Below are 55,229 nucleotides of genomic sequence, written 5' to 3'. Positions count from 1 at the left end.
ATAGCGTTCTCGGATGCCTACCACGACTTGAGGGCCGATCTCGGCCGCGCGATCCTGCTCGGCCTCGAGTTCCTAGTGATCGCCGACATCATCGGCACCGTCGCCGTCGAGCCGACATTGCACAATCTGGGCGTACTGGCGGTGATCGTGGCAATCCGTACATTGCTCAGTTTCGCGCTGGAACTCGAGGTGAGTGGACGTTGGCCGTGGCAGAAGAATGACCATGACAGGTCTGCCCGATGAAAATCCTCGCCTTCGGTACCAGCGTCGCTGGTCCGTTGGTTGTCCTCCTGATGGCAATATCGGCGACTGGCTGCAGTAGCATCGGCCCGGACACGGTGCCCCGCGACAGGTCCGACTACGCCGCCGCGATCGGCGATTCCTGGAAGCAGCAAACTCTGTTGAACATCGTGAAACTGCGCTACGGCGACTTTCCCGTGTTCTTGGAGATCGCGCAGGTTATTGCCGGCTATCAGATGCAGACCACCGTTGCTGCCGGGTTTTCCGCTCAGAACTACATCCCGTCGACGGTCGGGGTGCCCGCCGCGATTGGCGGCTCGGCAACCGTCGGCGCTACCTATATCGACCGCCCGACCGTGATCTATGCGCCGCTGACGGGCAATGACTTTATCAAGAAACTGATGGCGCCCGTGCCTCCCGTCGCCGTCCTGTTCCTGTTGCAGTCCGGCTACTCGGCGACCGTCGTCATGCCTCTGACGGTGGACTCCATAAATGGCATCTCGAACGAGTCGCGCCGCCCCGGCATGACGCGTCCAGCCGACTCGAAGTTCCTGCGCTTGACGCAGCTGCTCCTCGAGCTTCAGCAGGCAAACGCCCTCCAGATACGTATCGAGCGCACCAAGGACGGTGAGACGGCTGTCATCGGTTTTCCGCCCGCCACGGCTTCCCCCGATCTGGCGGCAAAGATCGCGGAGCTGAGGGCGATTCTCGGTCTGTCGCGGCCAGCCCAGGGATACGCGGTCAGGTATGGCGGTCACTCCGGGCGGAACGACGAGATCGCGATCGGCACGCGCTCCATGCTGCAGGTTATGCTGGAACTCGGCGTGCTTGCGCAGGTGCCGGATGCCGACGTTGCGGCGGGCCGGGCAATGCCGGGGGCGACAAGCGGTTCGCCCGCGGGCGGATCGACATCCCCTTTGCTGGGCATCCTGAGCGGCAGTTCTCCGCCTGCCGATGCCTACGTCGCGGTGGCGTACAAGGACCGCTGGTTCTGGATCGCCGACACCGACGTCCGCTCGAAGCTGCTCTTCGGCAGTGTCATGCTGCTGTTCTCGATATCCGATGTCGGTGTCAAGTCGGCATCGCCCGTTGTCACTGTGCCGGCCAACTGACGGGGGCGTTGTTAGAGCAAGCGGCGGTGGTTCACCGCCCCCGGGATTGTCGTTGAGAATCAAGGCGCCTTTCGCAGCCGGTAGACCAGATTTCCGGTTCGGTACGACGCGCGCGTAGGATGCGAGCCATGCCTGCGAGGATCTTCGCTTTCCGAGCGAGTGAGCAACCTTACGCTTACGTAAGCTCTAAGTTGCTGCTGTTTTCTCTCTGCTTGCTTGAAATGACATCGCGCCGACGGGTGCACTCGACGTGCCATTCGTTGCCGCATGTGCGGCGATCGAGGACGCATTCCCGACGACCCGGCACACGCGCCGTTCGATTCCGGTCAGGATGGTTGTCTGACCGGAAGTTGGGCCGCCGTCGTCAACCGCGTCTACAAGATGTTGGAGTGTCGACCGTCAGCTACGGTCAGATTGATGAGATCGGCACAACGTATTGGTACTGGTGCGCTAGACATCAGCGCCAACGGATATGGGCGCGCGGTAGTGGCCTCGGCCCTTTCGCCTGCGTTTTCTCACTGGCATCCGAGCTACGACGCTCCCATTAATTTTTCATCTCTTGAACTGGACGCGTACAACATCTGGTGCCGGTTTGCTTGCGGGCGAGGACGGGCGTTTGAGTCCTCACGCAGCGATGCCCTAACGCAGCTCCGCGCAGAATTCCTGGATGCGCCGGCAACCCTCGCGCAGGCTGTCGAGGTCGGTGGCGTAGGAGATGCGGAAGTAGGGGCTCATGCCGTAGGCCGCGCCCTGCACCGTCGCGACATGGCGCTCCTCGAGCAGCGCCGTGACGAAGTCGGTGTCGGTTTCGATCCTCTTGCCCTTGGGCGTCGTCCGGCCGATGCAGCCGGCGATGTTGGGGAACACGTAGAACGCGCCTTCGGGCTTGTGGCACTTGATGCCCCTGGCCTCGTTCAGCCAGCCGACCACGAGGTTGCGGCGGTTCTGGTAGTCGGCGCGATGGCTCGCGATGATGTCCTGCGGCCCCTCGAGTGCCGCGGTGACCGCCGCCTGGCCGATAGTCGAGACGCCGGCGGTCGCCTGGCCCTGCATGTTCATCATCGCCTGGATCATCGGCTTCGGGCCGCCGGCGAAGCCGACCCGCCAGCCGGTCATGGCATAGGCCTTGGAGGCGCCGTTCACGGTCAAGGTGCGATCCTTGAGGCGCGGTTCGACCTCGGCGATCGAATGCGCCTTCACGCCGTCATAGACGAGGTGCTCGTAGATCTCGTCGGCCATCACCAGCACTTGCGGGTGCTTTAGCAGCACCTCGGCGAGTTCCTTCATCTCCTCGCGCGTGCAGACCGCACCCGTCGGGTTGTTGGGGAAGTTCACCACCACCCACCTGGTCCTGTCGGTGATTGCCGCGTCGAGATCGGCGGCGCGCAGGCGGAACTGGTTGTTCTCCGGGCACGACACGGGCACCGGCACGCCGCCGCACAGCTTCACCTGGTCGGCGTAGCTGATCCAGCCGGGGGCAGGGATGATCACCTCGTCGCCCGGGTTCACGCTCGCCATGGTCGCGCCGAACATGATCTGCTTGCTGCCGTTCGACACCATGATCTCGTCGAGCGCATAGTCGAGCCCGTTGTCGCGCTTGAATTTCTTCTGCACCGCCTTCTTGAGCGCGACCGTGCCATCCTGCGGCGGATACTTGGTGTCGCCGGCGAGCGCCGCCTGGTGCGCCGCCTCGATCGCATGCGCGGGCGACCTGAAGTCGGGCTCGCCGGAGGAGAGGCCGACGATCTTGACACCCTGCGCGCGCAGCTCGCGGACCTTGCGGGTCATCGCCGCCGAGGCCGACACCTTGACGTTCTTCAGACGCTCTGCCGGTTCGAACATTGCCCCTTCCCACCCAAACGCGCGGACAATAGGGAAGCCGGCGTCCCGACGCCAACTACAGCGATGCCGATGACCGCCAGGCAAACCGGTCCGTCCCGGCGCCGGAATCGGGTACGAATGGCGGGTTGACGCCGGGCGGCCCTATCCCTATTTTCCGCGCGCTTTTGGAATTCACCCCGGCGCGGCCGGGGCTTTTTGTCGAGAAGTGCCATGAAGATCCGCCATTCGCTGAAGTCCGTGAAGGCCCGCCACAAGAACAGCCGCATCGTGCGCCGCAAGGGCCGGGTCTACGTGATCAACAAGACCAACCCGCGCTTCAAGGCCCGCCAGGGCTGATCCGGGCGTCCGGGACGCACCACGAGCGGCGGGGCCTCCGGCTTCCGCCGCTTTTTCATTTGGCGTAAGAGCAGGGGCATGCAGATGCCGCCGCTCGACCCCGAGATTCTCGCCCGCCGGTCGGAGATCGTCGCCGCGTTGCGCGCCATCGTTCCGGGCGAGGGCGTGATCGACGATCTCGACGGCATGCGCCCCTACGAATGCGACGCCCTGTCGGCGTATCGGCAGATGCCGCTGGTCGTCGTGCTGCCCGAGACGGTCGAGCAGGTGTCGGCCATCCTGCGCTACTGCCAGGACGGCAAGGTCAAGGTCGTGCCGCGCGGCGCCGGCACCTCGCTGTCGGGCGGCTCCATGCCGGTCGGCGACGCGATCCTGCTCGGCATGGGCAAGTTCAACCGTGTGCTCGAGATCGACTATGCCAACCGCTGCGCGCGCGTGCAGCCCGGCGTCACCAACCTCGGCGTGACCAAGGCGGTCGAGCACGAGGGATTCTACTACGCCCCCGATCCCAGCTCGCAGATCGCCTGCTCGATCGGCGGCAACGTCGCCGAGAACTCGGGCGGCGTCCATTGTCTCAAGTACGGCCTCACCACCAACAACCTGCTCGGCATCGAGATGGTGCTGATGAGCGGCGAGGTCGTCCGGCTGGGCGGCAAGCACCTCGATTCGGAAGGCTACGACCTGATGGGGTTGATGACCGGTTCCGAAGGGCTGCTCGGCGTCGTCACCGAGGTCACGGTGCGGCTGCTGCGACGGCCCACCACGGCGCGTGCCGTGCTGCTGGGCTTCCCGACCGAAGCGGGCGCCGCGGATTGCGTCGCTGCGGTCATCGCCTCGGGCATCATCCCCGGCGGCATGGAGATGATGGACAGGGATGCCGTGAAGTGCGCCGAGGCCTATGTCGGCGCGGGCTATCCGCTCGACGTCGAAGGACTGCTGATCGTCGAGTTGGACGGGCCGGAGGTCGAGGTCGATCACCTGGTCGGACGGGTTGCCGAGATCGCGCGCGAGCGTGGCGCCACTACGCTGCGCGTCAGTCGCGACGAGCAGGAGCGGGTGCTGTTCTGGGCCGGGCGCAAGGCGGCCTTTCCCGCTGTGGGCCAGATCTCTCCCGACTACATGTGCCTCGACGGCTCGGTGCCGCGCGGCAAGCTGGTCGAGGTGCTGGCCGGCATGCGCGAGATGTCGAAGAAGCACGGCCTGCGCGTGGTCAACGTCTTCCATGCCGGCGACGGCAACCTCCATCCCCTGATCCTGTTCGACGCCAACGATCCCGACGAACTGCGCCGCGCCGAGGAGTTCGGCGCCGACATCCTCAGGCTCTGCGTGCGCGTCGGCGGCGTGCTGACCGGCGAGCACGGTGTCGGCATCGAGAAGCGCGACCTGATGGGCGAACAATTCACCGAGATCGACCTCGACCAGCAGATGCGCGTGAAGTGCGCCTTCGACCCCGACCACCTGCTCAATCCGGGCAAGGTGTTCCCGAGGCTGCGGCGCTGCGCCGAGCTCGGCCGTCTGGTCGTCCATCAGGGCAAGATCCCGTTTCCCGAGCTGCCGCGGTTCTAGGTCCATGTCCTCGACCATAAGGCCGCGCGACGCGGGTGAGCTGCGCCAGGCGGTGGAATGGGCGCTGCACGAGGGCGTGACGCTCGACGTGCGCGGCCAGGGCAGCAAACTCGTGCTCGGCAAGCCGATGGCGTGCGATCGGGTGCTCGACCTTTCCGGCATCGGCGGCATCGTCGAGTACGCGCCGGAGGAGCTGGTGGTCACGCTGCGTGCCGGCACGAGCCTGCGCGAGGTCGAGGCGCTGCTGGCGCAGCGCAATCAGATGCTGGCCTTCGAGCCGCCCGATCTCGGGCCGCTGCTGGGGCGCGAGGCGGGGCAGGGCACGCTGGTCGGTGCGCTGATGGGCAACCTTGCCGGGCCGCGGCGGCTGTCGTCGGGGGCGGCGCGCGATCACCTGCTGGGCTTCAGCGGCGTCAACGGCCGCGGCGAAAGCTTCAAGTCTGGTGGGCGCGTGATGAAGAACGTCACCGGCTACGATCTTTCCAAGCTGCTCGCCGGGTCGTGGGGCACGCTTGCCGTGCTCGACCAGGTCTCGGTGAAGGTGCTGCCGGCGCCCGACCAGACGCGCACTCTCCTGTTGCTCGGCCTCGACGACGCGGCGGCGGTCAAGGCGATGTGCGCGGCCATGGGCAGCCCGCACGAGGTCTCGGGCGCCGCACACCTCCCCGGCGGCAAGACCGCGTTGCGCGTCGAGGGCGTGGCGCCGTCGGTCGAAGCGCGGCTCGCAGGTCTGCGCGAGCTGCTGTCGTCGGCCGGCGCGAAGATGGAAGAGCTCGGCACGCTCGAATCGCGGGCCTTCTGGCGCGAGGTGCGCGACGTGGCGCCGCTCGCCGCCGCGCCCGGCGACCTCGTCTGGAAGATTTCCTGTGCGCCGACCGACGGCCCCGCCGTCGTCGCGCGCATCGCGGCGCGACGGCCCGAGGCCCGATACTTCTACGACTGGTCGGGCGGCCTGATCTGGCTGGCGCTGCCGTCCAGCGCCGATGCCGACCACGCGCTGGTGCGCGGCGCGGTGAACGGTGGCCACGCGACGCTCATCCGCGCGCCGGAAGCCGTACGGGCATCGGTGCCCGTGTTTCATCCGCAGCCGGCCGCGCTGGCGGCGCTCGCAAGGCGCGTAAAGGAAAGCTTCGATCCCAGGGGGCTCTTCAACCCGGGGCGCGTGGTCTAGCGATGCAAACCAACTTCACCCTGGCGCAACTGGCCGATCCCGACACCGCGCGCAGCGAGCAGATCCTGCGCAAGTGTGTGCATTGCGGCTTCTGCACCGCAACCTGTCCGACCTTCGTGCTGCTGGGCGACGAGCGAGATTCGCCGCGCGGCCGCATCTATCTCATCAAGGCGATGCTGGAGGGCGATCGCGCGCCAACCATGCAGGAGGTGCGCCACGTCGATCGTTGCCTGTCGTGCCTCTCCTGCATGACGACATGCCCGTCCGGCGTGCACTACATGCACCTGGTCGATCACGGCCGTCATCGGATCGAGACCAGCTACAGGCGTTCGTTTCCCGATCGGCTGATGCGCGGCCTGCTGGCGTTCCTCATGCCGCGGCCGGCCTGGTTCCGATGGGCGACGGCGCTCGGTCGCGTCGCCAGGCCGCTGGCGGCGCTGTTGCCGTCGACCAGCCACGATCCGGGCGGCGCCACGTTCCTGCGTCGTCTGCGCGCGATGTTGGAAGCCGTTCCCGACACGGTGCCGGCGCCGTCACCGGTCGACCGGCCGGGGACCTTCGCCGCCGTGGGGCCGCGTCGCCGCCGCGTCGCCTTGATGCCGGGGTGCGGCCAGCAGGTGCTGGCGCCCGAGGTCAACGAAGCCACCGTCCGGCTGCTGACGCGTCATGGCGTCGAGGTGGTCAACGTCGCCGGCTCTGGCTGCTGCGGCTCGTCGGTGCTGCATGTTGGCCGTCAGGACCAGGCGCTGGAGCTGGCCCGGCGCAACATCGACGCCTGGCTGGGCGCCGACGTCGATGCCGTCGTCGTCAATGCCTCGGGCTGCGGCACGACGGTGAAGGACTACGGTGCGATGTTCGCGCACGATCCGGCGTGGCGCGACAAGGCGGCGCGCGTGTCGGGGCTCGCGAAGGACGTCAGCGAGCTGATGCTGGAGATCGGTCTCGCGAACGTGACCGCGCATCCGCTCACCGTGGCCTATCATTCCGCCTGTTCCATGCAGCACGGTCAGAAGATCCATGAGCAGCCGAAGAAGCTGCTGCGCGACGCGGGCTTCGTCGTGAAGGACGTGCCCGAGGGCCATCTCTGCTGCGGCTGGGCCGGCACCTACCAGGTGCTGCAGCCCGACCTGTCGCGCCGCCTGCGCGACCGCAAGGTCGCCAACATCGAGAGCGTGAAGCCCGACGTGATCGCCTCGGGCAATTTCGGCTGCGTCGGCAACATCGCCGGCGGCACTGACATACCGGTCGTCCATACCGTCGAGCTGCTCGACTGGGCGACCGGCGGACCGAGGCCGGCGGCCGTACCGTGACCGATCTTCGCCCTTGCATCGCGGCGCTCGTCGGCATGATGCTGGCGGCGACCGCATGGAGCCAGACCATGCTCGACACGCTGTTCGCCAAGCTGCAGACCGCCACCGACCCGATGGCCATCCAGTCCCTCGAAGCGGCGATCTGGGAGCAGTGGACGATGGTGCCCGAGCCGGCGCAGCGCGAACTCATGCTGCGCGGCATGCTCGAGATGCAGCAGCAGCAATTCGGCGCGGCGGTCGCCACCTTCACACGGCTGATCGAGATCGCGCCTGAATTGTCGGAGGCCTGGAACAAGCGCGCCACGGTGCATTGGCTGATGGGCAACTTCCCGGCCTCGCTGTCCGACATCTGCGAGACGGTGAAGCGCGAGCCGCGCCATTTCGGCGCCTATTCCGGCCTCGGCATGATCCGCGCCGAGATGGGCGAGAACGGCCGCGCCGTCGCCGCCTTCGAGCTGGCGAGGAAGTACAATCCGCACATCGTCGGCCTCGACATCGAGATCGCCCGCCTCAGGGCTCTGGGCGCCGAGCCGTCCGATGACCCGCTGGGTTGCGTCCAGCGGACGGCGGGCAGATAGTCGGTTCGTTTTCGGGGAGTTGCGTGATGGCCACGTTGTATGTCGGCGGCCGCCTGTTCGACGGCGAGAAGGCGGTGGACGGGCATGCCGTCCTGGAAGAGGGCGGCAAGGTCAGGCGGGTCGCGCCGGCCGGCGAGTTCGTGGGCTTCGCGGGTGTGCGCGTCGACACGACCGGCGGCACGCTGATGCCCGGCCTGATCGACTGCCACGTCCATTCGCTGTTCGGCGGCGAGGGCAATCCGCGCGCCGCGCAGGAGGCACTGAGCCCGGCGCATCTTGCGGTGCGCGGCATGGAGCTGATGCGCACCACGCTCGAGGGCGGCGTCACCGCGGTGCGCGACTGCGGCGGCAAGGACTACATCGAATTCGCCATGCGCGACGCCTTCAACAGCGGCCGCTTCCTCGGCCCGACGATGCGCTGCGCCGGGCGCATGATCTGCATGACCGGCGGCCACGGCAACCGCACCGCCCGCGTCGCCGACGGCGTCGACGAGGTGGTCAAGGCGGTGCGCGAGCAAGTCCATGCCGGTTCCGACCTGGTCAAGATCATGGCGACCGGCGGCGTCATGACGCCCGGCGTCAATCCCGAGGACGCGCACTACACCGCCGACGAGATGAAGGCGGGCATCTCGGAGGCTCATCGCTTCCACAAATGCTGCGCCAGCCACGCCCAGGGCGCGCTCGGCATCCTCAACGCCGTGCGCGGCGGCATCGATTCCATCGAGCACGGCATCTTCATGGACGACGAATGCTGCCGCGAGATGAAGGAGCGCGGCGTGTGGCTGGTGCCGACACTCGCCGCCGTGAAGAACATCCTCAAGGGCTACGACGACGGCGACCGCTCGATCCCCGCCTACGCCGTCGACAAGGCGCGCCGCGTCTTCGAGCGCCACATCGATTCGGTGAAGATGTACTACAAGGCGGGCGGCCGCATCGCCATGGGCACCGACGCCGGCACGCCGCACAACCGCCACGGCGAGAACGCGCGGGAACTCGAATACATGTGCGAGGTCGGAGTCTCGACGCGCGATTCGCTCTTCTTCTCGACGGCTTCCGCGGCCGACCTGATGCGGCTCGACGACCAGGGGCGGGTCAGGGAGGGCAACAGCGCCGACTTCGTCGTCTGCGACGGCGACCCGCTCGCCGACATCGCGCGGGCGGCGCGCAAGGAGAACCATCGCCTGGTGGTCAAGCGCGGCCAGGTCGCGCGCGACAACCGCGCTGCCTTCGCCGTGGCCGCCGCCCGCCTCGCCGCCGAATAGGCGGGGCGTCGATCGCCGTCGGGACGATCCGGTGGAAGAGATCCTTCTCATCCTGATCGGGATCGCCTGGGTTCTCGGCACGCCGATCATCGCCATCGTGGCGTTGGTGCGCACCGGCCGCCTGAGCGACGAGAATGCGCGGCTGCGCGCCGATCTGGGCGAGCTTCGTCGCCGGATCGCCGAGGCGCCGGTCTCGCCGCCGCCCGCACCTGCCGCGGAACTGCCGCCGGCCTTCGAGCCGCCGCCGGTCGCCGAGCCTTCGCTGCCAGAACCGTCGCTGCCGGAGCCCTTCGTCGAGCCGGTGGAACCGCCGCCGCCGCCCGTGGACAAGGTCGGCTGGGAGCAGCGGCTGGGCGCGCGCGCCTTCATCTGGGTCGGCGCGATCACGCTTGCACTCGCCGCCGTCTTCCTCGTGCGCTACTCGATCGAGGAGGGCTATCTCTCGCCCGAAGTACGGGTGATTCTCGCCGCCCTGTTCGGCTTCGGGCTGATCGCCGGCGCCGAACGGCTGAGGCCGCGCGACGACCGCGTGGCGCAGGCCCTCGCGGCGGCGGGCGTCGCCGCGCTCTATGGCGCGCTTTTCGCGGCGGTCGCGCTCTACGGCATGATCTCGCAGACCGCGGCGGGCGGCGGCGCGGCGGCGCTGACTGCCTTCGCCATCGGCGTGTCGTTGCGCCACGGCATCTTCGTCGCCGGTCTCGCCTTCGTCGGCGGGTTCGTGAGTCCTGCCGTCGTCGGCAGCGCCGAGCCTGACACCCCGGTGCTGTTCGGCTACCTGCTGGCGATCGCGGCGGGCACGCTCTGGGTCATCCGCCTGCGCGGCTGGTGGTGGCTCGGCTGGGGCGTGCTGGCGGGCTCGGCGGCCTGGGTCCTCGCCTGGATCTTCGCCGACGTCGCGGGCCTCGCCTGGGTCGCGGCGTTCCTCGTCGCCGTCGCCGGGCTCTTCATATGGGTGACGTGGCGCAACCCGCCGCTCGACGCGCAGCTCCTGGTCTGGACGTCGCTGGCCTCGACCGGCGTGCTCCTGTCGGCGCTGATTTTCGTCGACGACGGCGCGCCGGCGGCGGGCTGGGTGGCGCTCGCCGCGCATGGCATCGGTGTCTACGCGCTCGCCCGCTGGGTGCCGCGCTACCAGTACGTCGCCGCGCTGGTGCCGGCGCTGTCGCTGGCGACGCTCGCACTGTGGCGCGATGCCGATGCCTTCGCCTCGGTCGCGCTGCCGTTCGGCGCGCTCTATGCCGGCGGCGCTTTCGCCCTGATGTGGAACGCGGGCCGGCCGGGCTTCTGGGCGGCGCTCTCGGTGGCGGCGGGTCTCGGCCACTTCCTGCTGTGCTGGTACGTGCTGCGAACCGCGGCGCCCGGCACGCCCTGGGGCCTCATCAGCATCGGGCTTTCGGTGCCGTTCCTGGTCGGCGCCGAGCGGCTGGCGCGCTGGCGGGCGAGCATGCCCGGCGCCACCGAGGCGCTCGGCTTCCTGGCGGCCGGCGTGTCGTTCTTCGTCGCCGCGGCGATCCCACTCGAGCTCAGTCGCGAATGGATCACCGTGGCCTATGCGATCGAGCTCGCGGCGGTCGCCTTCATCGCCCAGCGGCTCGGCCTCGTCGCCATGCGCCTGATGTGCTGGCCGCTGCTGGCCACCGTCGTGGTGCGCTTCGTGCTCAACCCGGAGGTGCTCGACTATCCGCTCGGCACCACGCCGGTACTGAACTGGATGCTGTGGGGCTATGGCCTGTCGATCGCGGCGTTGCTGATGGCGCTGCGGTTCCTGCGGCCGACCGGCGACCTGCGCCTGGTGCGCGCCGTCGAGGCGGCCATCGGCCTGCTCGCCTTCGTCCTGGCGACGCTCGAGGTGCGCAGCCTGTTCCAGCACGATTCCATGACATCGCCCGCGGCGGGCTTCGCCGAGCGCACCTGCCACGTGCTGGCCTGGGGCGGCTTCGCCGTGGCGGCGCTGTGGCTGGCGCGGTCGCGGCGTGACCCCGTGGCGCTGTGGGCGTGGCGCGCGTCGGGCGCGCTGGCGCTCGCCACCGCGCTGCTCGCGCAGGTGCTGTTCCTCAACCCGATCCTCGAGGAGGCTGACGTCGGTACCTGGCCCATCCTCAACCTGCTGCTGCTCGCCTATGCGGTGCCGGCGGCGCTGGCGGGCCTGGCGCGGCACTGGATGGACGGCGTGGAGGCGCATCGCGCCGTTCTGCTGCTGGCCGAGATCGCCGCCGGCGTTCTGATCTTCGTCTATCTCTCCATGGAAGTGCGGCATCTCTTCGATCCGGGCTTCCACCGGCCCGGGCTCGGCGCGACGGGACTGGAGCTCTATGCCTATTCCATCGTCTGGCTGCTGTTCGGCGTCGGTCTGCTGGCGCTCGGCTTCGCGCGCGATGCGGCGGCGTTGCGCCATGCCGGCATGGCGCTGGTCTGCGTCGTCGTCGCCAAGGTCTTCCTGATCGACATGGCGGGACTGCAGGGTCTGCTGCGGGTCCTGTCGTTCCTCGGACTGGGTGCGGCGCTGCTCGGCCTGGGCTATGCCTATCGCCGCTTCGGACTGGCATTGAGGCAACAGAAGTGAAGACCGACAGGCTTTTCCCCGAGTTCGACCTCTCGCTCGACGCGCTGCGCGGGCTGCAATTGAAGCGCCTGCGGGAGACGCTGCGGCACGCCTACGACAACCAGGCGCCGTATCGCGCCAAGTGCGAGGCGGCGGGCGTGCGGCCGGAGGATCTCGAGTCGCTCGACGATCTCCGGCGCTTCCCCTTCACCGTCAAGGGCGATCTGCGCGACGCCTATCCCTACGGCATGTTCGCGATCCCGCGCGAGAAGTGCGTGCGCGTCCATGCCTCTAGCGGCACGACCGGCCGGCCGACGGTGGTCGGCTACTCGGCGCGCGACATCGCGACCTGGTCCGACCTGATGGCGCGCTCGCTTCATGCCGGCGGCGCGCGGCCGGGCGACGTCATCCACAATGCCTACGGCTACGGCCTGTTCACCGGCGGGCTCGGCGCCCATTACGGCGCCGAGCGGCTGGGCTGCACGGTGGTGCCGATGTCGGGCGGCTTCAGCGAGCGCCAGGTCCAGCTGATCCGCGAGTTCGGCGCGCGGGTCGTGCTGATGACGCCGTCCTATATGCTGGCGCTGGCCGACGAGTTCGACCGGCAGGGCGTCGATCCGCGCGCGACCAAGATGAGGATCGGGATCTTCGGCGCCGAGCCGTGGACCGAGGCGATGCGCGCCGAGATCGAGCGTCGGCTCGGCATCGACGCCGCCGACATCTACGGCATCAGCGAGGTGATCGGCCCGGGCGTCGCCTGCGAGTTCGTCGAGAGCAAGGACGGTCCGACGATCTGGGAAGACCATTTCTATCCCGAGATCGTCGATCCGGAATCGGGCGCGCCCGTGCCGGACGGGCAGCCGGGTGAGCTGGTCTTCACCTCGCTGACCAAGGAGGCGATGCCGGTCGTGCGCTACCGCACGCGCGACCTGACGCGGCTGTTGCCGGGCTCGGTCACGTCGATGCGGCGCATGGCCAAGATCACCGGCCGCAGCGACGACATGCTGATCGTGCGCGGGGTCAACCTGTTTCCCAGCCAGGTCGAAGAGCAGATCCTGCGCGACCCGGCGCTGTCGGGCCACTACGTGATCGAACTCAGCCGCAGCGGCGCGCTGGACGACCTGCTGGTGCGGGTCGAGGCGCGTGAGGCTCTGGCGGCGGAGGCTCTGGCGGCGAGCGGTGCCGAACTCGCCCGGCGGCTGAAGGGGATGTGCGGGCTGAGCGCGGAGGTCGAGGTCGCCATGCCGGGCGCCGTCGAGCGTTCGATGGGCAAGGCGCGGCGCGTGATCGACAAGCGGCCGAAGGGTTGACTCGCCCCGCCGTCAGGACCAGGGGCCGGTCGCGAGCTTGATCCTGGCGCCGATGACGGCGAGGTCGTCCGCCGCGTGCGTGGGCTGGAGCGGCAGGTTGGGCGTGAGCGCCGACAGGGTCGGCAGCGTGCGCTCTGCCGAACGGCTCGACATGACCACCGCGCCGAATACCAGCACGGTGGCTGCGATGACCAGGAAGTCGATCCAGGTGAGGCCGGCGCGCCGGGGCCGGTAGGGCCGCTTCGTCTCGGAGGGGTTGTCCATCTTCATCCCGCGAATGCTTCTTCAGGGAGCCTACGCAGCTTTCGTGCCGCGCATCCCCGCGGGCGCCGGGGGTGCGGCGAGACGTCCTCAGACGTAGGCGATGCGTAGGATATTGGTGGCGCCGGGCGTGCCGAACGGTACGCCCGCGGTGATCACCAACCGGTCGCCCTGCCGGGCGAGATTCTGCTGGCGCGCCACGCGGGCGGCGCGCTGCACCATGTCGCCGAAATTGTGTGCATCCTCGCCGTGAACCGGATGCACGCCCCATGCGAGTGTGAGCTTGCGCGCCGTGGCGAGGTTGGGCGTCAGGCAAAGGATGCGCACGTCGGGCCGCTCACGGGCGGCGCGCAGCGTGGTCGAGCCGGTGTTCGTGTAGGTGACGATGGCGGCGGCGCCGAGCGTGTGGGCGCATTGCCGGGCGGCGGCGCTGATCGCGTCGGCGGTGGTCGCCTCGGGCTCGCGGCGGCTCGCATCCATCAGGCGGCGGTAGAGCGGATCGGCCTCAACGCTCTTGAGGATGCGGTCCATGATCGTCACCGCCTCGACCGGATAGTCGCCCGACGCCGATTCCGCCGACAGCATCACCGCGTCGGCACCGTCATAGACGGCGGTCGCCACGTCGGATGCCTCGGCCCGCGTCGGTGTCGGCGAATGGACCATCGAATCGAGCATCTGCGTGGCGACGATGGCCGGCTTGCCGGCCATGCGCGAGGCCGCGAGGATGCGCTTCTGCAGCGGCGGCACCGCCTCGGGCGGCATCTCCACGCCGAGATCGCCGCGCGCCACCATGACGCCGTCACTCTGCTCGATGATCTCGTCGAGATGCTCGATGGCCTGCGGCTTCTCGAGCTTGGCCATCACCGCGGCGCGGCCCGCCACCAGCTTCTTCAGCTCGGCGATGTCGTTCGCGTGCTGAACGAACGACAGCGCCACCCAGTCGACTCCGAGCGACAGGCCGAAATCCAGGTCCTTGCGGTCCTTCGGCGTCATCGGTGACAGCGGCAGCACGAGGTTGGGCAGGTTGACGCCCTTGCGATCGCTGATCGGGCCCGCGACCTCGACTTCGGTGTCGATCGTGTTCTCGTCGTGCGCGACGATGCGCAGCCGGACCTTGCCGTCGTCGATCAGCAGCAGCCCGTCGGGCTGGGCGGCCTTGAAGATCTCGGGATGGGGCAGCGGCACGCGCTTGGCCGTGCCCGGCGCCTTGTCCATGTCGAAGCGCAGCTTCTGGCCCTTCTTCAACTCCAGCGGACCCTTGGCGACGGTGCCCAGGCGCAGCTTCGGTCCCTGCAGGTCCATCAGGATGGCGATCGGATGCTTGTGCCGGGCCTCGAGCTCGCGCAGCAGGTCGACCCGCTTGCGATGGTCGTCCGGGTTGCCGTGGCTGAAATTGAGACGGAAGACATCGGCGCCCGCCTCGAACAGGGCGATCAGCCGCTCGCGGGTCGACGAGGCGGGCCCCAGCGTGGCCACGATCTTGGTGAAGCGAGTACGCTGCATCGGGCCAGTCTAGCGCTTGGGCGACGACACTTTGAAGTCTCCGGCCTGTTCGTAGACCTTCACGACGGCCGAATCGTCGAGCTTGCCCCAGCCCGCGCCGGCGGCGGCGAGGAAGAGCTGGTGGGCCGTCGCGGCCAGGGGAAGCGGCAACCGAAGCTCGTGGCCGGTGTTCAGCACCAGGCCGAGATCCTTGACGAAGATCTCGACGGCGGAGAGCGGCGTGTAGTCGTCGTCCAGCATGTGCGGCACGCGATTGCCGAACATCCACGAATTGCCGGCGCTGGCGGAGATCACCTCGTAGACGGCGCGCGTGTCGGCGCCGGCCCTGGCGGCGAGCGCCACGGCCTCGGCGGCGGCGGCGATGTGCACGCCGGCCAGGAGCTGGTTGACCGTCTTGACGAGCGATCCGATGCCCGGCGCGTCGCCGAGGCGGAACACCTTGGCCGAGGTCGCGGCCAGTATCGATTCGGCGGCGGCAAAGGCGGCCGGCGAGCCGGACGCCATGTAGGTGAGCTCGCCCGACTCGGCGCGGGCGCGCCCGCCCGACATCGGCGCGTCGAGCAGGACGTGCCCGCCGGCGGCCAGCCGCTCGCCGAGCGTGCGGGCGAAGGCGGCGGGAACCGTCGCGCATTGCATGACGAGGCCGCCCTTGCGCAGCGCGCCGATCGCGCCGTTCTCGCCGTGCAGCACGGCTTCGACCTGTTGGGCGTTCACCACCGCGACGATCACCACATCGGCAACCGTGGCGGCGGCCGCGGGTGTCGTCTCGATCGCGCCGCCCGCTGCCGCGAAGGCGTCGCGCGCCGCCGTCGCCGGATCGACACCGATCACGCGATGCCCCGCCTTCAGCAGATTCTTCGCCATGCCCAAGCCCATCGAGCCCAGGCCGATGAAGGCGACGGTGGGCGTGTTCCTGTCCGCCATGGATCAAACCTCCTGCTTCACGACGGAAACGCCTCCTCGACGTCGCGCACCTGCGAGTCGGTCAGCAGGCGGACCTTGAAGCCCTGCAGCAGCAGGTGGAGCTTGGCGGTCTCCTCCAGCTCCTCGATCGAGGCCGAAGCGGCCGAGAGCGACGTCCCGGCGACGACCGGCCCGTGGTTGGCGAGCAGCACGGCGCGATGCCCCTTGGCGTATTCGCGGATCGCGTCGGCGAGCTTCGGATCACCCGGCTTGAAGTAGGGCACCAGAGGCAGCTTGCCGACCCGCATCACGAAGTAGGGCGTGATCGGCGGCAGCGTCGTCTCCGTGCCGTGGTGGCACGACGGATCGAGGCAGGAGACGGCGACGGCGTGCGTGCAATGGAGATGCACGATGGCGCCGTCCCTGGGCCGCACGTCGTAGACCGAGCGATGCAGCAGCGCCTCCTTGGTCGGCGGGTCGCCGCCGACGTGCCGGCCGCCGAGGTCGAGCTTCGAGAGCCGGCCCGGCTCGAGCTCGCCCAGCGAGGAGTTGGTCGGCGTCATCAGCCAGCCGTCGGCGATGCGCACGGAGATGTTGCCCGAGGTGCCGGGGCAGAGACCGCGCGCGGCGAGCTTGGCGCCGAGCGCGCAGACGGCCTCGCGGGCCTTGGCTTCTTCGCTCATGTCTTCCGAAACGCCTTGGTGAAGAAATCGGCTGCGCCGAAATTGCCCGACTTCAACGCGAGCAACAGCGGCTTCTTGCCGACCGATGCCGTCCACGGCACGCCGGGGTCGATCTCGGGGCCGATGCGTAGCGCCGTCACGTCGAGCGCGCTCACCACGGCGCCCGACGTCTCGCCGCCCGCCACGACCAGCCTGCCGACGCCCGCCGCGACGAGGCCGCGCGCCAGCGTCGCCATGGTCTTCTCGATGGCCTGGCTCGATTTGTCGACGCCGTACCTGGCTTGCAGCGCCTTGACCGCCTCCGGCTTGTCGCTGGCCGACAGCAGGATCGGCCCGTTGCCCAGCCTGCCCCTGGCCCAGTCGAGCGCCCTGGCGGCGACGTCCTCGCCGCGGCAGATCGCGTCCGTGTCGAGCGCCAGGCGGGCTCCCTCGAACGCCGCGATCTGGCCGAGCGTCGCAGCCGAGCACGATCCGGCGAGCACGGCCGCTGCGCCGTCGATCTTCGGCAGCGAGTCGGCGTTCGGCTTGTGAGCGAGCAATCCGCGACGGCGCCAGGCCGCCGGCAGTCCGAGCGCCACGCCGGAACCGCCGGTCACCAGCACGTCGTCGCCCACCGCCTCGCCGATGATGCCGAGGTCGTTGTCGGCCACTGCGTCGACCACGACATGGCGCACGCCGTCCGTGGCGAGGGTGTCGAGGGCGCTGCGCAACGCAGCCGCGCCGGACTGGACCTGCTTGAGCGGCACCAGCCCGACCTTGTGCCGAGTCTGGCGCTGCAGCACGCGCACCAGGCTCGCGTCGGTCATCGGCGTGAGGGGATGGTGCCGCATGTGCGAGTCCGACAGCAGCACGCTGCCGACGAACAGGTGGCCGAAGAAGATCGTTCGTCCGTTCTCGGGAAAGGCGGGGCAGTAGATCGCCTGCCTGGCGCCCAGCGCATCGAGCAACGCATCGCCCACCGGGCCGATATTGCCGGCGTCGGTCGAATCGAAGGTCGAGCAGTACTTGAAGAAGAACCTCGAGCAGCCCGCCGCCTGCAGGGCCTTCAGCGCGTCGAGCGACTGTGCGACGGCGTCCTGCGCGGCGATCGAACGGCTCTTGAGCGCGACCACCACGGCGTCCACGTCATCGGGGATTGTCCCCGCCGGCGGCACGCCGATGGTCTGGATGGTGCGCATGCCGCCCTTCACCAGCACGCCGGCGATGTCGGTGGCGCCGGTGAAGTCGTCGGCGATGACGCCCAGAATGGCCATGGCTCTAGCCATTCCTCCCCAGCGGAGCTGGGGAGGTGGCCCGAAGGGCCGGAGGGGTCGTGACCCCTCCGTCGGCGTAAAACGCCGACACCTCCCCTTGCTGGCGCAAGGGGAGGAGAAGAGGCGCGTCGGTTCGCATCGGCGGACTCTAACCGACCACCGACGCCTTCATCCAGAACTTCCGGCGTCTCTTGCGTCGACGCTGTTCGTCCTCGCCGTCATAAACGTGCAGCGGCGGCGCGGGATCGAACGTATCGCGAATATCCAGAGAATTGACGTTCAGCGTCGCGATCAACCGGCCCTCGTCCTCCATGACGGCGCCCACGTACGTCCCGCACTTGCTGCACACGAGATAGTCCGTGATGCCGAGGCCGAAGCGGTAGCGCGACACTGTCCCCGGCGCCGCTCGGAACTCCACCGAGCCGGCGGGATCGCCCATGGTGCGCGCGCCATGGCGGCGGCAGAAGGTGCAGGAGCAGCGGCCGACCCGCATCTCCTCCGGCCTCTTCGCGGTGGTGAAGGCGATCTGGATGGCGCCGCAGTGGCAGGATCCGGCATAGGTGGTCATGGCACGATCAAGGTTGCCCTGAAGTCGTTGACGTTGGTGCGCGTCGGCCCGGTGACGAGGCTGTCGCCCAGCATCCCGAAGAAGCCGTGGCCGTCGTTGTCGTCGAGCATCGCCTGCGGGTCGCAGCCCTTGGCCCGGGCGCGCGCCAGCGTGTCGGGGGCGAAGAGGGCGCCCGCGATCTCCTCCGCGCCGTCGACGCCGTCGGTGTCCGCCGACAGGCCCCAGACATTGGCTGCGCCATTGGCGGCGATCGCCTCGGCGAGCAGGTATTCGACGTTGCGTCCGCCGCGGCCCGCACCGCGCACGGTGACGGTGGTCTCGCCGCCCGACAGGATGACGGTGGGTCTGGCCACCTTGCGCGCCAGCGCCTGCCGGGCGTGCTCGGCGCCGAGCTCGCGCGCCTCGCCTTCGAGACTGTCGCCCAGCACCACGGCGTCGCAGCTGCGCGCGCGCGCGAGTGCGGCCGCGGCCTCGAGGGAACGCGCCGGCGCGGCGACGATCACGTTTTCGACGCGCGCCAGCCTCGGATCGCCGGGCTTGGGCGTCTCCTCGATCCGGCCCGCGGCGCCCGCTTCCAGGTGCGCGCGCACCGCATCGGGCGGATCGATGCGATACTTCTTCAGCACGGCGAGTGCGTCGGCGAAGGTCGTGCGGTCGGGCACGGTCGGGCCGGAGCCGATCACGCCGGGATCGTCGTTGGGCACGTCGGAGATCAGCCACGCCAGCACTCGCGCCGGCTGCGCGGCGATGGCGAGCCGGCCGCCCTTGATGGCGGAGAGGTGCTTTCGCACCGTGTTCATCTCACCGATGTTGGCGCCCGACGTCAGCAGCGCGCGATTGACCGCCTGCTTGTCGGCGAGCGCCAGGCCGGGCGCGGGCAGGGCGAGCAGCGCCGACGCGCCGCCCGAGACGAGGCAGAGCACGAGGTCGTCCGCGCGAAGGCCCCGCACGCGCTCGAGGATGCGGCCGGCGGCGGCGCGGCCCTTCTCGTCGGGCACGGGATGCGCCGCCTCGACGATCTCGATGCGCCTGCAGCTTTCGGCGTAGCCGTAGCGCGTGACGACCAGGCCTTCGAGCGGATGCGGCCAGCGATCCTCCAGCGCGCGGGCCATGGCGGCACTTGCCTTGCCTGCGCCGATCACCACGGTGCGGCCCCTGGGCGGCGTGAGCCTGTCGACATGGGGCGCGAGGCAGGTTGCGGGCCGCGCGGCGGCGAGCGCCGCGTCGAACAGGTCGCGCAACAGGGCGCGGGCGTCGGCGTCTTTCATTGGCGCCATCTTCCCACTATAGGGGCGCGATGCAACTGCTCGGTCCCGGCGATCCTCCCGCGTTTTCCGTGCACAACGCGACGGGACGTGCGCCGCTCCTGCTGTTGTGCGATCACGCCAGCAAGGCCGTGCCGAAGGCGCTCGGCGATCTCGGCATCGCCGACAGCGAACTCGCGCGGCACATCGGCTGGGACATCGGCGGCCTCGACGCCGCGATCGAACTGGCGCACCGGCTCGACGCGCCGCTGGTGGCATCGGGTTACTCGCGCCTCGTCATCGACTGCAACCGCTGGCCGGGCGGCGAGGGCTCGATCCCCGACGTCAGCGACGGCACGCGCGTCCCCGCCAATGCCGGGCTCACGAAGCAACAGGCCGACGCGCGCGCCGAGGCCTGCTTCTGGCCCTACCATCGCGAGGTCGACCGCCAGCTCGACCGGATGACGGAGGACGGCCGCCGGATCTGCCTGCTGGTGGTGCACAGCTTCACGCCGCGCATGAACGGCTTCGACCGGCCATGGCAGGTCGGCGTGCTGTGGAACGACGATCCGCGCCTGCCCGATCCGCTGCTGGCGGAGTTGCGCCGCGATCCGTCGCTGACGGTCGGCGACAACGAACCCTACTCGGCGCGCGCCTCCTACGAGTACACGCTCACCGCCCATGCCCGGCCGCGGAGCCTGCCGCACTGCTCGCTCGAGGTTCGCCAGGATCTGATCGCCACGCCCGAGGCGGCCCGGCAGTGGGCGGGGCGGCTGGCGCCGGCGATCGGCGCGGCCGTTGCCGCGGCTCTCGCCTGAACCTATATCGAAGCAACTGCCCAGGAGGTCGCCATGGACGACAAGACCCGCACCGAACTCGAGGCCGCCGCCTTCCGCCGGCTAGTCGCGCACCTCCAAGAGCGCACGGACGTACAGAACATCGATCTGATGAATCTCGCCGGCTTCTGCCGCAACTGTCTCTCGCGCTGGTATCGCGAGGAGGCGGGCAAGCAGGGCATCGAGATCGCCGATCCCAAGGCGCGCGAGATCGTCTACGGCATGCCGTACGACGAGTGGAAGGCGAAGCATCAGAAGGAAGCCTCCGGGGATCAGAAGCAGGCGTTCGAGAAGTCGCACCCGAATCACGGCTGACACGCCGACGTTCGACGAATCTGACTCTCCGCGCAGGGCTTGAACGAGGGGGTCGAATCGCCTTCCGATGCAGACGCCATCGGCATCGGACGGAATCCATCGACCCGATTAGGTGCTCGCCGGCGCGTCGAGGTAAAATGCGCCCATGAGCACCATGACCACTTCCGGCCGCGAGGGCCGCGCGGGATTTCCCGTATCGACGTTCTGCTTCGCCAATCGCCCGCCGACTCGTCCTCCCGACCCGTGACCGGGGATTTGCGGTATTTCCGGTATTTCCGGCAGCGTTTTTCCGTATGTCTACATACAATTGCCCCACTGGCGGGCATTGGCCTCCCGGGGTGAGTGCCCGCGATGTCGATTGTCCGGCGACACCCCGCCGGAGGTTTGCGAGGTTTCCGAGGTTTCCGAGATCGATTTCCGCGATTTGCGCGATTTCCGCGGCGGGCTCCAAAGAGGAGTTGTGAGCGTTATCCCCGTCATTCATCGCCGAACCGTCGTTGAGCCGGCGGGCTCGCCGCCCTTATGGTCCGCCGACTGGAGCGAGGAGTTCGTACATGCCCGACGGCAGCGCCGTTTCGAAGAAGACCAAAGCCGGCCCGATCTCGGCGGAACGCCTGAAGAGCTTCGTCGAGCGCATCGAGAAACTCGAGGAGGAGCGTCACGCCATCGGCGGCGACATCCGCGACGTCTACAGCGAGGCCAAGGGCGTCGGTTACGACGTCAAGGCGATGCGCAAGATCGTGTCGCTGCGGAAGATGGATGCGGCCGACCGCGCCGAGCAGGAGACGCTGCTCGACACCTACAAGCATGCGCTCGGCATGACCTGAGCGGAGGGCGACGGCGCGAGAATGTCATATCTCGCGCGCCGCCGGCGGCGGTAGGCTGCCCCACGGCACGGATCGCGTCAGCGGACCGGCCGGGGAGGGAACACCATTGAGCACCCGTCGGCTTTTCATCGCCGGTTCGGCCGCGCTGGTCGCGGCCGGCGCGTCCCGCGCCTCGGCCCAGGCCTATCCGACCCAGCCCGTCCACATCGTCGTGCCGTTTCCGCCGGGCGGCGGCACCGATGCGCTGGCGCGCGCCATCCAGGAGCCGATGCAGAAGTCGCTCGGCGGCACCATCGTCATCGACAACAAGGGCGGCGGCGGCGGCAGCATTGCCCACGAATTCGTTGCCAAACAGCCGGCCGACGGCCATTGGGCGGTGGTCGGCGCCAACAACCTGCCGCTCTACCCGCACATCGTCGCCAGGCTCGGCTTCGACGCCAAGACCGCGTTCGCGCCGGTCGGCTTCATCGCCAAGCAGGAGTCGGTGCTGGTCGGCGCCGCCGACGCGCCGTGGGCCGACCTCGCGGCGATCATCGCCGCGGCCAAGGCATCGCCCGGCTCGGTGCAGTACGGCACGGCGGGCCTGACCACGCCGATGCATCTGTCGGCCGAGCAGTTCGCGCTGCTGAACGGCATCAAGCTGACGCACGTGCCGTTCCGCGGCACCGGCCCGCTGGTGACCGATCTGCTGGGCGGGCACATCAAGCTCGGCATGTCGAGCATCACCAGCGTGGCCGCGCAGATCGCCGCCGGCAAGCTCAAGGCCTATGCCATGGCGTCGCTCGAACGCTCGTCGGTCGCGCCCAACGTCCCGACTTTCAAGGAGCTCGGCGCGGGCGACGTCGACGGCACGATCGTCTACACGCTGCTCGTGCCGGCGGCGACGCCGGCTCCGGCGGTCGCCAAGCTCAACCAGGCGCTGAACGCCGCCGTCGCCACGCCCGAAGGCAAGGCCGACCTCGCCAAGCGCGGCTTCGTGCCGATGGGCGGCACGCCGCAGGCGCTGGCCGACTGGCTCGGCAAGCAGGAGGCGATCTGGGTGCCCGTGCTGAGGGCCGCCGGCATCAAGCCGGAATAGCTCAATACCAGATGTTCATCGGCAAGCCGTGGCGGTCGCGCGCCTCGGCCGACCCGAGACGGGTCGCCTTGCCTTCGGCGATCAGAAGCGCCGTGCGGCAGCAGGCGATGGCGTCGAGGACGTCATCGCGCGCGGCGCCTGACAAACGCTCCACGGTGGGTTCGAAACCGTGAGCCCGGAGCAACTGAAGGCGCTTGGATCGTCCGTCTCGCTTCTTCTTGCCGGCAAACACCGGAACATTGCCGTTCATTCGCAAGAAGGCGAGTTCCGGATGGGCCTCGTGGACGATCCGTTGTAGATCGGAGCGCTCTCTGAGTGTGCAATCGAGAGCATTCAGCTTGCCGAAGAGGCCAAAGGCCTGCTTCGACAACCCAACCTCGTGCGGCGAGGGCATGCGGCGGACTGCCTCGTAGTCGGTCGCCGCCAATGCCCACCGACATGGCGCCGAGAAGACCGACGATGCCTTGCGGCCGAGAAGCTTGCGCGCCTCGCGCTCGCATTGGCGCCCTCCTCGCGTCTGGATGTCGAGGAATCCGACCGGCATGTCGACGGCCAGAATCGAAAGACCCTCGCAGGCGTCCGCGAGGGCCTTCACGACCCGGATGTCCAGGGTGCCGTCGGTGTCGCGACGGCAGACGACCCAGCCCGTACGGCAACCGTCGGCGCCGGCGACGATCAAGCTACCACTTGGCCATCTTGGCCTTGAGGTTGGCGTCGAGCGTGTCGAGGAAGTCCTGGGTGTTGAGGAACGGGTGCTTGGCGTCGATCAGGATCGCGAGATCCTTGGTCATCTTGCCGCTCTCCACCGTCTCGACGCAGACCTTCTCGAGCGTGTCGGCGAACTTCGCCACGTCGGGCGTGCCGTCGAACTGGCCGCGATACTTGAGACCCTGCGTCCAGGCGAAGATCGAGGCGATCGGGTTGGTCGAGGTCGGCTTGCCCTTCTGGTGCTCGCGGTAGTGGCGGGTCACCGTGCCGTGCGCGGCCTCGGCCTCGACAGTCTTGCCGTCGGGCGTCATCAGCACCGAGGTCATCAGGCCGAGCGAGCCGAAGCCCTGCGCCACGGTGTCGGACTGGACGTCGCCGTCGTAGTTCTTGCAGGCCCAGACGAAGGCGCCTTCCCACTTCAGTGCCGAGGCGACCATGTCGTCGATCAGGCGGTGCTCGTAGGTGATGCCCTTGGCCTTGAACTTGTCGGCGAACTCCTCGTTGAAGACCTTCTCGAACAGGTCCTTGAAGCGGCCGTCATAGCGCTTGAGGATGGTGTTCTTGGTCGAGAGATAGACCGGCCAGCCGCGCATCAGACCGTAGTTGAACGAGCTGCGGGCGAAGCCGATGATCGAATCGTCGAGGTTGTACATCGACAGCGCCACGCCGCCGCCGGGGAAGTTGAAGACCTCGTGCTCGATGACCTTGCCGTCGTCGCCGGTGAACTTGATGGTGAGCTTGCCCTTGCCCGGCACGACGAAGTCGGTGGCGCGATACTGGTCGCCGAAGGCGTGGCGGCCGATCACGATCGGCTTGGTCCAGCCCGGCACCAGGCGCGGCACGTTCTTGCAGACGATGGGCTCGCGGAAGATGGTGCCGCCGATGATGTTGCGGATGGTGCCGTTGGGCGACTTCCACATCTCCTTGAGGTTGAACTCCTTCACGCGCGCCTCGTCCGGCGTGATGGTGGCGCACTTGACGGCGACGCCGTACTGCTGCGTCGCCTTGGCCGAATCGACCGTCACCTGGTCGTTGGTCTTGTCGCGGTACTCGACGCCGAGGTCGTAGTACTTCAGGTCGACCTCGAGGTACGGCAGGATCAGCTTGTCCTTGATGAACTTCCAGATGATCCGGGTCATCTCGTCGCCGTCCATCTCGACGATCGGGTTCTTCACCTTGATCTTGGCCATCGCTGTTCCTTTCGCGCCCCGAGAAACCAATGCGGGCGCGGTTCTAGCGAAGCGGGGCCGGCCCGGCAAGGCGGCCGCTAGATCCGGTCCAGCTCGCCTTGCGCCGTCTTTCCGCGCGGCATGGCCGCCAGGGCAGGCAGCAGCTCGTCGAGGTCGCTGACGAAGGCGACGTGGTCGAGGTGGGTCCGGTCGGCGAAACCGCCCTCGACGACCGATCGCAGCAGCTCGGCCAGCGGCTGCCAGTAGCCGTCCCGGTCGACGATCACGATCGGCTTGGTGTGCAGGCCGAGCGTGCGCCAGGACAGCACCTCGAAGAACTCCTCGAGCGTGCCGATGCCGCCCGGCAGGACGACGAAGCCGTCCGAGCGCTCGAACATCTGGAGCTTGCGCTCGTGCATGGTCTCGACGACCACCGTCTCGCTGAGGGCGGGGTGGCCGGCCTCGCGCTGCAGCAGGAAACGGGGGATGATGCCGACGACGCGTGCGCCCGCCCTGAGGGCGGCGTTGGCGACCACGCCCATCAGGCCGACGCCGCCGCCGCCATAGACGAGCGCCACGCCCTCGGCGGCCAGGAGCTGGCCGAGGCGGGTGGCGGTGTCGCGCGCGGCGGGATCGGCACCGAAGCGGGCGCCACAGAAAACGCACAAAGACGAGGGACGGGAGGGGCTGGAGTCGGACGCGGACACGGTGGATTTCTTTGATTTGGCGGGCGATCCGTTGTCTTTGCGGACCGACGCGGCATGATATCATTTCGTTAACATGGGGCGCGACGCCAATCGAGGTCGGTCGGCGCACCGTCGGGAGCTTGATGTCACGAACAGTTATCGGCCTGGTGGCGGTGGGCGCCGTCATCATCGCCGTCGCCCTGGGGATCGCCTGGCGCGGCGAAGTGACGGACCAGGTGGCGATCGGCAAGAAGGCCGCGCCGGCCGCGTCGGCGGCAGTGGCCCCGCCGGCAGCCGCGCCGGCAGCCGCTGCGCCGCCTGCTGCCGCACCGCCCGCCGCAACGCCCCCCAAGTCGGCCCCGGCCGAGGCCCAGTCCGCGCCTCCGCCGGCCCCGACGCCGTCCATGCCGACGTTCGACGTGGCGCGCATCGAGACCGACGGCAGGGCCGTGATCGCAGGGCGCGCGGCGCCCGGTGCCAAGGTCGTGCTGCTCGATGGCGGCAAGGAAATCGCCAGCGGCGTCGCGGACGCCCGAGGGGAGTGGGTGATCCTCGCCCAGGACCCCCCGCTCTCGCCGGGCTCGCATGAACTGCGCATCGTCCAGCACATCGCCGGACGTGCTCCGGTAACGTCCGAGCAGGTCGTGATCGCTCTGGTGCCGGCGCCGCAGACGGCGGCCGCGCCGTCCGGCGGGACGGTGGCCGCGAACCCGCCGCCGTCGGCCAAGGACGAAACCCTGGTCATGATTGCGCCGCCGGCCGGCCCGGCGACGCTTCTTCAGTCGCCCTCCGCCGGTGGCGTTCCCAAGGCGAACGACCTGCAGCTCCTGACCCTCGACTACGACGAGCGCGGCCAGGTCACGGTGACCGGCAAGGCGGAACCGGGCACCTCGGTCCGTGTCTACATGAACGACACTCTGGCCGGTGAGAGCGTGGCCGGTGCCGACGGCCGCTGGCGGGTGACTCCGTCGCAGCCGATCGAGCCCGGCAATCACACGTTGCGCCTCGATCGGCTGAAGTCCGACGGCAAACCGGCGGCGCGGCTGGAACTGCCGTTCGCGCGACCGGCGCCCAAGACGGCCGGCGGCGACGGCCCGCGGCGCCTGACGATCGTGCGGGGCGACAATCTCTGGAACATCGCGCGCGCACATTACGGTGAGGGCTTGCGCTACACTCTTATATTCGACGCCAACAAGGACCAGATTCGCGATCCGGATCTGATATACCCCGGCCAAATCTTCAGCCTGCCCAAGGTCAACTGACGGCGGTCCCGGAGCGCGCGTTCATGCTGGCGAATTTTCTCGTGCCGATCCTCGACGACGGCTGGCGCTTCATAGCGCTGTTCGCCGCGGCGACTTTTCTGGCGGCGCTGACCGGGCTCGCCTGGCTGTTCTGGCCGCTGATGGTCCTGACGCTGTGGTCGATCTACTTCTTTCGCGATCCGCCGCGCGCCGTGCCGCAGGACGACGGTGTACTGTTGGCGCCAGCCGACGGCCTCGTCCAGATGATCGCCCAGGCGGTTCCACCGGCGGAACTCGGCTTGGGTGACCGGCCTCTTACCCGGGTTTCCATTTTTCTCAGCATCTTCGACGTACACATCAACCGCACACCCTGCTCCGGCGTTATCGAGGTCATGGCCTATCGACCCGGCAAGTTCCTCAATGCGTCGGCCGACAAGGCGAGCGAGGACAACGAGCGCATGGCGGTCGCGCTGCGGCGAGCCGACGGGCAGCTGGTCGGTTTCGTCCAGATCGCGGGCTGGGTGGCGCGGCGCATCGTTTGCCGGGTCAAGCCCGACCAGGCCGTGATTGGCGGCGAACGGTTCGGCCATATCCGTTTTGGCAGCCGCACCGATCTCTACCTGCCCGAAGGCGCGCGATTGCTGGTCGCGGTCGGCCAGCGCATGATCGGCGGTGAGACCGTGATGGCCGAGTTGGACCCGGTGTCCTTCGAGCCGCGCCGGGCCGCCGAGTTCTAGCCGGGTTCTGGGAGACCGCCATGGACAGCGAAGCGAGCGGGCGCCGCGGACTGCGCGGCTTCTCCGTCAACCGGCTGATTCCCAACGTGCTGACGTTGGCCGCGCTGTGCTCCGGACTGACGGCGATCCGGTTCGCCCTCAACGGCCAGTTCCGGCTGGCCGTGATCGCCATCATCGTCGCCGCCATCTTCGACGCGCTCGACGGGCGGGTGGCCCGACGGCTGGGCGTCACCAGCCGCTTCGGCGCCGAACTCGATTCGCTGTCCGATTTCCTTTGTTTTGGCGTGGCGCCGGCCCTGGTGCTCTACCTCGAATCGCTGCGTGGCGGCGGCACGCTCGGCTGGGTGATCACGCTTATGTTCCCGATCTGCTCGGCGCTCAGGCTGGCGCGCTTCAATACCGCCCTGCTGGCCGATACGCCGCCGCCGGCCTGGACGGGGTCGTATTTCACCGGTGTGCCGGCGCCGGCGGGGGCGCTGCTCGCATTGATTCCCCTTATGGTCAGCTTCGAGATCGAAGCGCCCTGGCCGAGCCATCCGATCGTGGTCGGCATCGTCCTGGTGACGGTCGGGGGACTCATGGTGAGTCGCCTGCCGACATTCTCCTTCAAGAAGGGGAGGGTGCCGCGCCATCTGGTTCTGCCGGCTCTGCTGGGAGTGGCCCTCGTCATGGGCGTCCTGGCGAGTTCGCCCTGGATCGCCATGTCCCTGCTTGGACTGGTCTATGCGGCATCGATCCCGTTCAGCTGGCTTGCCTATCGTCGGCAGGCCTTGCGCGAGGCCCAGGGGGCGGGAGCCGACGTCGTCGCGCTGCGGGCGGTCGACGGCGCGGCACCGCGCGACTGATGTTCGATCCGCTCCTGCGCCGGTTGATCGACCCTCCGCTCGATCCGGTCGGCGCATGGCTCGGTCGGTGCGGCGTGTCGCCCAACCAGGTGACTTTGGCGGGATTGGTGATCGGCTTGGCTGTTGTTCCGCTGCTGGCCTTCGGCCACTACGGATGGGCCTTGGTGGCCATCCTCGCCAATCGGCTGCTGGATGGCGTCGACGGGGCGATTGCACGGCATGGCCGGGCGACGCCGTTCGGCGGCTATCTGGACATCGTCTGCGACATGGCGTTCTACGCCGCGGTCCCGGTCGGCTTTGCGCTGGCAGCACCTGAAAACGCGTTATGGGCGACGTTCCTTTTGGCGTCGTTTCTGGGAACAGGTGCATCGTTCCTCGGCCGGGCGATCCTGGCCGCCCAGCGCGGAGAGCTGGACGACGGGGAGCGGGGGCGAAAGTCGTTCTTCCATTCGTCCGGGCTCATCGAAGGTACCGAGACCGTCGTTGCTTTTATGTTGTTCTGCCTATTCCCCGGGGCGTTCCCATGGCTGGCGGGAGGATTTGCCGTCCTGTGCATCTGGACGACGATTGCACGCGTCGCAGGCACGAGGCGCACGACGTGAAGAGAATGGTCGCCGATAGACAGCGTGAGTAAATAGTCAATATATTTCAGGATATTATCAAGGAATCTTCACTGAATCGCCTAGTTTCTCGTTGACCGCAAGTTTCACATTAAGTACGGTCACTAAATATAAGCAATTTCATGGAGTCTGATCGACCCGAACTCGATCGCTCCAAGCGGGCAATTGGTGGAGTTCAAGATGCTTCTCATCCTTCGTCGCCTCCTCAGGAATGAGCAAGGCGCCACGGCGATCGAATACACGCTTATCGCCTCGCTCATCGCAGTTGCGGCGATCGCCTCGATGCGCACGGTTGGTGGCAAGGTCACGAACGTCTTGAGCAACGTCACGAACACCATGACCTGAAGTCGGGTGACGGCGGCCTCTATGGCGGGGCGGCCTAGAAATGGGCCGCTCTTTTCATTTGACCCCCTATTAGCGGTGTTGAATCCAAATTTTTCCTTTTATTATTAAAGGATTACGGTATTGACTTGATGTATAACTGAAAATATCATTCGTAACGATTTGTCAAAAGTCGCTAGGTCTCGGTTATCGGTCAGTTCTCCTCTTAAAGCGATTCATTAAGTAAGTTCTTCTTTCCGTTGAAAGCGACAGTCTAGCGACTCTGGACCTGATCAACGAGGTTGTTGCCGGCATTCCTTAGCGCCGGCCTTCGATGGGTGTTGGATGTCGCTCTTGGCGCTTCTTCAGTCGGCCTGCCTATTGGCGTTCGTCGCCCTGCTTTTGATGGCCGGGTGGCAGGACCTCCGCACCATGCGGATCTCCAATGCCATCTCCCTCGCCGTCGTGGCGTGCTTCGCGCTGTGGGCGGCAATCGGTTTCGGTGCGGGCGAGGTGGCGCCGGTCGCGGTCGGCTACACGGTTATGTGTTCGATCGGCGTCTTCGCTCTTGGCGCCGCGTTGTTCGCGATCGGCGCATTGGGTGGCGGCGACGTGAAGCTGATCGCCGCGGCGAGCCTGTTCGCCGGTCCCGGATTGTTGGTTGATTTCCTGCTGATCGCGTCCCTGGCCGGCGGCTTGCTGGCGCTTGCGATGCTGGCCGGCCTGCCGATCGGCCAAGCCGCTGCCACGACAGGGCCTGGCACGACTGTGCGCGCGCAACTGCGCGCTGGCCTCCCGTACGGACCGGCAATCGCTGTCGGCGGGCTATGGGTCGCCTTGTCCCTGGCCTTGTCCTGAAAGGCGACGTCCATGAACAGCAAACGCGTCGTCTTCCTGCTCCTCGCGATCATTGTCGCCGGCGCGACGGCGTTCCTCGCGCGTGCGTGGTTGCTGAACGAGCGCGCAGCTTTGCTGGCCCAGGCGGGCGCCGATCGCCAGCCGCCAGCGCCCACGCTGAAGGTTCTCGTTGCCCGTCAAGCGGTGCCGATGGGCCGCATCATCAAGCCGGAGGATCTCCGCTGGCAGGCCTGGCCGCAAGCGGGACTGGCGGAGAGCTACGCCGTCGAAGGCAAGCGCGCGATCGAGGACTTCGTCGGTGCGGTCGTCCGCGTCCCGATCGCCACGGGAGAGCCCGTAACGCAGGGCAAAGTGGTGATGTCGGGAGCGCGCGGTTTCCTGGCCGCCGTGCTGCAGCCGGGGATGCGTGCTGTAAGCGTGCCGATCACGGCCACGTCGGCGGTATCGGGCTTCATTTACGCCGGCGATCGTGTCGATGTTCTGCTCACTCACATCCTGAACCAACAGCAGGGCGGCCAGCACAGCGCCACGGAAACCATTCTGCGCAACGCGCGCGTGATCGCGATGGACCAGAAGCTCGACGCCTCTCCTGTCGACAAGCCGGACGTGGGCAAGACCGCGACGTTGGAACTGACGCCCAAGCAAACCGAGATCGTCACGCTGGCTGTCAAGATGGGCGATCTTTCCCTGGTCTTGCGAAGCCTGCAGGACATCAACGGTGAGGGGCGCGATCCGGAGACTGCCGACACCGCACCTGCCGAGGCCGGTGACAGCTACACCCACGACACGCAAGTCAGTCGGCTGATCCGCCCCGCACAACCACGTGGCGAGCCGTCGAGGCAGGTGCTTGTGCTGCGCGGCAGCTTGCAGAGCAAGCAGGAGGTCGACGGCGGCGGCACCAGCGGCACGGGCGACGGGGGCAGCGCAGACGGCCGGTCGCCGGCGCGGACCACGCCGTTCACCCGAACCTATCAGAGCGTGCAGCAATGATTGCGGTACCTTCCCTCCGGCCGATCTGGCCGCTCGGTCGACTGATCGGCCGTGGTTTGGCCCTTGCGGCGGCCATGAGCTTCGCGTTGCATCCGGCGATTTCGGTCGCGCAGTCGGTGGCGACGGAGACCGGGACGTCTGTCGACGTGAAGTCCAAGCCCAGCGGACAATCCAAACGTTCCGCGAGAAAGGTGTCGAAGCGCACGCCGTCGGACACGGTCGCCGAAGAGCTCAATCGTCGGGAGGCAGAGCGAGCGGCTCGGCTCGTGCAGTCGATGTCGTCGACGACCGCTCCGTCCACCGCCGCAGTTGTCGCCCCGGCCGCCGCCATTGCGAAGGAGGAAGCCAAAGACACCACCCCTCTCGAGCCACCCACGGTCGCAGCCATACCGCCCCGCGCAGCTATCGTCTCGGCGTCGTTGACAACGGCCTCCGGGTCGGGGGCGACCGGGCCGATCACGAAAATCGACACGATTCCCGAAAACCGGCCGCCACGGCATCTCGCGCAGACTCAGCCGCCCGCGCCGGTACCCATCCCGCCACCCGCCACCGTTACGGCACCCCAGTCCGCCGCACCCCAGGTCACTGGGGCGCAGGGGCGCAGCTTCGGGCAGAACCAGATCGTGCCGCCGCAGCAACCGACGCTGTCTCTCGAGGTCAACAAGGGAACAGCCCTCAAGCTTCCCGGTCCGGCGGCGACCGTATTCGTCGCGGCGCCGGACATCGCCGATGTACAGGTCAGGTCGCCCGGCATGATCTATGTCTTCGCCAAGAAGCCCGGCGACACGGTGCTCTACGCCGTGGACGATCAGGATCGCGTGCTGCTCAACACTATCGTCAGTGTGACTTCGCCCGTCAGCCGCATGAAGGCCACGCTCGACCGTCTGCATCCGGGCAATGGCGTGGTCATCGAGAATCAGGGTGAGAGCATCGTCTTGAGTGGCGTTGTCCGCTCGGGGGTGGTAGCCGAGGATGCCCGTCGGCTGGCCCTGCAGCACGTCAATGGCCAAGCCAACAAGGTGATCGGCAACATCCGCGTCGATGCACCGACCCAGGTGCAGCTTCGCGTGAAGATCGCCGAAGTCAACCGAAGCGCCCTCAAGCGGGTCGGCATAAACTGGCAGAACATCAACAGCATTGCGTTGTTCGGCCTGGGGCCGGTGCAGGCGGGCTTCGCTACCCAGACGATCCAGGTGGTCGGTGGCGCGGCGTCGGGTGCCATTTCCATCCAGAGCAACGATGGCAGCCTGACGTCGTTCATCGACCTGCTTGCCACGCAAGGAGAGGCGACCATCCTCGCCGAACCGAACCTGATCGCGTTGTCCGGCGAGACGGCGAGCTTTCTGGCCGGTGGCGAAATTCCGGTTGTCAGTCCCCAGTCTGGCTCGATTACGACGACGTTCACCGTGATGTACAAGCAGGTCGGCGTCAGTCTCGGATTCACGCCGACCATCGTCGGCGATCGTATCAACCTGAAGGTCGCCCCCGAAGTGAGCCAGGTGACATCCACCGGTGAGGTCAGCATTCCCGTGGGCAGCGGCAACCTCATCATTCCGGCGGTCCAAACGCGTCGGGCATCGACGACGGTCGAGCTCGGCAGCGGGCAGAGTTTCGCTATCGCCGGTCTGTTGCAGAACTCCACCGTGCAGACAATCTCGAAGCTGCCGGCGCTTGGCGATATTCCCATTCTCGGGACGCTGTTCAAGTCCGACGCCTATCAACGCAACGAGACCGAATTGGTGATTCTCGTGACGCCCTACTTCGTAGAGCCGGTCAACACACGACTGCAGACACCCCTCACGGGGCGTGTCCCTCCGACGGATGCCGACCGCCTCTTCTACCAGCGCGTCAATCATCCCACCCCACCGCGTCGTATCGGCGTGGGCCCCGCGCGACAGGCAGGCCCGTCCGCCGGCTTCACGCTCGACTAGAGGTTACCATGCGAGTCTCTGTCTTGCTCTGCGCTGCCGGCATTGCGCTCGCCGCCTGCGGCGACCCGGTGAGAGATCAAGCCCTGATCGATACGCGCTACGATCCAGTTCGCGCCGACACCATGCTCGCCGTCGGCTTTATCCCGGGCAGCGCGCGCCTCGACACAGGACAGGTCCGCGAACTCCACTCGATGGTAGCCGAAGGTCGGCGCGCGCAACGCGACGAATTCATCGTGGTAACCGACGGATCGGGTGGAGCGATGCAGCTGGCCCGTGCGCGACTGGTCGGCCAGAGCCTGTCCGATGCCGGCGCCCGCTGGGTCGGAACTTCGGTTGAGCCGGCGATGGCGATGGGCCCTGATCAGGTCGTGATCGTGCGCTCGGAGTACCGCCTCGTCCCGCACAATTGTCCCACGACCAGATCGCAGATGTGGAACCCCAATGAATCGATCTCCAAGGGGTTTGGCTGCGCAGACGCCTACAATTTCGGGCAGATGCTCGCGCGACCGCGCGACGCCGCGATCGGCCGAGATCCAGGAACGGGCGACGGCACCGTCGCGGCCGAGGCCGTCCAGCGCTATCGAGAAGGCCGCGTTCGGCAGGTGACCGGCGCCCCGACGACGGGCAGCTCCGGTGGCGCTGCCCAGACTGGCTCAGGAGGCGCCTCCGGTTCGGCTGGCTCGGGATCCTGAGTCGGCCATGGCCTCCGCCGTCGCACAGGTTCTGATCCCCAGGGTGGAAGAGAAAGCCGCCGTCTCGGCGATGACCTTCGTTGCCGATTCCGCTACCCAGTCCAGGATTTCTGCCGAGCTCTTCAATATGACGCACGGCAAGGCGAATATCCGCGAGGGAGCGATCGACCAGGCGCTGGCCGTTGCGGAATGGCCGCGCGATCTGGACCTCTTGATCGTGGACATCGCGGCTTCAACCGATCCCGTCGCTGATGCCGCGGCGCTGAAGATGGCCGTGCCGGGCGGGTGCATCGTTATCGGCGTCGGGCGGATCAACGATGTTGCACTCTATCGCGAACTGTTGAGCGTCGGATTTAACGACTACCTCGCGTTGCCGCTCGCCGAGGGTTCGGTTGGGCGAGCGGCCGAGAGGGCACTCGATATGCGCGAGCGCGGGTCTGCGCCCGCGTTGACGAGCACGGCTTCCAAGGACGTCAGGCCACGCGCACTCGCAGTGCTGGGTGCCCGAGGCGGGGTGGGGGCGACAACACTCGCTATCACGATCGCCAGCATGCTTGGCACCCGGCTGAAGGAAGAAGTCCTGCTCGTCGATTTCGACCTGCATTACGGTTCTATGATGTTGGCGCTCGATCTCGAAGCGATCGACGCCTTGCGGGAGGCGTTGGATCAACCCGACCGAATCGACGCCCTTTTCGTGCAGCAGGTCGCGCAGAAGAAGAACGATCGGCTCTACGCGATAGGCGCCGAAGAGGCGCCGACATCCGGCTTCCAGCCGCGGCCGCATGCCGTCACCGACTTTCTCCGGGCCGTGCATCGTCGCTTTCGTTGGATCATTGCAGATGTTCCGCGCGGGGATCCGACCATGCAACGCCAGGTGATCGAGGCCGCGACCGACATCCTGCTGATCACCGACCTTTCGCTGCCCGGCGTGCGTGACGCCATGCGATTGCAGCAGTTGGTGCATGATGTCGCACCGAGTGCGTCGCTCTACCTCGCGACCAGTGGCGTATTGGATGCGCGCCGCTCGGCGGTCAAGGTTGCGGACGTCGAACGCACGCTCAAGCGCAAGGTGGACTGCCAGGTTCCCGCCGACGTCGGCGCTGCCCTGGCGGCCATCAATTTCGGCAAGCCGCTGGCCGAAGCTGCTTCGAACAGTTCCATCGTAAAGGCGCTCCGCCCCCTCGTCGCCGCACTGGATTCTCCGCGCGACGGCGAGTCGAGTGGAAGGACTCGAGTTGGCGGGATTGTCGAGCGATTCGTCAAGGGCCTGAAGGTCAAGAAGAGCTGACCAGCATGTTCGGCTTGCGCAGAGGCACGGAGGAAACCGCAACACAGCCCGGTGCGCTCGACCGGATCGGTCGCCGTCCTGGCGGCGAACCTCGCAGCGGATCGCTTGCCTCTGCTGGAGACCGACAGGGACGGCTTGACGAGGCAACCGCCAGTCTCGGAGCCGAACTGGGGTCCCGGTTGCGGCGGATGGTGTCCGACGGCATTCCACCGGGGGAGGTGACGCGTCAGGCTGGCTCCCTGGTCCATCTCCACTTTCGCCGTCACGGTGTCACACTGGCGCCGCTGGAACTCCGGGCGTTCGTCGGCGACCTCCTGCGTCCAATCCTCCCCGCGACGGTGTTTGGCGCTCCGTCAAACTCGGCTCTCCAATCGACGGACGCAGCGGTATCCGACACGGCCGCGCCATCCGCCGTGGCGGTGGCTGAGCCTTCACCGGAGCGATCGTCGCCCGTCGGACAGCGCCAGCCCATGGCACCGACCAAAGTCGATACGAGCGACAAATCCGCCGGCAAGCTGTCGCGCACCAAGATCGACCAGGCCCGCCGCGCGGTACAGGCGCAGATCATGAATCGCATCGATCTGGCCGCCGCCGTCAGTCTGCCGCGTGCGGAATTGACGCGCCAGCTCGAGGATCTGGTGGCCGAACTCCTGATGGAGCACCGAATCCAGCTCAACCGGCCCGAGCAAACCGACCTCGTCTATCAAATCGTCAACGACATGATGGGGCTTGGGCCGCTCGAGCCTTTGCTTGAGGACGACTCCGTCACCGACATCATGATCAACGGTCCGAAGCAGGTGTATGTCGAGAAGCGCGGCAAGCTCGACCTGACATCGGTCACTTTCGAAGACAACGCCCACCTGCTGAACATCTGCAATCGGATCGTGAGCCGCGTTGGAAGACGAGTCGACGAGTCCAGCCCGATATGCGATGCGCGCCTGCAGGACGGCAGTCGCGTCAACATCATCATTCCGCCGTTGGCGATCGACGGCGCGTCGGTGTCGATCCGAAAGTTCGGCAAGCGCCAGATCGGCTTCGATCAGATGGCGCAGCAGGGCAATATTTCGCCCGCCATGGCAACGCTCCTGCGCGTGGCGGCGCGGTGTCGGCTCAACATGGTCGTCTCGGGCGGCACCGGCTCGGGCAAGACAACCATGCTCAATGCCCTTTCCGGCATGATCGACAGTGGCGAGCGCGTCGTCACGATCGAGGACGCCGCCGAACTTCGCATGCAGCAACCTCACGTGGTCCGGCTCGAGACGCGCCCGGCCAATCTCGAAGGCAACGGCGAGGTCACCATGCGCGACCTGGTCAAGAACGCCCTGCGCATGCGGCCTGACCGGATCATCCTGGGCGAGGTCCGTGGGCCGGAAGCGATCGACCTGCTGCAGGCGATGAACACCGGTCATGACGGCTCGATGGGAACGCTGCACGCAAATCGTCCGCGTGAGACACTGACCCGGCTCGAGAACATGGTCACCATGGGGGTCGCGAGCCTGCCGCCCAAGGCGATCCGCTCGTTGATCGCCGGCTCTCTGCAGCTGATCGTCCAGATCAGCCGCATGCGCGATGGCGTTCGACGGGTGACTCACGTGACGGAAGTGGTCGGGATGGAAGGCGAAGTCATCATCACGCAAGATTTGTTCACTTACGAATTCAAGGGCGAGGCGGTCGACGGCAAGCTTCATGGCACCTTCAAGAGTTCCGGGCTGCGACCGCACTTCCTCCCGCGCGCCGCCTACTACGGTCTCGACAAGGTTCTCATGGAGACCATGGCATGACGCCGGTCCAGGGCGGCTACGACCTCGAGACCGTCACCCTGTTGATTGCGGCAGGGGTTGGACTGACTTTTCTCGCGCTTGGCGTGGTGTTCGGCGGCTTCTTCGCCGAGCGTCGGCTCCGTGATCGTCTGGAGGATCTTGATGCAAGAGCGCGTTCGGGACCGCGCACCATTCAGATGGCGACGCTTCGACGGGTCGAGAGGGCGGGTCGTCTACCCACGCTCGACAGGTTGCTCTGGCGATGGTTTCCCGATGCCAGCACGCTGCGCCTGAAGCTGCAGACGACGGGGCTCAACATCTCGCTGGGTGACCTCGCCTTCGTGTCGACGTCGCTGTCGATGGGCATGGCCTTCCTGTTCTACCTCGTGCTCGACCTCGCACCCGCCGCCGCTCTGATCGGATCATTGATGCTGGGAGTCGGTGTCCCGAACATCGCCATTGGATGGATGGCACGCCGGCGCGGGTTGCAGTTCAACCTGCTGTTCCCCGATGCGGTGGATCTGATCGTCAGGGCTCTGCGTGCGGGGTTGCCGGTGCAGGAGGCGATCGGCAACGTGGCGCGCGATATCAGGGACCCGGTCGGCGGCGTGTTCCGTCGCGCCCAACACGAAATGCACCTCGGTGTTCCCATCGAGACCGCGCTGTGGCGCGTCGCCAAGACGGTGCAAACGGACGAGTTCAATTTCCTCATCGTGGCGCTTTCGATCCAGCGCGACACCGGCGGCAACCTTGCAGAGACGCTCGCCAATCTCAGCGCCCTCCTGCGCGCGCGTCAGCAACTCAGACTCAAGATCCGCGCCTTCACCTCGGAAGCGCGCGCGACCATGCTGATCATGGCCGGTCTTCCCTTCCTGGTGGGCGGTGGCTTGTTCCTCATTTCGCCCGAGTATATCGGCCCGCTCTTCACGACTTCGACCGGCCAGGCCGTGGCGATCGGCGCGCTGTTCAGCATGGGCCTCGGCATTTTTGTCATGAACAAGATCGCAACGATCAAGGTCTGAGTCGGTCATGGACCTCGTTGCCTCGGAGAAGACCTTCACCCTGGTGGCGGCCGTGGCGGCCTTCGTCGCTTTCTGGGCGGCGTGGACGGCCGTCACGTGGCGGCCGCCCATCGAAAGCCGCCTGCGCGCACTGCAGACCCGCCGGATGAAGACACGCGGCGACGGGCAGATGTCCGCCAAACCGTCGCCCAAGGCGGCGTCGCTCGGCCTGATGCGGTCCGTGGCGGACCGGCTCAATCTGCTGCGGGGTGCGGCGGCCGACCAGACGACCCGCAAGCTTCGCCATGCCGGATTCCACTCGCGCGACGCCGCGGTGATCTATGTGTTCATCAAGTTGGCGCTGCCGCTTGCGCTCGGCTTCCTGATGATCGTTCTTACGTCGGTGCTGAACGTGCTCGCTCTGCCCGACAACATGGTCGCTCCAGTGTGCATTGGCGCGGTTCTCGCGGGCTTCATGCTTCCCGAAGTCTACATCAAGAATGTCGCGCAGCGACGGCGTGAGATCCTCAACTATGTGCTGCCGGAGGGGCTCGACCTGTTGACGATCTGCGTCGAGGCCGGCTTGAGCATCGACGCCGCGTTCCGCCGGGTATCGCGGGAAATGCAGGCCACGATGTCGGAGCTGGCGACGGAGTTCGAGATCACCGCGATCGAGCTCACCTATCTGCCTGACCGCCAGCAGGCCCTCGAGAACATGGCCGAGCGCAACGACTCGCCGGCGATTGCGGCTCTCGTGAATGCGCTCCGTCAAACTGAAAAATACGGCACCCCGCTTGCCGCCTCCCTGCGAATTCTGAGTCAGGAGTTTCGTCAAACGCGGGCGTCGAAAGCCGAAGAGAAGGGCGCTCGCATGCCGGCGTTGATGACAGTGCCTCTGATGGTTTTCATCCTGCCAACGCTGATCGCCGTGCTGCTTGCGCCGGCGATCATGTCTGCTTTCTCCTTGACATAAGAGAACGTTATTTCTTACGGTTATGGCATATTTCTATAGTTTTACTTGAAATACATGTTCCGTCCCGTCGAGGGGCGCCAAAGAATTGAGAGGCCACATGCTGCGGATCATTGCGCGCACATTCTCGGCCATGCGGATCAAGGGCCGCCAACTCCGCCGCGACGAACGCGGCTCCGTGATCTCCTTCCTGGTCGTCATTCCAGTGCTCGCCGGCACCGTCGCGATCGGCGTCGAAACAGGCCAGCTCTATCGCGTGAAGCGGCAGATGCAGACGGCCGCCGATGCGGCTGCGATGGCGGGCACGATCGACCGCATGGCCGGCAAGGACAACACTGCCATTGCTGCGTCGGCATTGTTCGAGGCCCAGCGCAACGGCTTTGCCAACGGCACGGGCACCGTCTCGGTCACCGTCAACTCGCCGCCGCTCAGCGGAGCGAACATCGCGACCGCCGGCGCCGTCGAGGTGATCATCACGAAGACCCAGACCTTCAGCCTCGGCGCGCTGATCAACAACTGGATGGGCAACAGCAATGCGGGCTTCACCATGCGCGCGCGGTCGGTGGCGGCGCAGGGGACCTACACCCAGACCGCGACCAGCTACGAAGGATGCGTCGTTGCGCTGACGACGGCCGCGGAGCAGGGCGTGAGCATCACTTCATTCAGCAGCTTCAACGCCGATTGCACCGTCATCTCCAACGGCACGGCGACGGCGTCGAACTCGAGCGCGTCGATCTACATGGCGAGCTTCGGTAGCGCGTCGCTCAAATCGGTGTGGAGCCGCGGCTCCTTCGTGAAGACGTCCTACGGCTCCTTCGCGGTGACCAATCCGGCCAGCACCAACCAAACGGCGACGGCAGTCGACCCCTATGCAAGCATCCCCGATCCGGTCGCAGGAACCTGTACCTATACCGACTATCAACCATCGAGCGGCACGTCGATCACGTTGTCGCCGGGGACGTATTGCGGCGGTCTCACCGTATCGAGCTTCGGTAACGTCTACTTCACGCCCGGCACGTACTATATCGCCAACGGAGACCTCTACCTCACCAGCATCAACAACGTCTCCTGCCCGACCTGCACTGGTGGGGCCGGTGTGACGTTCGTGATCACCCGGACGACGAACGACAACGCCGATATCGGTGGTGTGAGGATCACGTCCGAGAACACCGTCACGCTCAGGGCACCCTCGACGGGGCCGTACGCCGGCCTGCTCTTCTACCAGGATCGCCGGGCGAACGTCGGCACCATGACGTCTTCCTCCAAGATCTTCACGCTGAGCTCGCTCAACAACGCGCAATTGCAAGGCGCGATCTACTTTCCCAACAACCGGATCGACATTTCGAGCCTCAACAGCACAAGTAATGGCACCGACGGCTGCACCGTTTGGATCGGCCGTTACGTCAAGTTCTCCTCTTACAACAGCACCTATGTGGCGGGTTGCTCGGCGACCGGCACGACGCCGGTCGGCATTACGACGAATACCACCGTGGCCAAGGCCAAAGTCTTCGAATAGGGAGGCGAAGTGGCGAGGGACGACAGGGGCAACATCATCGTCGAATTCGCCCTGATGCTGCCCATTCTTTTCCTGCTGCTCGTCGGCCTGCTCGATCTGGGCCGGTACGGCTTGCAGAAGTCGGCAATGCTGCACGGGGCGAGGGAGGGGGCTCAGTACGGCATCGTCGCGCCCGATGACACGACCAACGTCAACGTGACGGCGGTGAATGCCACGGCCTTGGCCGGCGTCAGCGCGACCAGCTCCGTCTTCTGCGAGTGCGTCGCCGGTACCGCCGTGTCGTGCTCGACGAACTGCGGGGCGGGCGTGACGCGCAAGCGGTATATCACCGTCACCACCAACAGGAGCTTCGCGTCAGTGTTGTCCGTCGGCACGCTGAGTTTCGGTTCGTTCGGGAGTTGGACGCCACCGACGACGTTGTCGGCGACGGTGACCATGCCAGTGCCGTGAATTCTGGCGGCCCGACGCAGCTTTGGCGCGATTGCCGAGGTGGTGCGATCCTGGAGTTCGCCATCGTGGCACCGCTGCTGTTCACGTTGCTGCTCGGGACGATCGACATCGGGCGCATGTTCTACGTTCGCCAGGGGTTGGAATACGCGACCGAACAGGCGGCACGGTACTATGCCCTCAATCCGACAGCCGCGACGTCGGCGGTGACGACTTACCTGAGAGGCCAAATGCCGGGTGGCATGGGACCGGCGGTCAACGTCGGCTATGCTGACACGGTCAATTGCAACGCCAACAGCTCTGTGACCTGCACGATGATATCGGCAACCTATGGCTTCAATTTCGTGGCCGGCTACCTCGGACTTGGCAGCAAGACCTTGTTGGCGCGCGCCCAGGCTGTCCGGTACTAACTCGCCAATCCGCAAGCTTTTCGCGGGTGTGCTCCAAGGTCTTGGGGCTTTGGTTGCGGTTGCCCTCTAGATTTTGATATCATTTGCACATGAAGCTGGCGCCTTTCTTCGGCGCGGGCATGGCGTTCTTTGTCGCCGCCTGCGGCCTCGATGTCGATGGATCGGCCGGGAAGGGCGATAGCTACGAGGCTGCGTTGCGCCGGGCCGAAGAAGCACGACAAGTGGGCGACCTCGATTCTGCGCTGCCGCTCTACGGCCGCGCACTGCAGGCCAATCCCGATGGCGTCGAAGCCAAACTCGGCCTCGGCCAGTCCTATCTGGCTCTCGGTGCTGCACCGGAAGCCGCGGCCCAGTTTCGTGACGTGCTGGGACAACGACGCAACGATTCGGCGGCATTGCGCGGCCTCGCTGGCGCTCTGATCGTCATGGGACAGCCGGCGATGGCCGAACGCCAGCTCGACATTGCACTGACGTCGAATGCCAACGACTACCGCGCTCTGAACGCCATGGGTGTCGTGCTGGACATGCAGGGACGTCATGCCGAGGCGCAAGCCCGATACGGGCGCGGCATCGAACTTGCCCCCGAGTATCTGCCCTTGCGCAGCAATCTCGGTCTGTCGTTGGCCATATCGGGACAGGAGCAGGCGTCGCTGGCGCAATTGGTGCCGCTCGCCGGCCTATCCGGTGCCGACAGCCGTGTTCGTCAGAACCTGGCGCTCGCCTACGCGCTCGCGGGCGATTTCGAGAAGTCGTTGCAGATGTGCCGTCGCGACATGGACGAACGCACCGCCCAGCAGAGTCTCCTGTATTTCATGCAGCTTCGCGCGCTGCCACCCGCGGCACGCAGTGCAGAAATCAGGAACAATCCGTCGTTCTTCTCGCAGTACGGACGGCGCGGCTGACTTCAGCCCTGCACCGAGTACCCTCCATCGACGGTAATGGCGGCGCCAGTGACGAAATCGGAGGCTGGAGCGGCGAGGAAGACGGCGATACCCGCAAAGTCGCCAGGATCGCCCCAGCGTCCGGCGGGAGTGCGGCGCAGCACCGACTCGTGCAACTGCGGCACCTGCTGGCGGGCTTGACGCGTGAGCGCCGTATCGATCCAGCCGGGAAGGATGGCATTCACCTGGATGTTGTCCTTCGCCCAGGCGGTGGCCATTGCCTTTGTCATCTGCACCATGCCGCCCTTGCTGGCGGCATAGGGCGTCGCGAAGGCGGCACCGAAGATCGACATCATGGAACCGATGTTGATGATCTTCCCGGCTCCACTTTTCTTAAGCTCGGGGTACGCGGCCTGGCTGCAGAGAAAGGCGCTGGTCAGATTGCTGTCCATGACGGTGTGCCAATCCGCGGCCGAGAATTCCTGCGGCTGCTTGCGGATGCTCATGCCCGCGTTGTTCACCAGAATGTCGAGGCGTCCGAACGCCTTGACCGCTTCGCCCATCAAGGCACGGCACGATTCTTCCTTTAGTACGTCGACTGGAATGGCTGTCGCCTTGGCGCCGAGCCCCTGGATCTCCTTCACCGCGGCGGCGTTCTTGCCGGTGTCGCGCCCCGCCACCACTATGCTGGCGCCGGCCGCGGCCATGCCCTTGGCCATTCCAAGGCCGATTCCCCCATTGCCGCCGGTGACAACGGCCACCCGGCCTGACAAGTCGAACAGTTTCATTGGCTGCCCTCGCGCTTTGTGCAGCGCCAGTATTACCGGGCATGTCCGTCTTGAGCCAGCCCGTAGCGGAAATGCTCGACCCCGGCGCGCCGCATCGGCGCGTCGTCCCTACTTGGGGTCCGAACTCGATGACTTGGGAGGATCGCCATTTTTCTTCGCGTCGGATTCGATGAGGTTCAGCAACTCGTCCGGCAGCGGTTCGCTGGCAATCTCGTCGTACATCGCATGGAGCTGCTTCTGCAGCCATTTGTCGAATGGCCGTTGGCCGGGTGGCCGGCCCTTGTCGCGAGCCGTCGGGTTCTTACCCGACGGCTTGCTGTCGTCATCAGCCATTACGGCCGTCCCCCGGAATCGATGCCATCCCGCAGGATCCTCCGCGAGGCATGAAGCTCTCCCCCTGGATATGCGCATGACAATGTGACTCGCCGGTCGGACCTTTGTGAAGTGTCTTTAGCGTACGCCGATCGTGGGCCGATCCTCTTCGACCTCACGAGCCGCATGGTCAGGCGCTTCGCCCTCTGCCGCAGGGCGTTCACCTGTGTCGCCCTCGAGCAGCAGCCGCTCGAGCGTATCGCGCGCCCGAGAAATCCGGCTTTTCACGGTACCGACCGAAACGCCTGTATGCGCCGCGATGACCTCGTAAGACTGGCCTTCGAGTACGGCGAGCAACAGTGCTTCGCGTTGGGTCGGCGCGAGCTTGCCGAAGGCCGACATGAACTCGCGCATCACCAAGCGGCTCTCTTGATGCGGCTGATGTGAAAGTGTCTCCGCAATGGCCGAATCCACCGGTACCGACGGGCGGGTACGCCGCAATCCCGAAATGAACTCGTTGCGCTGGATGCGGAACACCCAGGCCGAGAGATTGGTGCCCGGCTGGAAGCTGTTGCGCCCAGTAAGTGCTTTGATGACCGTATCGTGCACGAGATCTTCGGCAGAATCGCGATCACGCGTCAGCGAAAGGGCATAGACGCGCAGCCGTGGAAGAATTGCCTTCAGCTGCTCATGGAAATCGTCGACACTCTGCAACTGTTTCCTGTTCTTGCTGCTCGTCGCTTCGATAGCCATCGGTTCTGCCTCCAGACGCTGCCGATATGACCATCAACGCCGGACACGCCGAAAAGTTACACGGACCGTCTAAGGGATTGAAAAAGAGTGCTATTTTAGAGTTTCGACGAGTTGCTTGCGGGCCCGCGAGACCCGCGCCTTAAGTGTCCCCACGGAGCACTCGCACAGCCTTGCAGCTTCCTCATAAGAGAAGCCTCCCGCGCCAATCAGGATCAGCGCCTCACGTGATTGTGGGCTCAATCGCCAAAGAGCGACGGACAGCTCCTTCAACTCCAGGAGCGCTTCGGGATTGTCGACGGCGGCGATCGGCGCGGCTTCGGCGTCGTTGATGACCGTCGGGCGCCGCCGCTGGCTTCTCAGGTCCGAGTAGAAGCGGTTCCGCATGATGGTGAACAGCCACCCCTTGAGGTTCGTACCCGGTGCGAACTGGGCTTGCTTGTCTAGCGCCGTGAGGACCGTGTTCTGCACGAGGTCGTCGGCGACTTCACGTTCGCGGCACATGAAACGCGCGAAAGCCCGAAGGTCCGGGAGCAACCTCACTATGTCGTCCTTCATCATCGAGATGACGGCTCCGGCCCCAGCTCAGCGACGGCGCTTCGCATTCGCGAGCGACACTTCTATTTGGGTACTTCCCGTTGGGACGCAACGAAAATTCGCCCGGCAACCGGCCCGACGAGCACACGTTGTCTCACCGCTGGTCGTCATATCCGTCGAAAACAGGAGTGCGCCATGAATTGGGACCGTGTGGAGGGCAACTGGAAGCAATTCTCGGGCAAGGTCCGGGAGAAGTGGGGCAAGCTCACCGACGACGACATCGCCGTCCTCAGCGGCAAGCAGGAACAGCTCGTCGGCCGCATTCAGGAGCGCTACGGCGTCGCCAAGGACGAGGCGGAGCGTCAGGTCAAGGCTTGGACCGAGAGTCTCTGACGGAGGGAACCTTTTCCCCGTTGTAGCGTAGTTGAGCGACTTTGCAGACGGAGATGAACGATGGGTCGTGCGGCCGTGCTGTGGCTTCTCGGCGTTCCAATACCAGTTCTGCTCCTGATGTGGGCACTGGGTTGGCTGCACTAGCCGCCGATACGAGGAGGGAGAGAACTGTCATGGCTTCCAATTTCCGCCTTGTACTGCCTGCTCTTGCCGTGGCGACGCTGGGCGTGACGGCCTGCGGCGACAACCCGACCGACCGGGCCCTGACGGGCGGTGCGATTGGCGCCGGGTCCGGAGCGCTCATTGGCTCGACAATGGGCGCACCCCTCGCCGGCGCGGTCGTGGGCGGTGCGGCAGGTGCAGTGGTCGGTGCGGCGACGACGCCGGAGCGACCACGCGACTACTATTATTATCGCTGAGGTGCTTGCATAGCACAGGAACGGGCCCCAAGAGGGCCCGTTCGCGCGTGCCTGTCACGCAAAAATGCTGAATACTCACCGCGTTCAGGGGGAAAACGTAGTGTCGGACGCGCAAATGACGAAAGCTCTTTCCGAGGCAGTCACCAGGACATTGCCGTTTCTGCGGCGTTATGCACGCGCCGTCACGGGATCTCAGCAGCACGGCGACGAATGGGTGCGATTGTGCGCCGAGGTCGCCATGCGGCAGCCGGAGTTAATCGCCGAGGCGGGTGACACAAAACGCGGCATCTTTGCTCTTTTTCATCGTCTGCAGCAGCCGTTCGGGCGGCTCGACGAGCGGCACGAAGGCGCCGGAGTGAGTGGGCGCCTGAAGGAATCCCTCACGGACATGGCGCCAAGGCAGCGCCAGGTGCTGCTGTTGACGGTGCTCGAAGGATTCACGGTCGAGGACGCAGCCCACATCCTCGACGTCGAAGTGGGTGTGGCCGAGGGGGCGCTTGCGGAGGCGCGGCGCGAGCTTCAGCGCGTCGCCTCGGTGAAGGTACTCGTGATCGAAGACGAGGCCGTCATCGCGCTCGATGTCGCCGACATCGTGCGGAATGCCGGACACGAGGTGGTCGGCATCGCGGCCACGGAGAAGGCGGCCGTCGAACTGGCGAAGAAGCACTCGCCGCATCTGGTTCTTGCCGATATCCAGTTGCGGGGATCGGACAGCGGAATCGCCGCAGTGCGGGAGATCATGCGGGCGATCGCGGTTCCCGTCATTTTCGTCACCGGCTATCCGGAGCGTCTCCTGACCGGGGCCCAGCTCGAACCGGCCTTCGTCATCTCCAAGCCCTTCGATCCCGACCTGCTTCGCGCTGCCATCGCTCAGGCGCTGGATACGGTTTCGATCTGAGTGTGGTGACGTGACGATATGCCGGTTCTGTCGCTACGCACAAAGCTCGTTGCGGTCGTAGCGGCGGCGTCTCTTCCCCTACTCGGCATCGTGGCATTGCAGTGTCACCGCCTCGATGTCGAGGCGACTGAACGGCGAACGGCTACGCTCGTCACGGCGACCGAACTTGCCGTATCCCGGCACAAGGAACTGATCGAGGGGTCTCATCGGCTGCTTCATTCGTTCTGTTCCGGTGGGCCGGTCAGGCGTGTACTCGGGCCGTCCGCCGAGGCATCTCATGCGGCTGACTGCCATCGCTTCCTCGATCGGATGGTCGAACCGTTCGCACGCGATTACTCGGCCGCGATCGTAACAGACGACGCGGGTGTGGCGCGTTGTTCGAACGAACCCGCAGCCGCGGGCCTCGAACTTGGAGACCGTGAAATATTCCGTCTCGTCCGCGGCGGCGAAGCGTTTGTCATCGGATCGCATATTGCCAGCCGTGTTACGTCGGACGTGATCATACCGCTGGCAATGCCGATCAACGATGCCGGGCAGTTTCGCGGAATGTGCGCGCTCGGCATATCGCTCAGGGCTTTCGTGAGCCATGTCGCACCTCCGGCAACCGACAAGGCGATCGCAGTCGTGCTCGTGGATTCTTCGGGAGCGCCTGTCGGTGGCGATGCGGAAACCACGTTGATCCTGCCGGTGCCAGCGCGCATCAAGTCGGCGATTGCCGGCACGCGGCATGGCTTGCTCGACTATGGGAGGGACGGTCGACTCTACGAATTTCGGCTTGCGTCGCTGGCGGGCGGCACGGTGTTCGCCGTTGGTGCCGTGCCGGTGGAACACGGGGTTTCCGCCCTGCTTGGCGCCTGGCGGTATCTCGCCCTCGCCATCGGCGCCGTGGCGATGGTCCTGGCGGTGTTGTGGTTCGCTGCCGGACACTGGGCGATGAGGCCGCTCGAGCGGATACGGGAGTTCGCCGCCAGGGTGGCACTAGGCGGGGAAGCCGGACCGCCCGTCGAGACAGGGTGGAGTCCCGAGCTGATCGCGGTCCGGGATGAGATTTCGGAGCTTGCGAAAGCGATCGCAAGCCGCGAGGCCGCCTTGCGAGACGGTCTCGAACAGCGCGACCACATGCTCCGGGAAATCCACCATCGCGTGAAGAACAACCTTCAGATGATTTCGAGCTTGCTGAACCTGCAGGCAGGGGAGATTCGCTCTCCGCGCATCCGCCGTTACTTCGCCGACGCGCAAAACCGGGTTCTCACCCTGTCGATCCTTCACCGACATCTCTACGAGCGCTCCAGTTGGTCGCTCGTGGACTTCCAGCAGTTCATCAGCGATCTCGTCCGGCAGCTCTCGGTGGGACGTGCGGGCACGCAGCGGACCTCGCCGCGCTTTCATATCCGCGCGCCGATCATGGCGGTTGGACCGGATACCGCGATACCGGTCGGGTTGATCGTGACCGAGGCTGTCGGAAGCGCCCTGGCTCACGATTTCTCGCGAGTTTCCGTGCCGGAGATACGCATCGAAACGAAGGAACGCGAGGGTCGCGAAGTAGAACTCGTCATCGAGGACAACGGCGCCGACCGTCGGACGCCGGTCGCGCCAGAGGGAGGCGGCTTTGGCTTCACTCTCATCCGCGGCCTTGCCATGCAACTCGGCGGGGAGGCCCTGATCTTGTCCAAAGGCGAGTATGGATCGCGGGTGACAGTGACGTTTCCATTGCCAGCGGAAGATGAACAGCCCCATGTCTAGCGCCGGCCGCACGGCGAGACTGACCGGTTTGGTGCTCGGTCTCACCATAGCCGTGCTGGTCGTGGCCGGAACGTTGTTGATGGTAACGCATTCGACGTCGTCATCCAGACAGCACAAATTGGTCGTGACCAACTACGAGTCGATCGGACTGATGGCGCAAGCTCTGATCGCCATGCAGGACGTCGAACTGGGGCAGCGGGGATTCCTTCTTACCGGCAGTGCCGCCAGCCTCCAGGCCTACGAGGATGCCCGACTGCGCCTCAACTCCACCTTGAAGCAGCTTGAGGCGGCGGCAGGCCGCGATATCGACGCGCAGCGGCAGATCGCGGAGTTCCGCGTCTCCGCGATGGATCGGGTGCGTGAACTGGGAGCCGCGATCTCGGCCTATCAGACCTATGGCCGTGACGCCGCGCTTTCGTCGGCGCAAGTCGGGTTGGGGCGGCAAACGATGGACCATATTCGCCGCATCGCGGATTCGTTCGTCGAAGGTCAACGCCTGCTGTTGGCCGGCCGACTCGCCAATCTGAGGTCCGAGCAGGAGCAGGCAGACTTGGCTGGAATGCTCGTGCTCGGCGGCGCGTTGCTGTGCCTGATCGCGGGCATGTACATCGTCATCCGCGGTGCCGGCAGATTGGAGGACACCCAGCGCCAGCTGGCGGCGCGATCGCGGCTGCTGCAGACCACTCTCGAGACTCTATTTGAACCCATCGTCGTGCTCGATGCGACGGGAAGGGTAGTCGCCTGGAACGAGGCGTTTGCGCGTCTCGCAGGCTGGGATCCACGCAAACAATCACCGCCGACGCTCGAGGCGCTGATGTCGGAGCCAGGCTCGACAGTTCGCGTCCTGCTTGAACCACTGGGCTTGGGGGCGTCCTCGAAGGAGCCCGTGCTGACGGTGCGTGTTGCCCACGATGGGCGGGAATACGAAATCTCGCGCGGGGAGATGTCGGACGGCGGTGCGGTGGTGCGCTGCCTCGACGTCACCGACAGGGTGCGGAACGAGACCGCATTGCGGCAGGGCCAGAAGATGGAGGCCGTCGGCCAACTCACCGGAGGCATGGCGCATGACTTCAACAACATCCTGCAGGTGATACAGGCCAATCTCGACCTCGTGCGCGGCGACGTCGCGGAGAGTCCGACGGCGATCGCGCGCCTGCAAAGCGCCTCGGCAGCCGCCGAGCGCGGCGCGCGGCTCACCCAGCAGCTGCTCGCCTTCGCACGCCGGCAACCCCTGGCGGCACAGGCGACCGATGTCGGCCGCCTGGTGTCGGATCTTGCCGAACTCCTGCGGCACGCACTCGGCGAGCCTATCGCGCTCGACTTCACAGTCGCCGCCGATGCCTGGAACGCCAAGATCGATCCGGGACAACTCGAGAACGCAATCCTCAACCTGGCCATCAATTCACGGGATGCGATGCCCGAGGGCGGGCATGTCCGGATCGCCGTGTCCAACGCCACGCTGGACCGTCGGTATGCGGCGCTCCATGGCGACGTCGTCCCGGGACAGTTCGTGCTGGTCGACGTCAGCGACGACGGCCCCGGCATGCCGGCCGACGTGGTTGGCCGAGCCTTCGATCCGTTCTTCACCACCAAGCGCGATGGCAAGGGCACCGGGCTTGGACTGAGCATGGTTTACGGCTTCGTTCGTCAATCGAACGGGCATATCAGGATCGATAGCGCGATCGGGCAGGGCACCAGCGTAAAGCTCTATCTGCCTCGGACGCTGGAGCCGGTCGAGCATGCCGAAGCACCGGTCGTCGAGGTTGCTGCGGGAAGCGAGCGTATCTTGGTCGTCGAGGACAACGACGACGTTCGTAGTGTCGTCGTGGAGATGCTCTTGGGGCGCGGCTACCGCATCGTGGCTGCCGAAAACCCGGATATCGCAGCGAGCATCCTGGAGCGGGATGCGGATTTCGATCTGCTGTTCTCCGACGTCGTGATGCCGGGAAACCTGTCGGCCATCGAACTGGCCGGGCTCGCGAAGCGTCGCAATCCGCAAATTGCCGTACTGCTCACGTCGGGCTATGCGCGCGATCTGATCCCGGAGACCAGCCGAGCCAGCTATCCACTGATCCCCAAGCCTTATCACGGAGACGAACTCGTGCTGCGCATACGGTCCCTGCTCGCGGAACGGGGCGGCGGCGGCGCGCTCCCGGCCGACGCCGCCCCGTCGCCACCTGCCCGCACCGCCGTCGCCGACCCGGGCAGGCCGCGGCGAGTGCTTCTGGTGGAGGACGAGGTCGTGCTCCGAATGTCGACGACCGATATGCTCGAGCGGCTCGATTGCCTGGTGACCGCCGTCGGCAGTGGCGAACAGGCCCTCGAGATCCTCGCCAAGGGAACGGAGTTCGACATGCTGGTCACCGATCTCGGCCTGCCGGGGATCAATGGCGAACAACTCGCCGTCGAGATTCAAAGGCGCTGGCCGCGACTTCCGGTGGTGATCGCCAGCGGCTATGGCCCGTCGGGCACCCGCATCCAGGGCATCCAGTTCATCAGCAAGCCGTACTCTTCGGCAGACCTGCAGCAGGCGCTCGACCAAGCGGCCCGAAGCGCCGCGCGCTGAAAGCCGCAACCCGCCGCCCCCGGCGGCGTTAACTGGACGAGACCAAACGCAAGCCGGAGTGGTGCAACATGCTCACTGTGCGCGTGCCCGCCCGAACGGAGTTGCCCCGGGAGACCGCTTGGGACGGTGATCGTCCATCCGCAGCCGGCAGTCCTGCCGGCGAACTCGCCGACCTTTATGCGGCGATTCTCGTGGTCGTGCCGTTGGTGCTCTTGCTCAGGTGGCTCTGGCCCTGACCTTGGAGGATTCGATGCGTAGCACTGCAATCATCGCCGCCGGTGCGATTGCGTTGACACTCGCGATGGCGCCAACGACCGCGTTTGCGCAATCGACGACCACGACGACCACCACAGAGGCCGAGGCCAAGACAATCTGGGAAAAGATCAAGGGCAGCTGGACGACCACCAAGGGGGCCGTGAAGGAGCAATGGGGCAAGCTGACCGACGACGACCTGATGGAGATCGAGGGTCGCCGCGAGCAGCTCGTCGGCAAGATCCAGGCGCGCTACGGCATCCCGCGTGAGGAGGCGGAGGCGCAGGTGAGCGGCTGGGAACGAAACTATCGAAGCATGTGAGGGCGCGCATGCGCATGGTTGAACGGTTTCCCGCCGCCGTGCTCGCCGTGGCGGCAACAGTCGCCGCGGCGTCGGCTTGGGCGCAGTCGCCCCAGATCACCGATTCGCGTACTGGCAAGATCTGGACACCGGAACTCGTCGATACCAATCCCGACGGCACCCAGAAGTCGTGGGCAGACCGCGCCTTCGATCCGGCCAGCCAGACGGCTTCCGTGCCGGGCGAGGTGGTACAGCGGCCGCGGGCCAATCTGATGGGAACGGTTCCCATCACCGCCGGGCCGACGGTGCCGATCGTTACCATCGACACGCCCTCGTTGCAGGCCATTCCGGGCAGCCATTGGCTGGCGGTGCTTTACGTCACCAACAACAGCGGCCAGACCGTCAACACCGTGGTCGGTTGCCAGTTCACGAATCAGGGCCGGAAAGTAGAGGATGTCCGCATCATCGTGCCTCCGGCAGGTCCTGGCGAACGCCTCGGCGTTCCGGTTCGCGGACCGCGCACCGACCTCTTCGTCGACCGGGTCGGCTGCCAGGTTCTATAGGTCATCCGGGAAAGTGGCAGGCGGGCGCCGCCGGTGCCATGGTTCTGCCGATCCTCGAAGGAAACGAATGGCCGTCCGACACAACCGCGCCCTCAGCCAGTACGAGCTCGACACCGAAAACGGGCTCGCTGTTGCCGTCTACCGCCAGCAGGCCGATCGGCGCATCTTCACCCACACCGAGGTACCGCCGGCCAGCGAGGGCCGGGGCGTCGGGTCACGCCTCGTACGGGAGGCGCTGGAAGACACCCGCCGTGCAGGCCTGGGCATCGTGCCCGCCTGCAGCTTTGTCGCCGCGTTCGTCAAGCGGCATCCCGAATTCGCCGATCCGGCTTAGTGCTGCCTATCGCCCGGATGGCGGGTCCGCGGCGGACTTGGAAGAGATGCGCTTGGCGCCCGACAGGGAGACGCGGCCGCGGCGCAGCAGCGACATCAAGGCGCGCCGGGTCTGAGTGTCGGTAAAGCCCCGGTCCTCGAGGCGCAATTCCAAGTCCTTGATCGGGACGTCCGGTCCGTCGACGCGCACCAGCATCGCCAGCTCGTCGAGCAGAGCGCCTTCCGCGTCGGTCAACTTGTGGGGAGGCGGAGACATCCGGCGTCACTCCCGTTCGGCTCAACCCGGGCCGAGGAAATAGAACCAGACCAAGCCGAGGGCGGTGACTGCGCCCACGAATGACACGACGAGCACGAAGACGACGCGGCCGCTGATCGCGCCGCTGCGCGCCTCGATCGGCGTGCGCTCACGTTCCATGGAACCTCCACTAATGCCGGCGAGAGGGACTTGGCGGAGTGAACGCCAGGGTCGCGTCTGCGGTTGCCCGGCTGCGACCGGACGGTGTCGCGCGTTGCGCGCCGACAGGAACCCGCTGCGAGAGTTCGCGTTATGGAGGCGCAATGGGGGCGGAGCTGCAGCCGGTGGAGAAGATCATGCTTTACTGGGCATTGATGTTTTTGATGGTCGCGTTGGTCGCCGCGCTGTTCGGCTTCGGAGGCCTCGCCTCGACGGCGACCGGTATCGCTCAGGTGCTTTTCATCATCGCCCTGGTGCTGTTCGTGGTGAGCCTGCTCGCAGGTTACGTCCGCCGGAACCAGTAGGCGCTACAAGGAGGCTGCGATGTTCAAGACGATCTGCGCCCTGATGGCGGCGGGCTTGTTGGCTGCCGCGTGCTCGCACACCGAGACCCGCACCGTGGTGGTGCCGACCAGCGATTCCTGCAGCTACTACGGCTACACGCCGGGCACCGAGGCCTATCGCATCTGCGCCGAACGCGAGGCGGCGGCGCGGGCCCGCGGCCGCATGGCGGCGGACTACGCCGAGGCGCGCATCGTGGCCGACGCGCAGGACGCCTGCGTGTCGTACGGCCTGATCCGCGGATCCGTCGGCTACGATCGCTGCGTGCAGCGCGAGGTGGCGGCGCGCCGAGCGGTGTAGGTCGCTTACTCGCCGTTCGCCTCGAAGTACTTGCGAAGCGCGTCGCGGGCCCGTTCGCCGGCGGCGCGCTTCCAGCAATTGACGATCGCCACCCTGAATCCCCCCGGAGGCATGGCGTGCCGCTCCGGCGCCAGCGCTTCGTGGAAGGTGATCTGCAGGCTCGACACATCGGGAATCGCCAGGACCGTCCGTCGCAAATCGTCCGGCGGCGGTCGATAGCGGGCGCCGTGCGGCATGAACAGCACGACGCTGTAGCCGGTCCGGCGGCGCGAGTCGTCGAAGCTCCACCTCTTTTCGGCATAGAGGCGCACGACGGCTTCGACCCATCCCTGTCCGTAGAGATCCGGCCACTGGTCGGCGAAGCGCAAATGGACTTCGATGATCCGCCCGCCGATCGTTTCCAGGTTGACCATCCCGGTGTAGCCGGCGAGATGCCGGCGGCACCAGGCACCACACCCATGCTCGACCTGGTCGTTGCCGATGTCGTCGATCGTCCAGTGATCGAAAGTTCCGGCGATGCCAGTCGCGCCTCTGGCGTGCCGCCACCAGCGCGGCACGCCGTCGACAAGGGCGACGTCGCTGCTCACGTGGTCGCCCGCCAGCAAGGTCGACCAGAAATGGCCCGGCCGGTAGGCCGCCTCATAGTCGGTCGGGGAGTTCAGAATGCGTGAGCCCACCCCCATGCCCTTGAGATTGTAGATCGGCTTGGAGAACACAGGGTATGAATCCGGCGGCACGCCGTGCGGGGCCGCCTTCAAATCCTGACTGAGGGCGACAGCCAATTTGTCGTAGACCCAGCGATGTCGCGGGTTCCAGGTCCAGGCGTCGCTGTCTTCGGTCGGAATGAAGACGTCGGCAGGGCAGGGAACACTCTCGAAATATTGAGTGCGCCACGGGTCGATCTCGCAAATCGGCACTTGCGTCTCTTCGGTGTAGGCACGAAGGCTAACACAACGGCGTGCGCGACGGAGCCGTGGCAACCGTGTATCGTCCGGAGGCGTTGGCGCACGGCGGAGGTGTCGTGTCGAATTTGACTATGCGTACAGCGGAGCATGGCGCCTCGCTCGTCGATCGCGTCGTTTCCGTCAGGTCGATGACCGAGCGCCTCGCGTCGCCGCTGTCGCCCGAGGACCAGACCGTGCAGTCGATGCCCGAGGCCAGCCCCACGAAATGGCACCTTGCGCACACCACCTGGTTCTTCGAGACCTTCCTGCTCCGCCCGTCGGTGCCGAACTATCGCGCGTTCGACCCGGCCTACGATTATCTTTTCAATTCGTACTACGAGGCCGTCGGGCCCCGCCATCCGCGCCCGCAGCGCGGTCTGATCTCCCGCCCCGGCGTCGGCGAGATCCTCGCCTACCGGCGACATGTGACGGAGGCGATGGCGGCGGCGGTCGCGGGCGGACGTCTCGCTGCGGCGCGCGACCTCGTCGAATTGGGACTGCATCACGAACAGCAGCATCAGGAGCTGCTGCTGATGGATGCCAAGCACATGCTGTCCCTCAATCCGCTGCGGCCGGCCTATGCGCCGGCGGCGGAGCGCGCGATCGGGCGAGCATCCGCGCTCGCGCGCGTCGAGTTCGCCGGCGGGCTGGCGGAGATCGGCCATGCCGGCAACGGCTTTGCCTTCGACAACGAGGGACCGCGCCATCGCGTCTGGCTGGAGCCGTTCGCGCTCGCGACCCGCCTCGTCACCTGCGGCGAGTATGCCGCCTTCATCGCGGATGGCGGCTATCGCCGCCCCGAGCTGTGGCTGTCGGCGGGCTGGGAGTGCGTCAACCAACGCGGCTGGCAGGCACCTCTCTACTGGGAGCGCGGCGACGACGGCTGGCGCGTCTTCGCCCTGTCGGGGATGCGCGCGATGAACCCGGATGAGCCGGTGAGCCATGTCAGCCTGTTCGAGGCGGTGGCCTACGCCAAGTGGGCCGGCAAGCGGCTGCCGCGCGAGGGCGAGTGGGAAGTCGCGGCGGGCGGGGCGGGCGCGCCCGGTGCGATGCTGGACGATGGGACGCTGCATCCTGTGCCGGCACGGGGCGACGGGCTTGTGCAGATGTTCGGCGATGTCTGGGAGTGGACGTCGAGCTCCTACAGCGCCTATCCCGGCTATCGCGAGCCCGACGGCGCGATCGGTGAGTACAATGGCAAGTTCATGGCCAACCAGTTCGTGTTGCGCGGCGGCTGCGCCCTGACGCCCGCCGATCACATCCGCGCGACCTACCGCAACTTCTTTCCGGCCGATGCCCGCTGGGTGCAGGCCGGCATCCGATTGGCCGAGGATCTGCGATGAAGGATTCAGCGCTTGCCGGCGAGCTCGACCAGGCGGCCGACCGCGAGGAGTTCCGGCGCGCCGTGCTCGACGGCCTTTCCCGCCAGCCGCGCGCCATTCCCGCGAAGTTTCTTTACGACGCGCACGGATCGGAGCTGTTCGATGCGATATGCGAACTGCCCGAATACTACCTGACACGGA

The 55,229-nt window shown here is 66.5% G+C and carries 61 protein-coding genes (2 of these 61 running past the window's edge); 43 read left to right on the top strand and 18 right to left on the bottom strand.

Going from position 1 to position 55,229, the window contains the following annotated elements; genetic code table 11:
- Together KIT25_14840 and KIT25_14835 are read left to right on the top strand one after the other, a co-directional pair.
- Positions 1-243, top strand: the 3' portion of a protein-coding gene (locus KIT25_14840; GenBank protein ID UYN93331.1) for a DUF1622 domain-containing protein. 120 nt of this gene lie to the left of the window's left edge; 243 of the gene's 363 nt are visible here — the last part of the coding sequence; its start codon lies beyond the left edge, outside the window; the stop codon is at positions 241-243.
- A complete protein-coding gene (locus KIT25_14835; protein ID UYN93330.1) occupies positions 240-1,352 on the top strand; it encodes a hypothetical protein in 1,113 nt (370 codons plus the stop codon). The genes KIT25_14840 and KIT25_14835 overlap by 4 nt, the downstream gene beginning before the upstream one ends.
- A 639-nt stretch (positions 1,353-1,991) precedes the next feature.
- Here the strand turns inward: KIT25_14835 and KIT25_14830 are convergent.
- Positions 1,992-3,194: a pyridoxal phosphate-dependent aminotransferase gene (locus KIT25_14830; GenBank protein ID UYN93329.1), complete on the bottom strand. Its 1,203-nt coding sequence runs from the start codon at positions 3,192-3,194 to the stop codon at positions 1,992-1,994.
- 210 nt (positions 3,195-3,404) lie between these two features.
- On the opposite strand from KIT25_14830, the gene ykgO reads away from it, so the two are divergent.
- The 8 genes from ykgO (at position 3,405) to paaF (ending at position 13,269) form a co-directional block, all read left to right on the top strand.
- Complete coding sequence (gene ykgO, locus KIT25_14825; protein UYN93328.1) at positions 3,405-3,530, top strand: type B 50S ribosomal protein L36; 126 nt, start codon at positions 3,405-3,407, stop codon at positions 3,528-3,530.
- A 78-nt stretch (positions 3,531-3,608) separates the two neighbouring features.
- On the top strand, positions 3,609-5,096 hold the full coding sequence (locus KIT25_14820) for an FAD-binding protein (protein UYN93327.1): 1,488 nt from the start codon (positions 3,609-3,611) through the stop codon (positions 5,094-5,096).
- A gap of 4 nt (positions 5,097-5,100) precedes the next feature.
- On the top strand, positions 5,101-6,267 hold the full coding sequence (gene glcE / locus KIT25_14815) for a glycolate oxidase subunit GlcE (GenBank protein ID UYN93326.1): 1,167 nt from the start codon (positions 5,101-5,103) through the stop codon (positions 6,265-6,267).
- Between the two features lie 2 nt (positions 6,268-6,269).
- Positions 6,270-7,577 carry a glycolate oxidase subunit GlcF gene (glcF, locus tag KIT25_14810; GenBank protein UYN93325.1) on the top strand — a complete coding sequence of 436 codons (1,308 nt, stop codon included), beginning with the start codon at positions 6,270-6,272 and terminating at the stop codon, positions 7,575-7,577.
- Positions 7,574-8,155: a hypothetical protein gene (locus KIT25_14805; protein ID UYN93324.1), complete on the top strand. Its 582-nt coding sequence runs from the start codon at positions 7,574-7,576 to the stop codon at positions 8,153-8,155. Before glcF ends, KIT25_14805 begins: the two co-directional genes overlap by 4 nt.
- A gap of 26 nt (positions 8,156-8,181) precedes the next feature.
- Positions 8,182-9,417 carry an amidohydrolase family protein gene (locus tag KIT25_14800; GenBank protein UYN93323.1) on the top strand — a complete coding sequence of 412 codons (1,236 nt, stop codon included), beginning with the start codon at positions 8,182-8,184 and terminating at the stop codon, positions 9,415-9,417.
- 31 nt (positions 9,418-9,448) lie between these two features.
- Positions 9,449-11,980, top strand: a complete 2,532-nt coding sequence (locus KIT25_14795; protein UYN93322.1) for a DUF2339 domain-containing protein — start codon at positions 9,449-9,451, stop codon at positions 11,978-11,980.
- The gene (gene paaF / locus KIT25_14790; GenBank protein ID UYN97950.1) at positions 11,962-13,269 is read left to right on the top strand and encodes a phenylacetate--CoA ligase; all 1,308 of its coding nucleotides are present in this window, start codon (positions 11,962-11,964) and stop codon (positions 13,267-13,269) included. Before KIT25_14795 ends, paaF begins: the two co-directional genes overlap by 19 nt.
- 12 nt (positions 13,270-13,281) lie before the next feature.
- Here paaF and KIT25_14785 read toward each other — a convergent pair whose 3' ends face one another.
- The 7 genes from KIT25_14785 to KIT25_14755 all read right to left on the bottom strand — a co-directional run bounded on the left by KIT25_14785 (position 13,282) and on the right by KIT25_14755 (position 19,708).
- A complete protein-coding gene (locus KIT25_14785) occupies positions 13,282-13,539 on the bottom strand; it encodes a hypothetical protein (GenBank protein ID UYN93321.1) in 258 nt (85 codons plus the stop codon).
- An 81-nt stretch (positions 13,540-13,620) separates the two neighbouring features.
- Positions 13,621-15,033 (bottom strand): pyruvate kinase, encoded by a 1,413-nt coding sequence (pyk, locus tag KIT25_14780; GenBank protein ID UYN93320.1) that lies wholly within the window; start codon positions 15,031-15,033, stop codon positions 13,621-13,623.
- A gap of 9 nt (positions 15,034-15,042) precedes the next feature.
- Positions 15,043-15,957: an NAD-binding protein gene (locus KIT25_14775; protein UYN93319.1), complete on the bottom strand. Its 915-nt coding sequence runs from the start codon at positions 15,955-15,957 to the stop codon at positions 15,043-15,045.
- A 17-nt stretch (positions 15,958-15,974) separates the two neighbouring features.
- Positions 15,975-16,619: an aldolase gene (locus KIT25_14770; protein ID UYN93318.1), complete on the bottom strand. Its 645-nt coding sequence runs from the start codon at positions 16,617-16,619 to the stop codon at positions 15,975-15,977.
- Positions 16,616-17,872 carry a four-carbon acid sugar kinase family protein gene (locus KIT25_14765; GenBank protein ID UYN93317.1) on the bottom strand — a complete coding sequence of 419 codons (1,257 nt, stop codon included), beginning with the start codon at positions 17,870-17,872 and terminating at the stop codon, positions 16,616-16,618. Before KIT25_14765 ends, KIT25_14770 begins: the two co-directional genes overlap by 4 nt.
- A 148-nt stretch (positions 17,873-18,020) precedes the next feature.
- Positions 18,021-18,440 (bottom strand): hypothetical protein, encoded by a 420-nt coding sequence (locus KIT25_14760; GenBank protein ID UYN93316.1) that lies wholly within the window; start codon positions 18,438-18,440, stop codon positions 18,021-18,023.
- A complete protein-coding gene (locus KIT25_14755; protein ID UYN97949.1) occupies positions 18,437-19,708 on the bottom strand; it encodes a glycerate kinase in 1,272 nt (423 codons plus the stop codon). The genes KIT25_14760 and KIT25_14755 overlap by 4 nt, the downstream gene beginning before the upstream one ends.
- Before the next feature lie 29 nt (positions 19,709-19,737).
- Between KIT25_14755 and KIT25_14750 the strand changes: the two genes are divergently transcribed.
- The 4 genes from KIT25_14750 to KIT25_14735 all read left to right on the top strand — a co-directional run bounded on the left by KIT25_14750 (position 19,738) and on the right by KIT25_14735 (position 22,740).
- Positions 19,738-20,502, top strand: coding sequence for an N-formylglutamate amidohydrolase (locus KIT25_14750; GenBank protein ID UYN93315.1), 765 nt, complete (start codon positions 19,738-19,740; stop codon positions 20,500-20,502).
- Between the two features lie 33 nt (positions 20,503-20,535).
- The gene (locus KIT25_14745; GenBank protein ID UYN93314.1) at positions 20,536-20,835 is read left to right on the top strand and encodes a DUF1244 domain-containing protein; all 300 of its coding nucleotides are present in this window, start codon (positions 20,536-20,538) and stop codon (positions 20,833-20,835) included.
- Between the two features lie 554 nt (positions 20,836-21,389).
- On the top strand, positions 21,390-21,662 hold the full coding sequence (locus KIT25_14740; GenBank protein UYN93313.1) for a DUF2312 domain-containing protein: 273 nt from the start codon (positions 21,390-21,392) through the stop codon (positions 21,660-21,662).
- A gap of 106 nt (positions 21,663-21,768) precedes the next feature.
- Positions 21,769-22,740 carry a tripartite tricarboxylate transporter substrate binding protein gene (locus tag KIT25_14735; protein UYN93312.1) on the top strand — a complete coding sequence of 324 codons (972 nt, stop codon included), beginning with the start codon at positions 21,769-21,771 and terminating at the stop codon, positions 22,738-22,740.
- 1 nt (position 22,741) lies between these two features.
- Here KIT25_14735 and KIT25_14730 read toward each other — a convergent pair whose 3' ends face one another.
- The 3 genes from KIT25_14730 to KIT25_14720 form a co-directional block, all read right to left on the bottom strand.
- The gene (locus KIT25_14730) at positions 22,742-23,419 is read right to left on the bottom strand and encodes a DUF429 domain-containing protein (GenBank protein ID UYN93311.1); all 678 of its coding nucleotides are present in this window, start codon (positions 23,417-23,419) and stop codon (positions 22,742-22,744) included.
- A gap of 1 nt (position 23,420) precedes the next feature.
- Complete coding sequence (locus KIT25_14725) at positions 23,421-24,638, bottom strand: NADP-dependent isocitrate dehydrogenase (protein ID UYN93310.1); 1,218 nt, start codon at positions 24,636-24,638, stop codon at positions 23,421-23,423.
- Positions 24,639-24,715: 77 nt separating this feature from the next.
- Entirely contained in the window at positions 24,716-25,324 is a 609-nt protein-coding gene (locus tag KIT25_14720; protein UYN93309.1) for a TIGR00730 family Rossman fold protein, read from the bottom strand.
- 122 nt (positions 25,325-25,446) lie between these two features.
- Here KIT25_14720 and KIT25_14715 point away from each other — a divergent pair, with 122 nt between their 5' ends.
- The 17 genes from KIT25_14715 to KIT25_14635 all read left to right on the top strand — a co-directional run bounded on the left by KIT25_14715 (position 25,447) and on the right by KIT25_14635 (position 41,832).
- Complete coding sequence (locus KIT25_14715) at positions 25,447-26,565, top strand: LysM peptidoglycan-binding domain-containing protein (GenBank protein UYN93308.1); 1,119 nt, start codon at positions 25,447-25,449, stop codon at positions 26,563-26,565.
- Between the two features lie 23 nt (positions 26,566-26,588).
- Entirely contained in the window at positions 26,589-27,281 is a 693-nt protein-coding gene (locus tag KIT25_14710; protein UYN93307.1) for a phosphatidylserine decarboxylase, read from the top strand.
- 20 nt (positions 27,282-27,301) lie between these two features.
- Positions 27,302-28,126: a CDP-diacylglycerol--serine O-phosphatidyltransferase gene (gene pssA, locus KIT25_14705; protein ID UYN93306.1), complete on the top strand. Its 825-nt coding sequence runs from the start codon at positions 27,302-27,304 to the stop codon at positions 28,124-28,126.
- Entirely contained in the window at positions 28,126-28,728 is a 603-nt protein-coding gene (locus tag KIT25_14700; GenBank protein UYN93305.1) for a CDP-alcohol phosphatidyltransferase family protein, read from the top strand. The genes pssA and KIT25_14700 overlap by 1 nt, the downstream gene beginning before the upstream one ends.
- Positions 28,729-28,926: 198 nt before the next feature.
- Positions 28,927-29,091, top strand: a complete 165-nt coding sequence (locus KIT25_14695; GenBank protein ID UYN93304.1) for a Flp family type IVb pilin — start codon at positions 28,927-28,929, stop codon at positions 29,089-29,091.
- Between the two features lie 321 nt (positions 29,092-29,412).
- Entirely contained in the window at positions 29,413-29,925 is a 513-nt protein-coding gene (locus KIT25_14690) for a prepilin peptidase (GenBank protein UYN93303.1), read from the top strand.
- Between the two features lie 12 nt (positions 29,926-29,937).
- Positions 29,938-30,915 carry a Flp pilus assembly protein CpaB gene (gene cpaB, locus KIT25_14685; GenBank protein ID UYN93302.1) on the top strand — a complete coding sequence of 326 codons (978 nt, stop codon included), beginning with the start codon at positions 29,938-29,940 and terminating at the stop codon, positions 30,913-30,915.
- Positions 30,912-32,846, top strand: coding sequence for a type II and III secretion system protein family protein (locus tag KIT25_14680; protein UYN93301.1), 1,935 nt, complete (start codon positions 30,912-30,914; stop codon positions 32,844-32,846). The genes cpaB and KIT25_14680 overlap by 4 nt, the downstream gene beginning before the upstream one ends.
- Before the next feature lie 8 nt (positions 32,847-32,854).
- The gene (locus tag KIT25_14675; GenBank protein UYN93300.1) at positions 32,855-33,538 is read left to right on the top strand and encodes a hypothetical protein; all 684 of its coding nucleotides are present in this window, start codon (positions 32,855-32,857) and stop codon (positions 33,536-33,538) included.
- Between the two features lie 7 nt (positions 33,539-33,545).
- The gene (locus KIT25_14670; protein ID UYN93299.1) at positions 33,546-34,826 is read left to right on the top strand and encodes a hypothetical protein; all 1,281 of its coding nucleotides are present in this window, start codon (positions 33,546-33,548) and stop codon (positions 34,824-34,826) included.
- Between the two features lie 470 nt (positions 34,827-35,296).
- The gene (locus KIT25_14665) at positions 35,297-36,607 is read left to right on the top strand and encodes a CpaF family protein (GenBank protein ID UYN97948.1); all 1,311 of its coding nucleotides are present in this window, start codon (positions 35,297-35,299) and stop codon (positions 36,605-36,607) included.
- A complete protein-coding gene (locus tag KIT25_14660) occupies positions 36,604-37,608 on the top strand; it encodes a type II secretion system F family protein (GenBank protein ID UYN93298.1) in 1,005 nt (334 codons plus the stop codon). Before KIT25_14665 ends, KIT25_14660 begins: the two co-directional genes overlap by 4 nt.
- Positions 37,609-37,660: 52 nt before the next feature.
- The gene (locus KIT25_14655; GenBank protein UYN93297.1) at positions 37,661-38,560 is read left to right on the top strand and encodes a type II secretion system F family protein; all 900 of its coding nucleotides are present in this window, start codon (positions 37,661-37,663) and stop codon (positions 38,558-38,560) included.
- A 202-nt stretch (positions 38,561-38,762) separates the two neighbouring features.
- Positions 38,763-40,073, top strand: a complete 1,311-nt coding sequence (locus tag KIT25_14650; GenBank protein UYN93296.1) for a hypothetical protein — start codon at positions 38,763-38,765, stop codon at positions 40,071-40,073.
- Positions 40,074-40,082: 9 nt separating this feature from the next.
- A complete protein-coding gene (locus KIT25_14645; protein UYN93295.1) occupies positions 40,083-40,523 on the top strand; it encodes a pilus assembly protein in 441 nt (146 codons plus the stop codon).
- On the top strand, positions 40,472-40,930 hold the full coding sequence (locus tag KIT25_14640) for a pilus assembly protein (protein UYN93294.1): 459 nt from the start codon (positions 40,472-40,474) through the stop codon (positions 40,928-40,930). The genes KIT25_14645 and KIT25_14640 overlap by 52 nt, the downstream gene beginning before the upstream one ends.
- An 89-nt stretch (positions 40,931-41,019) precedes the next feature.
- On the top strand, positions 41,020-41,832 hold the full coding sequence (locus KIT25_14635) for a tetratricopeptide repeat protein (GenBank protein UYN93293.1): 813 nt from the start codon (positions 41,020-41,022) through the stop codon (positions 41,830-41,832).
- Positions 41,833-41,834: 2 nt separating this feature from the next.
- Here KIT25_14635 and KIT25_14630 read toward each other — a convergent pair whose 3' ends face one another.
- The 4 genes from KIT25_14630 to KIT25_14615 form a co-directional block, all read right to left on the bottom strand.
- Positions 41,835-42,593, bottom strand: a complete 759-nt coding sequence (locus tag KIT25_14630; GenBank protein UYN97947.1) for a glucose 1-dehydrogenase — start codon at positions 42,591-42,593, stop codon at positions 41,835-41,837.
- A gap of 114 nt (positions 42,594-42,707) precedes the next feature.
- Positions 42,708-42,932, bottom strand: coding sequence for a hypothetical protein (locus KIT25_14625; protein UYN93292.1), 225 nt, complete (start codon positions 42,930-42,932; stop codon positions 42,708-42,710).
- 117 nt (positions 42,933-43,049) lie between these two features.
- Positions 43,050-43,664 (bottom strand): sigma-70 family RNA polymerase sigma factor, encoded by a 615-nt coding sequence (locus KIT25_14620; GenBank protein UYN93291.1) that lies wholly within the window; start codon positions 43,662-43,664, stop codon positions 43,050-43,052.
- 90 nt (positions 43,665-43,754) lie between these two features.
- Entirely contained in the window at positions 43,755-44,219 is a 465-nt protein-coding gene (locus KIT25_14615) for a sigma-70 family RNA polymerase sigma factor (GenBank protein ID UYN97946.1), read from the bottom strand.
- 174 nt (positions 44,220-44,393) lie between these two features.
- Between KIT25_14615 and KIT25_14610 the strand changes: the two genes are divergently transcribed.
- The 8 genes from KIT25_14610 to KIT25_14575 all read left to right on the top strand — a co-directional run bounded on the left by KIT25_14610 (position 44,394) and on the right by KIT25_14575 (position 51,667).
- Positions 44,394-44,591, top strand: coding sequence for a CsbD family protein (locus KIT25_14610; protein ID UYN93290.1), 198 nt, complete (start codon positions 44,394-44,396; stop codon positions 44,589-44,591).
- Between the two features lie 173 nt (positions 44,592-44,764).
- Entirely contained in the window at positions 44,765-45,010 is a 246-nt protein-coding gene (locus KIT25_14605) for a hypothetical protein (protein ID UYN93289.1), read from the top strand.
- 100 nt (positions 45,011-45,110) lie between these two features.
- Positions 45,111-45,908: a response regulator gene (locus KIT25_14600; protein ID UYN93288.1), complete on the top strand. Its 798-nt coding sequence runs from the start codon at positions 45,111-45,113 to the stop codon at positions 45,906-45,908.
- A gap of 309 nt (positions 45,909-46,217) precedes the next feature.
- Positions 46,218-47,651, top strand: coding sequence for a hypothetical protein (locus tag KIT25_14595; GenBank protein ID UYN93287.1), 1,434 nt, complete (start codon positions 46,218-46,220; stop codon positions 47,649-47,651).
- A complete protein-coding gene (locus tag KIT25_14590) occupies positions 47,644-50,217 on the top strand; it encodes a response regulator (protein UYN93286.1) in 2,574 nt (857 codons plus the stop codon). Before KIT25_14595 ends, KIT25_14590 begins: the two co-directional genes overlap by 8 nt.
- A gap of 301 nt (positions 50,218-50,518) precedes the next feature.
- Positions 50,519-50,791: a CsbD family protein gene (locus KIT25_14585; protein UYN97945.1), complete on the top strand. Its 273-nt coding sequence runs from the start codon at positions 50,519-50,521 to the stop codon at positions 50,789-50,791.
- 8 nt (positions 50,792-50,799) lie between these two features.
- Positions 50,800-51,333, top strand: a complete 534-nt coding sequence (locus KIT25_14580; protein UYN93285.1) for a hypothetical protein — start codon at positions 50,800-50,802, stop codon at positions 51,331-51,333.
- A 67-nt stretch (positions 51,334-51,400) separates the two neighbouring features.
- Positions 51,401-51,667, top strand: coding sequence for an N-acetyltransferase (locus KIT25_14575; GenBank protein ID UYN93284.1), 267 nt, complete (start codon positions 51,401-51,403; stop codon positions 51,665-51,667).
- A 6-nt stretch (positions 51,668-51,673) separates the two neighbouring features.
- Here the strand turns inward: KIT25_14575 and KIT25_14570 are convergent, their stop codons facing one another.
- Together KIT25_14570 and KIT25_14565 are read right to left on the bottom strand one after the other, a co-directional pair.
- Positions 51,674-51,922 carry a hypothetical protein gene (locus tag KIT25_14570; protein ID UYN93283.1) on the bottom strand — a complete coding sequence of 83 codons (249 nt, stop codon included), beginning with the start codon at positions 51,920-51,922 and terminating at the stop codon, positions 51,674-51,676.
- Positions 51,923-51,943: 21 nt separating this feature from the next.
- A complete protein-coding gene (locus tag KIT25_14565; protein ID UYN93282.1) occupies positions 51,944-52,081 on the bottom strand; it encodes a hypothetical protein in 138 nt (45 codons plus the stop codon).
- A gap of 176 nt (positions 52,082-52,257) precedes the next feature.
- Between KIT25_14565 and KIT25_14560 the strand changes: the two genes are divergently transcribed.
- Positions 52,258-52,425 carry a DUF1328 domain-containing protein gene (locus tag KIT25_14560; GenBank protein ID UYN97944.1) on the top strand — a complete coding sequence of 56 codons (168 nt, stop codon included), beginning with the start codon at positions 52,258-52,260 and terminating at the stop codon, positions 52,423-52,425.
- Between the two features lie 19 nt (positions 52,426-52,444).
- Positions 52,445-52,762: a hypothetical protein gene (locus KIT25_14555; GenBank protein UYN93281.1), complete on the top strand. Its 318-nt coding sequence runs from the start codon at positions 52,445-52,447 to the stop codon at positions 52,760-52,762.
- Positions 52,763-52,767: 5 nt separating this feature from the next.
- Here the strand turns inward: KIT25_14555 and KIT25_14550 are convergent, their stop codons facing one another.
- Positions 52,768-53,679: a hypothetical protein gene (locus KIT25_14550; GenBank protein ID UYN93280.1), complete on the bottom strand. Its 912-nt coding sequence runs from the start codon at positions 53,677-53,679 to the stop codon at positions 52,768-52,770.
- Between the two features lie 119 nt (positions 53,680-53,798).
- On the opposite strand from KIT25_14550, the gene egtB reads away from it, so the two are divergent.
- Positions 53,799-55,049: an ergothioneine biosynthesis protein EgtB gene (gene egtB, locus KIT25_14545; GenBank protein ID UYN97943.1), complete on the top strand. Its 1,251-nt coding sequence runs from the start codon at positions 53,799-53,801 to the stop codon at positions 55,047-55,049.
- Positions 55,046-55,229, top strand: the beginning of a protein-coding gene (gene egtD / locus KIT25_14540) for an L-histidine N(alpha)-methyltransferase (GenBank protein UYN93279.1). The gene runs 788 nt beyond the window's last position; only the first 184 of its 972 coding nucleotides appear in the window; it begins with the start codon at positions 55,046-55,048; its stop codon lies off the right edge, out of view. The genes egtB and egtD overlap by 4 nt, the downstream gene beginning before the upstream one ends.

Origin of the sequence: Enhydrobacter sp. (assembly GCA_025808875.1) — a bacterium.
Classification (GTDB): Bacteria; Pseudomonadota; Alphaproteobacteria; order Reyranellales; family Reyranellaceae; genus Reyranella.
Note: the sequence above shows the minus strand (reverse complement) of the source record. Positions and strands in the feature narration are given on the sequence as shown.

What these genes read in the sequence shown, in the direction of transcription:
- KIT25_14835 (UYN93330.1), top strand. Translation starts at nt 240, where the DNA reads ATGAAAATCCTCGCCTTCGGTACCAGCGTCGCTGGTCCGTTGGTTGTC.
- KIT25_14830 (UYN93329.1), bottom strand. Translation starts at nt 3,194, where the DNA reads ATGTTCGAACCGGCAGAGCGTCTGAAGAACGTCAAGGTGTCGGCCTCG.
- ykgO (UYN93328.1), top strand. Translation starts at nt 3,405, where the DNA reads ATGAAGATCCGCCATTCGCTGAAGTCCGTGAAGGCCCGCCACAAGAAC.
- KIT25_14820 (UYN93327.1), top strand. Translation starts at nt 3,609, where the DNA reads ATGCAGATGCCGCCGCTCGACCCCGAGATTCTCGCCCGCCGGTCGGAG.
- glcE (UYN93326.1), top strand. Translation starts at nt 5,101, where the DNA reads ATGTCCTCGACCATAAGGCCGCGCGACGCGGGTGAGCTGCGCCAGGCG.
- glcF (UYN93325.1), top strand. Translation starts at nt 6,270, where the DNA reads ATGCAAACCAACTTCACCCTGGCGCAACTGGCCGATCCCGACACCGCG.
- KIT25_14800 (UYN93323.1), top strand. Translation starts at nt 8,182, where the DNA reads ATGGCCACGTTGTATGTCGGCGGCCGCCTGTTCGACGGCGAGAAGGCG.
- KIT25_14785 (UYN93321.1), bottom strand. Translation starts at nt 13,539, where the DNA reads ATGAAGATGGACAACCCCTCCGAGACGAAGCGGCCCTACCGGCCCCGG.
- pyk (UYN93320.1), bottom strand. Translation starts at nt 15,033, where the DNA reads ATGCAGCGTACTCGCTTCACCAAGATCGTGGCCACGCTGGGGCCCGCC.
- KIT25_14775 (UYN93319.1), bottom strand. Translation starts at nt 15,957, where the DNA reads ATGGCGGACAGGAACACGCCCACCGTCGCCTTCATCGGCCTGGGCTCG.
- KIT25_14770 (UYN93318.1), bottom strand. Translation starts at nt 16,619, where the DNA reads ATGAGCGAAGAAGCCAAGGCCCGCGAGGCCGTCTGCGCGCTCGGCGCC.
- KIT25_14765 (UYN93317.1), bottom strand. Translation starts at nt 17,872, where the DNA reads ATGGCCATTCTGGGCGTCATCGCCGACGACTTCACCGGCGCCACCGAC.
- KIT25_14760 (UYN93316.1), bottom strand. Translation starts at nt 18,440, where the DNA reads ATGACCACCTATGCCGGATCCTGCCACTGCGGCGCCATCCAGATCGCC.
- KIT25_14755 (UYN97949.1), bottom strand. Translation starts at nt 19,708, where the DNA reads ATGAAAGACGCCGACGCCCGCGCCCTGTTGCGCGACCTGTTCGACGCG.
- KIT25_14750 (UYN93315.1), top strand. Translation starts at nt 19,738, where the DNA reads ATGCAACTGCTCGGTCCCGGCGATCCTCCCGCGTTTTCCGTGCACAAC.
- KIT25_14745 (UYN93314.1), top strand. Translation starts at nt 20,536, where the DNA reads ATGGACGACAAGACCCGCACCGAACTCGAGGCCGCCGCCTTCCGCCGG.
- KIT25_14740 (UYN93313.1), top strand. Translation starts at nt 21,390, where the DNA reads ATGCCCGACGGCAGCGCCGTTTCGAAGAAGACCAAAGCCGGCCCGATC.
- KIT25_14725 (UYN93310.1), bottom strand. Translation starts at nt 24,638, where the DNA reads ATGGCCAAGATCAAGGTGAAGAACCCGATCGTCGAGATGGACGGCGAC.
- KIT25_14715 (UYN93308.1), top strand. Translation starts at nt 25,447, where the DNA reads ATGTCACGAACAGTTATCGGCCTGGTGGCGGTGGGCGCCGTCATCATC.
- KIT25_14710 (UYN93307.1), top strand. Translation starts at nt 26,589, where the DNA reads ATGCTGGCGAATTTTCTCGTGCCGATCCTCGACGACGGCTGGCGCTTC.
- pssA (UYN93306.1), top strand. Translation starts at nt 27,302, where the DNA reads ATGGACAGCGAAGCGAGCGGGCGCCGCGGACTGCGCGGCTTCTCCGTC.
- KIT25_14700 (UYN93305.1), top strand. Translation starts at nt 28,126, where the DNA reads ATGTTCGATCCGCTCCTGCGCCGGTTGATCGACCCTCCGCTCGATCCG.
- KIT25_14695 (UYN93304.1), top strand. Translation starts at nt 28,927, where the DNA reads ATGCTTCTCATCCTTCGTCGCCTCCTCAGGAATGAGCAAGGCGCCACG.
- KIT25_14690 (UYN93303.1), top strand. Translation starts at nt 29,413, where the DNA reads ATGTCGCTCTTGGCGCTTCTTCAGTCGGCCTGCCTATTGGCGTTCGTC.
- cpaB (UYN93302.1), top strand. Translation starts at nt 29,938, where the DNA reads ATGAACAGCAAACGCGTCGTCTTCCTGCTCCTCGCGATCATTGTCGCC.
- KIT25_14680 (UYN93301.1), top strand. Translation starts at nt 30,912, where the DNA reads ATGATTGCGGTACCTTCCCTCCGGCCGATCTGGCCGCTCGGTCGACTG.
- KIT25_14675 (UYN93300.1), top strand. Translation starts at nt 32,855, where the DNA reads ATGCGAGTCTCTGTCTTGCTCTGCGCTGCCGGCATTGCGCTCGCCGCC.
- KIT25_14670 (UYN93299.1), top strand. Translation starts at nt 33,546, where the DNA reads ATGGCCTCCGCCGTCGCACAGGTTCTGATCCCCAGGGTGGAAGAGAAA.
- KIT25_14665 (UYN97948.1), top strand. Translation starts at nt 35,297, where the DNA reads ATGGCACCGACCAAAGTCGATACGAGCGACAAATCCGCCGGCAAGCTG.
- KIT25_14660 (UYN93298.1), top strand. Translation starts at nt 36,604, where the DNA reads ATGACGCCGGTCCAGGGCGGCTACGACCTCGAGACCGTCACCCTGTTG.
- KIT25_14635 (UYN93293.1), top strand. Translation starts at nt 41,020, where the DNA reads ATGAAGCTGGCGCCTTTCTTCGGCGCGGGCATGGCGTTCTTTGTCGCC.
- KIT25_14625 (UYN93292.1), bottom strand. Translation starts at nt 42,932, where the DNA reads ATGGCTGATGACGACAGCAAGCCGTCGGGTAAGAACCCGACGGCTCGC.
- KIT25_14620 (UYN93291.1), bottom strand. Translation starts at nt 43,664, where the DNA reads ATGGCTATCGAAGCGACGAGCAGCAAGAACAGGAAACAGTTGCAGAGT.
- KIT25_14615 (UYN97946.1), bottom strand. Translation starts at nt 44,219, where the DNA reads ATGAAGGACGACATAGTGAGGTTGCTCCCGGACCTTCGGGCTTTCGCG.
- KIT25_14610 (UYN93290.1), top strand. Translation starts at nt 44,394, where the DNA reads ATGAATTGGGACCGTGTGGAGGGCAACTGGAAGCAATTCTCGGGCAAG.
- KIT25_14605 (UYN93289.1), top strand. Translation starts at nt 44,765, where the DNA reads ATGGCTTCCAATTTCCGCCTTGTACTGCCTGCTCTTGCCGTGGCGACG.
- KIT25_14595 (UYN93287.1), top strand. Translation starts at nt 46,218, where the DNA reads ATGGTCGAACCGTTCGCACGCGATTACTCGGCCGCGATCGTAACAGAC.
- KIT25_14590 (UYN93286.1), top strand. Translation starts at nt 47,644, where the DNA reads ATGTCTAGCGCCGGCCGCACGGCGAGACTGACCGGTTTGGTGCTCGGT.
- KIT25_14585 (UYN97945.1), top strand. Translation starts at nt 50,519, where the DNA reads ATGGCGCCAACGACCGCGTTTGCGCAATCGACGACCACGACGACCACC.
- KIT25_14580 (UYN93285.1), top strand. Translation starts at nt 50,800, where the DNA reads ATGCGCATGGTTGAACGGTTTCCCGCCGCCGTGCTCGCCGTGGCGGCA.
- KIT25_14575 (UYN93284.1), top strand. Translation starts at nt 51,401, where the DNA reads ATGGCCGTCCGACACAACCGCGCCCTCAGCCAGTACGAGCTCGACACC.
- KIT25_14570 (UYN93283.1), bottom strand. Translation starts at nt 51,922, where the DNA reads ATGTCTCCGCCTCCCCACAAGTTGACCGACGCGGAAGGCGCTCTGCTC.
- KIT25_14565 (UYN93282.1), bottom strand. Translation starts at nt 52,081, where the DNA reads ATGGAACGTGAGCGCACGCCGATCGAGGCGCGCAGCGGCGCGATCAGC.
- KIT25_14560 (UYN97944.1), top strand. Translation starts at nt 52,258, where the DNA reads ATGCTTTACTGGGCATTGATGTTTTTGATGGTCGCGTTGGTCGCCGCG.
- KIT25_14555 (UYN93281.1), top strand. Translation starts at nt 52,445, where the DNA reads ATGTTCAAGACGATCTGCGCCCTGATGGCGGCGGGCTTGTTGGCTGCC.
- egtB (UYN97943.1), top strand. Translation starts at nt 53,799, where the DNA reads ATGCGTACAGCGGAGCATGGCGCCTCGCTCGTCGATCGCGTCGTTTCC.